Source organism: candidate division WOR-3 bacterium (assembly GCA_039802005.1).
Taxonomy (GTDB): domain Bacteria; phylum Hydrothermota; class Tepidihabitantia; order SM23-42; family JAOAFX01; genus JAOAFX01.
In genome coordinates this window covers 1-48,302 of sequence record JBDRVV010000021.1, presented here as the reverse complement: position 1 = coordinate 48,302, position 48,302 = coordinate 1, and the positions used below count along the sequence as shown (strand labels likewise).

Annotated in this window: 42 protein-coding genes and 2 tRNA genes; 18 read left to right on the top strand and 26 right to left on the bottom strand. The window is 36.0% G+C overall.

From position 1 onward, the window contains the following. Positions 1-2,214, top strand: a 2,214-nt coding sequence (locus tag ABIL69_07920) for a tetratricopeptide repeat protein (protein MEO0123913.1), incomplete at its 5' end; no start/stop codon positions are given. A gap of 8 nt (positions 2,215-2,222) precedes the next feature. Here ABIL69_07920 and ABIL69_07915 read toward each other — a convergent pair. From ABIL69_07915 to ABIL69_07825, 19 genes are all read right to left on the bottom strand, one after another. Continuing rightward, complete coding sequence (locus ABIL69_07915; protein MEO0123912.1) at positions 2,223-5,570, bottom strand: T9SS type A sorting domain-containing protein; 3,348 nt, start codon at positions 5,568-5,570, stop codon at positions 2,223-2,225. A 211-nt stretch (positions 5,571-5,781) separates the two neighbouring features. Continuing rightward, positions 5,782-6,480: a protein-L-isoaspartate(D-aspartate) O-methyltransferase gene (locus ABIL69_07910; protein MEO0123911.1), complete on the bottom strand. Its 699-nt coding sequence runs from the start codon at positions 6,478-6,480 to the stop codon at positions 5,782-5,784. A gap of 45 nt (positions 6,481-6,525) precedes the next feature. After that, positions 6,526-6,825: a hypothetical protein gene (locus ABIL69_07905; GenBank protein MEO0123910.1), complete on the bottom strand. Its 300-nt coding sequence runs from the start codon at positions 6,823-6,825 to the stop codon at positions 6,526-6,528. Between the two features lie 3 nt (positions 6,826-6,828). After that, entirely contained in the window at positions 6,829-7,899 is a 1,071-nt protein-coding gene (locus ABIL69_07900; protein ID MEO0123909.1) for a tetratricopeptide repeat protein, read from the bottom strand. Positions 7,900-7,920: 21 nt separating this feature from the next. Further along, positions 7,921-10,317, bottom strand: coding sequence for a tetratricopeptide repeat protein (locus tag ABIL69_07895; GenBank protein MEO0123908.1), 2,397 nt, complete (start codon positions 10,315-10,317; stop codon positions 7,921-7,923). A 1-nt stretch (position 10,318) separates the two neighbouring features. Continuing rightward, positions 10,319-10,930 (bottom strand): chemotaxis protein CheC, encoded by a 612-nt coding sequence (locus ABIL69_07890; GenBank protein ID MEO0123907.1) that lies wholly within the window; start codon positions 10,928-10,930, stop codon positions 10,319-10,321. Next, positions 10,927-12,435: an ATP-binding protein gene (locus ABIL69_07885; GenBank protein ID MEO0123906.1), complete on the bottom strand. Its 1,509-nt coding sequence runs from the start codon at positions 12,433-12,435 to the stop codon at positions 10,927-10,929. Before ABIL69_07885 ends, ABIL69_07890 begins: the two co-directional genes overlap by 4 nt. 17 nt (positions 12,436-12,452) lie before the next feature. Further along, positions 12,453-12,812, bottom strand: a complete 360-nt coding sequence (locus ABIL69_07880; protein ID MEO0123905.1) for a response regulator — start codon at positions 12,810-12,812, stop codon at positions 12,453-12,455. Between the two features lie 107 nt (positions 12,813-12,919). Next, positions 12,920-13,351 (bottom strand): chemotaxis protein CheW, encoded by a 432-nt coding sequence (locus ABIL69_07875; protein MEO0123904.1) that lies wholly within the window; start codon positions 13,349-13,351, stop codon positions 12,920-12,922. Beyond that, positions 13,342-16,485, bottom strand: coding sequence for an ABC transporter substrate-binding protein (locus ABIL69_07870; GenBank protein MEO0123903.1), 3,144 nt, complete (start codon positions 16,483-16,485; stop codon positions 13,342-13,344). Before ABIL69_07870 ends, ABIL69_07875 begins: the two co-directional genes overlap by 10 nt. A 45-nt stretch (positions 16,486-16,530) precedes the next feature. Further along, positions 16,531-17,427, bottom strand: coding sequence for a DMT family transporter (locus ABIL69_07865; protein MEO0123902.1), 897 nt, complete (start codon positions 17,425-17,427; stop codon positions 16,531-16,533). Between the two features lie 90 nt (positions 17,428-17,517). Further along, positions 17,518-17,590 (bottom strand) — tRNA-Phe (locus ABIL69_07860). Positions 17,591-17,637: 47 nt separating this feature from the next. Then, positions 17,638-18,564: a CNNM domain-containing protein gene (locus ABIL69_07855; protein MEO0123901.1), complete on the bottom strand. Its 927-nt coding sequence runs from the start codon at positions 18,562-18,564 to the stop codon at positions 17,638-17,640. Between the two features lies 1 nt (position 18,565). Next, on the bottom strand, positions 18,566-19,537 hold the full coding sequence (locus ABIL69_07850) for a hemolysin family protein (GenBank protein ID MEO0123900.1): 972 nt from the start codon (positions 19,535-19,537) through the stop codon (positions 18,566-18,568). A 15-nt stretch (positions 19,538-19,552) separates the two neighbouring features. Further along, positions 19,553-19,957 (bottom strand): rRNA maturation RNase YbeY, encoded by a 405-nt coding sequence (ybeY, locus tag ABIL69_07845; protein ID MEO0123899.1) that lies wholly within the window; start codon positions 19,955-19,957, stop codon positions 19,553-19,555. Then, entirely contained in the window at positions 19,917-21,989 is a 2,073-nt protein-coding gene (locus tag ABIL69_07840; protein MEO0123898.1) for an HDIG domain-containing metalloprotein, read from the bottom strand. The genes ybeY and ABIL69_07840 overlap by 41 nt, the downstream gene beginning before the upstream one ends. Beyond that, complete coding sequence (locus ABIL69_07835) at positions 21,967-22,869, bottom strand: PhoH family protein (protein ID MEO0123897.1); 903 nt, start codon at positions 22,867-22,869, stop codon at positions 21,967-21,969. Before ABIL69_07835 ends, ABIL69_07840 begins: the two co-directional genes overlap by 23 nt. Before the next feature lie 59 nt (positions 22,870-22,928). Continuing rightward, positions 22,929-23,519: a LysM peptidoglycan-binding domain-containing protein gene (locus ABIL69_07830; GenBank protein MEO0123896.1), complete on the bottom strand. Its 591-nt coding sequence runs from the start codon at positions 23,517-23,519 to the stop codon at positions 22,929-22,931. A 9-nt stretch (positions 23,520-23,528) separates the two neighbouring features. Next, positions 23,529-23,813, bottom strand: a complete 285-nt coding sequence (locus ABIL69_07825) for a hypothetical protein (GenBank protein ID MEO0123895.1) — start codon at positions 23,811-23,813, stop codon at positions 23,529-23,531. A gap of 99 nt (positions 23,814-23,912) precedes the next feature. Between ABIL69_07825 and ABIL69_07820 the strand changes: the two genes are divergently transcribed. From ABIL69_07820 to ABIL69_07785, 8 genes are all read left to right on the top strand, one after another. After that, the gene (locus tag ABIL69_07820) at positions 23,913-24,146 is read left to right on the top strand and encodes a sulfurtransferase TusA family protein (GenBank protein MEO0123894.1); all 234 of its coding nucleotides are present in this window, start codon (positions 23,913-23,915) and stop codon (positions 24,144-24,146) included. A gap of 10 nt (positions 24,147-24,156) precedes the next feature. Further along, positions 24,157-24,636, top strand: a complete 480-nt coding sequence (locus ABIL69_07815) for a DsrE/DsrF/DrsH-like family protein (GenBank protein ID MEO0123893.1) — start codon at positions 24,157-24,159, stop codon at positions 24,634-24,636. A 4-nt stretch (positions 24,637-24,640) separates the two neighbouring features. Then, a complete protein-coding gene (locus ABIL69_07810) occupies positions 24,641-25,012 on the top strand; it encodes a DsrE family protein (protein MEO0123892.1) in 372 nt (123 codons plus the stop codon). After that, positions 25,009-25,359 carry a DsrE family protein gene (locus ABIL69_07805; GenBank protein MEO0123891.1) on the top strand — a complete coding sequence of 117 codons (351 nt, stop codon included), beginning with the start codon at positions 25,009-25,011 and terminating at the stop codon, positions 25,357-25,359. Before ABIL69_07810 ends, ABIL69_07805 begins: the two co-directional genes overlap by 4 nt. 3 nt (positions 25,360-25,362) lie before the next feature. Next, positions 25,363-25,623 carry a DsrH/TusB family sulfur metabolism protein gene (locus tag ABIL69_07800; protein ID MEO0123890.1) on the top strand — a complete coding sequence of 87 codons (261 nt, stop codon included), beginning with the start codon at positions 25,363-25,365 and terminating at the stop codon, positions 25,621-25,623. A gap of 71 nt (positions 25,624-25,694) precedes the next feature. Beyond that, positions 25,695-26,912, top strand: coding sequence for a DUF438 domain-containing protein (locus ABIL69_07795; protein ID MEO0123889.1), 1,218 nt, complete (start codon positions 25,695-25,697; stop codon positions 26,910-26,912). Between the two features lie 9 nt (positions 26,913-26,921). Next, positions 26,922-27,428, top strand: coding sequence for a hypothetical protein (locus tag ABIL69_07790; GenBank protein MEO0123888.1), 507 nt, complete (start codon positions 26,922-26,924; stop codon positions 27,426-27,428). 2 nt (positions 27,429-27,430) lie between these two features. After that, complete coding sequence (locus tag ABIL69_07785; GenBank protein MEO0123887.1) at positions 27,431-28,660, top strand: cysteine desulfurase family protein; 1,230 nt, start codon at positions 27,431-27,433, stop codon at positions 28,658-28,660. A gap of 5 nt (positions 28,661-28,665) precedes the next feature. Here ABIL69_07785 and rtcA read toward each other — a convergent pair whose 3' ends face one another. Beyond that, positions 28,666-29,694: an RNA 3'-terminal phosphate cyclase gene (gene rtcA, locus ABIL69_07780; protein MEO0123886.1), complete on the bottom strand. Its 1,029-nt coding sequence runs from the start codon at positions 29,692-29,694 to the stop codon at positions 28,666-28,668. 109 nt (positions 29,695-29,803) lie between these two features. Next, complete coding sequence (locus ABIL69_07775) at positions 29,804-30,559, bottom strand: radical SAM protein (GenBank protein MEO0123885.1); 756 nt, start codon at positions 30,557-30,559, stop codon at positions 29,804-29,806. A 145-nt stretch (positions 30,560-30,704) separates the two neighbouring features. On the opposite strand from ABIL69_07775, the gene ABIL69_07770 reads away from it, so the two are divergent. Next, complete coding sequence (locus tag ABIL69_07770; protein ID MEO0123884.1) at positions 30,705-31,841, top strand: FlgD immunoglobulin-like domain containing protein; 1,137 nt, start codon at positions 30,705-30,707, stop codon at positions 31,839-31,841. Between the two features lie 86 nt (positions 31,842-31,927). Next, positions 31,928-33,241, top strand: a complete 1,314-nt coding sequence (locus ABIL69_07765) for a radical SAM protein (protein MEO0123883.1) — start codon at positions 31,928-31,930, stop codon at positions 33,239-33,241. On the opposite strand, the gene ABIL69_07760 is transcribed toward ABIL69_07765, so the two are convergent. The 3 genes from ABIL69_07760 to lexA all read right to left on the bottom strand — a co-directional run bounded on the left by ABIL69_07760 (position 33,223) and on the right by lexA (position 37,914). Beyond that, a complete protein-coding gene (locus tag ABIL69_07760; protein MEO0123882.1) occupies positions 33,223-35,967 on the bottom strand; it encodes a PHP domain-containing protein in 2,745 nt (914 codons plus the stop codon). The two genes, ABIL69_07765 and ABIL69_07760, sit on opposite strands and share 19 nt — an antisense overlap. 87 nt (positions 35,968-36,054) lie before the next feature. Continuing rightward, positions 36,055-37,236 carry a DNA polymerase IV gene (dinB, locus tag ABIL69_07755; protein MEO0123881.1) on the bottom strand — a complete coding sequence of 394 codons (1,182 nt, stop codon included), beginning with the start codon at positions 37,234-37,236 and terminating at the stop codon, positions 36,055-36,057. Between the two features lie 114 nt (positions 37,237-37,350). Continuing rightward, the gene (gene lexA, locus ABIL69_07750) at positions 37,351-37,914 is read right to left on the bottom strand and encodes a transcriptional repressor LexA (protein MEO0123880.1); all 564 of its coding nucleotides are present in this window, start codon (positions 37,912-37,914) and stop codon (positions 37,351-37,353) included. A 244-nt stretch (positions 37,915-38,158) separates the two neighbouring features. Here lexA and rpsU point away from each other — a divergent pair, with 244 nt between their 5' ends. From rpsU to ABIL69_07715, 7 genes are all read left to right on the top strand, one after another. Beyond that, on the top strand, positions 38,159-38,353 hold the full coding sequence (rpsU, locus tag ABIL69_07745; protein MEO0123879.1) for a 30S ribosomal protein S21: 195 nt from the start codon (positions 38,159-38,161) through the stop codon (positions 38,351-38,353). Between the two features lie 38 nt (positions 38,354-38,391). Beyond that, the gene (locus ABIL69_07740; protein MEO0123878.1) at positions 38,392-40,302 is read left to right on the top strand and encodes a hypothetical protein; all 1,911 of its coding nucleotides are present in this window, start codon (positions 38,392-38,394) and stop codon (positions 40,300-40,302) included. Further along, entirely contained in the window at positions 40,302-41,951 is a 1,650-nt protein-coding gene (gene dnaG / locus ABIL69_07735; protein ID MEO0123877.1) for a DNA primase, read from the top strand. Before ABIL69_07740 ends, dnaG begins: the two co-directional genes overlap by 1 nt. Before the next feature lie 9 nt (positions 41,952-41,960). After that, complete coding sequence (locus ABIL69_07730) at positions 41,961-43,529, top strand: sigma-70 family RNA polymerase sigma factor (protein MEO0123876.1); 1,569 nt, start codon at positions 41,961-41,963, stop codon at positions 43,527-43,529. Positions 43,530-43,578: 49 nt separating this feature from the next. Next, positions 43,579-44,964 (top strand): dihydrolipoyl dehydrogenase, encoded by a 1,386-nt coding sequence (lpdA, locus tag ABIL69_07725; protein ID MEO0123875.1) that lies wholly within the window; start codon positions 43,579-43,581, stop codon positions 44,962-44,964. Between the two features lie 133 nt (positions 44,965-45,097). Further along, complete coding sequence (locus tag ABIL69_07720; protein ID MEO0123874.1) at positions 45,098-45,973, top strand: DMT family transporter; 876 nt, start codon at positions 45,098-45,100, stop codon at positions 45,971-45,973. Between the two features lie 79 nt (positions 45,974-46,052). After that, a tRNA-Thr gene (locus tag ABIL69_07715) sits at positions 46,053-46,125 on the top strand. Positions 46,126-46,204: 79 nt separating this feature from the next. Here the strand turns inward: ABIL69_07715 and ABIL69_07710 are convergent. Further along, positions 46,205-47,584, bottom strand: coding sequence for a hypothetical protein (locus tag ABIL69_07710; protein MEO0123873.1), 1,380 nt, complete (start codon positions 47,582-47,584; stop codon positions 46,205-46,207). A gap of 193 nt (positions 47,585-47,777) precedes the next feature. Beyond that, positions 47,778-48,302, bottom strand: a 525-nt coding sequence (locus tag ABIL69_07705) for a hypothetical protein (GenBank protein ID MEO0123872.1), incomplete at its 5' end; no start/stop codon positions are given.

Genomic DNA, 48,302 nt, shown 5'->3' with positions numbered 1-48,302 from the left:
ACCGAGATTTTAAAAATGTTAATGATTAAAAATGGGATAAGAAGAACAAAGGAAGGTTATGTTCCAACAGAGCGCTTCAAAAAATTAGAAGTTGCAGAATCTGTCTCTTCAGTTATTTTAGACCAGATAGATAGAATGAGTGAATTGGATAGAAGAATACTCCAATATGCGTCAGTTTTAGGTAGATCATTTGAACCCACCATTTTGTCTAAAATTTTAAAAATTTCAGAAAGTAATTTGGTTGAAGAACTTGAAAGATTAGAACACTTTGAAGGATTTTTGGTTTCAAAGTCTGAAACCAATACCTATGAATTTACCACCCCTACGACATATGAAGTGGTTTATAATTCACTTTTGAAAACAAAAAGAAAAGAACTCCACACAGAAATTGGTAGAGAATTAGAAAGAATCCCCGAAGAAAAGATTTTTGAAAATTTAGAGAGACTCGCCCACCACTTCGCCCGTTCTAATGATGAGCGAAAAGGAGTTCATTATTTGAAATCAGCGGCTGATAAATCATATCGTCTCTATGCTTTAAAAGAAACTTTGAACTTCTTTGACCAGGCACTGGAATTACTTCACAAAAAAGAATTATCATCTGAAGAGTTGCGTGACAAGATGGAAATTCTTAGAAGAAGTAGTTTAGTATTACGATTAACTGGAAATTTGTTTAATGCAGTAAAATATCAAAAACTTTCATTGACCATCGCTCGCAAACTTAAATCATCAACAGACGAAGCAGGCGCCAATCTAAACATGGGTGAAATCCTGCGGCAAATGGGACAACCCAAAAAGGCTTTAAATTATTTGCTGAAAGCAAGAAAAACAGCTCAGAAAATAGGAAATAAAAACATCCAAGCGCTTGCTGAAAATAATTTGGGCAACTACTATATGCATATCGGTAATTTAAACATGGCTGAAAGGTGTTTTTTAAATGTTATAAATCTGTGTATTGAATTTGGAGATAGAAGAAGTATGGCATTAGCAAATCTAAATTTAGGTAATGTTGCCGAAAGAAAGGACAACTTGATTAGTGCAATTAAATATTACAGTATAGCACATAGTATTTTTGAAGATATCGGTGATAAAGAAAATACTTTGCGCAGTTTACATCAGATTGCAATTTCACAAATGCTGGCGGGAGATATTGATAAATGTCTATCAAATTTGAAAAATCTGATTGATCTATCAGTAAAATATGGAGATAGGCTTATGGAATCATTAGCGCTGGGTAGCATAGGAGAAGTATATGGAAGAATGTGGCAATTAGATAAAGCGTATGAATATTTTTCAAAATCTTTGGCAATAGTACAGATGCTCGGCGAACCACAACAGAATATTGTATTAAATATAAATATTGGGGATGTTCATCTATATCAAGGGAATTTGATGCAAGCAACAGGTTATCATAAAAAAGCGGTAGAAATTGCAAAAAAGATCCAGGATCCTTTTAATGAAGCACTGGCACACCGCTCTCTGGGCTTGGATTATTACTATTCTGGCAATTACAAAGAAGCAATTGATGAATTATCACAAAGTATAAATATCTTTGAAGGAATCGGAGATCGAAGGAACCGAATTATTTCTTTACTCGCTAAAGAAATTGTAAAAATAAAAATAGGTTATACTAAAGAAATTGAGCAAATGTTAAACGATATTGAGAAGAAAGCAAGAGAAGTAAATGATTTAGAAATTCTTTCACTTGTGCTTGATGCAAAAGCAGATGGGATTATCAATACAAAGAAATATGAAAATGCACAACCAATCCTTGAACAATTGTCTGATTTAACAAGACAGATCGGCAATAAAAGATTATTTGCCTGGACCAATGCCAAATTATCAGAAGTTCAATTCAATATCGGTTTATCAAATCAGGGAGAAAAAACTTTGGAGAAAACTCTAAGACTTGCGCAGGAACTCGGTGATAGAATACTTGAATCCTTTGTTTATCTAATCAATGCAAAAAGATTAGTTAAAATAACTGAATATGTAAAAGCACTTAACCTTCTGATGAAGGCTAATGAACTTGCCAATCAGTGTAGCAGTAAGCAATTATTGGCAGAATCACTATTAATTACTGGAGAAATATACAGAAGACTTGGAAAAAACAAAGATTCTGAAGAATATTTTAAAAACTACAAAAAAATTGTTAAGGAAATGACCAAAGAATTTAGCCAGGGAAACAAGAAAAATTTATCAAAGTTTTCAGACTAATCCAACAGCTATTTCAGATAGATAATCTTAATTATTTCATCCTTATCTCGTATTGCAAACCTACAGAAATAAATTCCCGGCGGTAGCAAATCATTATTATTATCCAAGCCATCCCAGACTACATAATCAGATTCCTTAATGATTAAATTGCTAAATTCTTTCACAAGCCGACCACTTACATCATAAATTTTTAAAGAAATATCCTGCGTTGCAACATATTTTGCGGGCAGAAATATTTTAGTCTTTTTGTAGAATGGATTTGGAAATGCCAATAATCGTGAATTTAAAATTTTAGATTTTGGATTCATTTCCTCTTCAATTCCAATCAGTTGTCTACGGGCTGGAACTTTTCCTGAAGTTAAACCATCAGAACCCCAGGAATAATATTGAACAATATTTTTGTATGTGCCAAGAGGATTAGAAATAGGAAATGCGTTTATAATATTATTTGTGGTTTCTTCAGTCATCAAAACAACGAGCTTAAAGGAATTACCTGCGGTATACGACATCGTATCATAACGTATATAACCCTCCGTATACATAAAATTATTTACTACATTATCTTCCACGACAACGGTGCCACCGGAATCAACAGAAACCCAAGAGCCTCGCCCATCCTTCGTTGCAACCCATTTTCTGTATCGTCTAATATTTGCATTTTCTATAATTAAGCAATAATCTGGTCTGAAGCTATCCACCGCGGTTTTAAAGAAACCAGACCTGCCTGTAGTTCCATTATAGGGTACGGTGCTATCCGCGCCACCTGACTTTGTATCAACATAAATAAACAAATCTCCTTCGGTATTAAAATTGCACCTTGCAAAACCAAACTCAAACAAAGCCGGTGAATTCGGATAATTCCAGGTAACAAAAAGGGAGTCAAAATCCGTTCCGGTATCATTTTTTCTGCGTCTATCAATGAATTCGTATTTATTTGAAAAATCCTTAACATAATTCGTTCCAAAGATAATCGTATGCGGGGTAACCGAATCTCCCGCAACAACTGCCCTTGGTTCTGCCCCCAATGCACTCCACAATGATTCTTCATCACTGACTTTTAACGCAAAGACAAGTGTATCCATTGGTGGTAATCCTATCAGGTTCTGGGTGATTAAAGTCTTAACAGGCTGTGATGCGGTATTCCATGTCTGATAATATGTTTCTGTGGAATCGTTGAACGCGGTTTCGGAAGTTATTTTAGTGCGTGAAAATTTGAGTTTATAATTTCCTTCGGCGGATTCATTTGGTTTATCATCTGAGACGACTCTCCAGGTCATCGTTACCCTTCCTTCTGAAGACCCGGTGGTGGCGGTCAATGTAGTTATTGGTTCGGGCTGGCAGTGTAATCCTAAATAACCGAGTAATCTGCGATAAAATTCAGCATAAGTATGAGGATGAACTGTACCTCTTATTCCACTCAATGGGAAAGTGGCATAAACTTTGAAACTATCCTGAATTGGTTCGCTATGTTCTTTCCAGTATGTCCCGGAGCCAACCGCCCTACCGGTTGCCCATCTATCCGTTGCACCACTCCCCCTAAGAATTAATTCATACCCTGATTTGGCACTGATTGAATCCGGATAGTTATCTACCAGAGTTTTGTAATTGAATTTTAAAGTTTCATCTGCGAATGAAGTTCCCGTAACACCATAAAGTGTATCTATGTTACCCTGTATGTATGATGCACCTGGTCCGAGATAATTTGCGCCATACTTATTGAATAACGCAGTTCCATTATACATCTCGCCAAAATCACTGCCTTCAATCATTGTTGGCTGTCTACTATTTATATAATCAACAAGCGTTGCCTGTTCGGTGGTGTTTATCACACCGGCGGATGCTTCATCTGTTCTATAGCCAAGGTTTACAAAGACTGCATCATAATTGAGTAAATCCCTTGACTTTTGACGCCCTGCCAAAGTATCTTCATTAAATATGCGATATTGTCCATTCGTATTTAATTCCATTATCTGGTCAACGATCGCTGAATCAAGGTCAAGAAATATTGAATCAGGTTCATCAATCGGATCTTCGTTCCAGTCAGAAGTCAAAGGATTATCATAATTTTCGTCATCAAAATACCAGCCTTTTCTTCCTCCTATGGTATCATATGGAGTTATACGAATTGTGTCACCAAGAGGTATCATATTATCATTAGTTTTGAAATACGCACGACAAAAAATATCAAAATAATTTTTACCCATAATTGTCAGACGTTCCTGGCTCACCCAGGCTACAATACAACTATCTGTATTTTTGCATTCCACATCAGGATAACCCTGATTAAGGGTGTCTTGATTTATAGTGAACTCCGGCTTTAAACTTGAACCAATCCAGGCACGTCCCATGATGTCGAAACCGGTTCCAACGCTACGAAATTCATCCCATACAATAAAATAATCATTATTAGGAAAAACCGTAACACGTGGAAAGCGTGAATTATTAGTGGTTGTTGTAATAGCAATCTCTGGGCTAAGGGTAATATTATTAGTACCGGGCCTCATCTGGAAGGTTCTGCAATAAATATCAATATCAGCGGCACCATACCAGTATTGCCAGACAATCGCACCAAATCCATACTGGTTAACGGAGACTGCAGGATAATCTTCATTACCACCAGTATTGCTTACCCTTATTCTTTCTGCTATAAGATCACCGTTTCTATTGCGATATTGCAAATATACTGAACGCTGACTACCATCACCGCTGGAATCATCATAAACGACAACAAATCCCGAATCACAAAAAGCCACACGGGAAATTGGAATATGATGCCTCAAAGAATCAATCAATTTCGCAATACCACTATTTAATAGACTGCCATTAGCATCATAAAGGCGCCAATCTATCCGTGGATAATTACCAGGATCGTAGTTTGTAAATGAAATAACAAATTGTCCATCATTTTTGCAAGAAACTGAAGGTCGCTTTTGAGACCGAGAACCAGAATAAACTGTAAATGGTATATTATTATAAATCCTTGCCTTTATTTCAGTTGGCCTTTGATTACCGGGTTGATACATTGAATCCTCCCAAACGAAGACGCATTGATTGCTGGGATTACCTTCCAGATCCGGATAAATTTGTTGATACTGACAGAAAGAATCAATGCTTACCATTGTGTTACCCCCAATCATACTACCACTCCAGCGCACTTGCTGCCTATAGATATCATAGTCATTCCATCTTGAATCCTGCCAGCCGATGAATGCCCCCCAATTTCGTGCACCAACCACAGGAAAATATTGCATTGATTTTCCACGGTCGTTATCCCATAGGTATATGGAATCAACATCTACTTGTGCCCAAAGGATAAAAGGTGTGATAATCAAAATTAACAACAAAAGTTTCTTCATCATAACCTCCTTAATAATCACCAAAATTTTTTGGCAAATCATTTTCCAGATGTTCTGAGAACCTCTATATGTAGGAATAAAACCTATATAAAAGCTCACAAAATATCTGTTAAAACTTCAATAGCATTTAATTACGAAAACAATTTACATCCCCAACCTGTTTAAATTATATTTACACTTCTTTTCTTGTCAAGAATTATTTTTTTTAATACTATTCCCTTATCTTCCCTTTCATTGGAACGAAGCGGACGGGTATGAGTTCCTTTTTTTCTAATTTACCATTTATTTTTTTGTATAAAACAAGCATCTGAAATTCATCGCCTTCGGGCATCACAAGTCTACCATTTTCGGTGAGTTGTTCAATCAATGGTTCTGGAACTCTTGGTGCAGCGCAGGTAATGATTATACAATCAAAAGGTGCCTTTTCGGGCCACCCCATAAATCCGTCTCCACATTTTACATAGACATTTTTATAACCAAAACTTTCAAGCCGTTTCTTGGCAGATTCGGCAAGGGAAGGAATTATTTCTATAGTATATACTTCTTTTACAATCAAAGAAAGAATCGCTGCCTGATAACCAGAACCTGTTCCAATTTCCAAAACCCTTTCCCTGCCTTTTAATTGCAAAACTTCAGTCATAAGTGCAACGATATATGGTTGAGAAATTGTCTGTCCTTCACCAATCGGCAACGGCCCATCGGTATAAGCATATTTTTCGTACTCCTCTGGTACAAATTTGTGTCTCCCAACTTTTAGCATCGCATTTATCACATTTGAGTCTTTAATTCCACGGGCGATAATCTGTTCATCCACCATCTGCCGGCGTGCAATTTCATACCAGGGTGATTCCTTTTTTGTATTCTGGGTGCAACTCAAAGATAATATTAAAATCAAGGCAAGTCTTTTCATAGAAAACTAATGAGTTATAAATAACCGCAAACCTGAAGGTTTGCCCTACATCTTTTCGAATTTTATTTTAATCAGACCTAAATTTGCATCTTTGTCTGCAATGACGAAAAGTATACCCTCACTCTTGGCTTTTGCGAGGAAAATTATTGCATCGGTATAAAGAATTATTGAGGCATCTTCCTGCACAAAATTTTTCTTGATCTGATTAACAATCTTTGCGGACATTGCTCCGAATTTTTCGGAATCATAACCATGAACAAACTGACTATCTACTATGAAACCATCATAGGTTGCAAGTCCAACACCTAAAACTTTCGGAATTTTTATAATTTGTGATAAATCCATAACTTACCCCAGTATTTTTCTAATTTCTTCAATAATTTTGCGAGCATAAACAAAGACAAGACCCGGTTTTGCTTCAGGTTTTGTTATTATACATAACAACGATTCACCTGCAGTAATAACACAGATTGTCTCATCACTTTTTTCAATTATAAATTTTTCTAAACTACCTGCTTTTAAAAATGTAAAGGCATTATCAGCATCATTGAAAACGCCAGCAACAAGCGCACAGATTTCTTCTATATCATCCCTATCTGGATAATAACTCTGAATGAGTAGTCCATCCCTTGATAATATAAATGCACCCTTTACAGACTTTATATCAATTAATTTTTTCATAGGTTCATTCAAGGCATCAAGCGGACTGGCTTTTTCAATTTCTTTCTCTACAACCACGGGTTCAAGCCCTATTTCTGGCAAAACAGGAGTAATCTCTGCCTCTTCTTTTTTCAAGGTTTCCTCAACAACGGGTTCCTGAACAGGAACAACCTCAATCTGTTCAGCCTTTGAAATGTCTTCAGGTTTGATTTCGGGTTTTAGTTCAGTTATCTTTTCTTTTTCAGGCTCTATCTTTTCAATAACTTCTTCTATCGGCAGTTCTGGTTTTGAAATTTCTTCTTTCGGGACTGCAACCATTTCAGGCGTAATAGTTTCAAATGGCTTTTCAATCACCGGCTCTTTTGTAACCTCTACCATCTCTGGCTTCGGCTTTAACAAATCAAGTTCTTGCTTTGCTTCTTTATTTTCAGGATTTATCTTTAATGTTACTTCATAAAATTTGATTGCCTTTTCATAATCACCGAGTTTTTTATAGATATGGCCTAAATAAAGATTTTCGTTTTCACTCTCTTTCGCCTGTTCATATATTTCTTCAAGAATTTTCAGTGCCTGTTCTGTATCACCTTTAAGATAATATGCCCTTCCCAAAATTATTTTTCCGAGTGTATAATTGGGATTTCTACTCAACCCATCTTTTAAAATTGATATTGCCTCATCAATCATTCCCGAAGTTAAATAAACGTCTGCCAGCGTAGCAAATATAAGTGCCTTAGAATCCATTGCAAGTTCATCTGCCATATCTAATCTTACCTCCTTAACCTATAAACCACCTTTTAAGAATTCCATCATCTCCATAGTTATATTCAAACAATGGGTAATTTTACTTGCCAGTTCTTCATCCGGGCTTAAAAGCATTGCCTTTTTCCAGTAGCCGCATGCTTCATCAAACTTACCTTCTTGAACTGCGATAATACCGAGATTATAATAGGGAACTGGTTTTGAGGGTTCAAGTTCTACTGCCCGCTGAAAATAGTTCTTTGCCTTAGTGCGGTCATTCTTCTCAAGATAATACAACCCTGCCGAAGCGTAAAAATCATAAATTTCAGGTTTATCTTTTTCCAGCATATCAATATATTTTTCCGCCTTTTCAAAATCCTTTTTCTTCAGGTGTATATTCAATAGTCCTAAATTAACTGAAGTATCCATTGGATTTTTTTCGTACAATTGGTTGTAAATAATCAAAGCATCATCCAGCTCATTCAAGGTAAAACTTAATGAAGCCAGTTCTCTTAGCCAGTCCGGATTGTCATTTTGTATCATCAAAAGACTGCGATATTTTTCTTTCGCCTGCTTTAATCTACCAAGTGTCTTTAACATATTCGCAAGTGTCAAAATAGAATCAATGTCATCAGGATGTTTTTTGGTAAAACTTTCCAGTTGATTAATTGCATCATCTATATTACCCGCTTGAAATAAAATTTTGGATTTGAGTATAACTGCTTCGTTCATTTCAGGAACGAGTTTAAGTGCTTCATCAACCATATTCAAAGCCTTATCAAATTCATTTTTTCTCAACAAATTTTCTGCTTCCTGTATATAATCCTGAGGTGTGGGAACTTCAAGGGTTGGGAAAAATTCTTCAACTTCTTCAGCAATTTTCTCTTCAAATTTCTCTTCTATTCTGGATGGTATGTAGTATAAACCATATTCATATAATTCTGGTGCAATTGCAATACGATATTTTTCTTTTTCATAGTTTGGTTCAATCTCCATGCCTCTTCGGATATTTGATAGGCCATCTTCAAATTGTCCCATTTTCATTAGTAAAAAACCCAGGTTATAATATGCACCCGCATAACTCGGCAAAACATTGATAATATTTTTAAATGAAGTCACTGCCTCATCATCCCTTCCTAACTCAGCATAAACCACGCCACGGAAAAAATTGCTGTCAATAGATTCATCTTTGAAGAGTTTTAATACCTGCTCATAGTCTCCCTTTTTATAAAGATACATACCCAGATTGTATTTTGCATCTTCACTACCTTGCTCTATAGCTGCATTAAAAATTTTCACCGCTTCTTCAATTTGATTTAATAAATAATTGGCGAGCCCGAGGTTTGCAAGTCCTTGAATATAATTTTTATCAACCGCAATTACTTTCTCAAAACAGGCTTTAGCCTGCTCATAGTTATTTTTCTTTAAGTAAACAGATCCCAAGCCATTCAGACCCCTCACCGACAGTGAATCAAGTTCGAGACAGCGAGAAAAATAATTATAAGCATCATCCAGTTTATTTAAAAAAAGATTCACCTCTCCCAGCGAGGCGAGTAATTCTGAGTCATCTTCTTTAAATTTCAACGCCTCTTCAAATTCTCTTTTTGCCTCAGTAAACAACCCCTTATTCCGGTATGTCATACCCAGATTGTAATGAGCCTGAAACTCATTAACTGAACTCTTGGGGACCCCCAGTTGCTCTTTTAGAAAATCAAGATAACCTTTGTGTTCTTTTAATTCAATTGGTAGATTGGGCTCAAATTGAGCAAGTGCAGGATTTAATTGAATTGCCTTTTTAATTTCTTCCCTGCCTTCCTTGTGCATTCCCTTCTCACCCAAGGCAAAACCTAAAAAGAAATGGGCTTCGGCAGAAGCCGGATCAAGCATTATTGCTTCCTGAAAATTTTTAATCGCAAGATCTATAATCCCTTTATTGAAATATATTTCACCAAGCAGGCGATAACCTTCAGGAGAAATTTTTATTTCAAGGCTCTTTTTTATCTCCTCAAGGGCATCGTCATATTTACCGAGATTTCTGAGCGTAATACCAAGACCAAAATGTGCTTCGTAAGAACCTGGATTAAAATCAAGAACCTTGCGGTAGTAGATTATAGCCTGAGAATATCGATTCAATTTCCTGTATGTATCAGCGAGTTCAAGAGTTTTTATTTCATCAAATGGCTCCACATCAATATGATGTGCAAGTTCCTTTACCTTGCTATCAAGTTTTCCAGATTTCTTCAAAATAATCTCTAAATTATTCCTTGCAAGCGTGAAGTTTGGATCAATGCTTAATGCCTTTTCTAATTCCTGAATTGCTTCTTCATAAAGTCCTTTATTATAATAAACAACTGCAAGATTGTTGTGTGCACCCGGGTCATTATCCGGGATTCTTTCAGCAAAACTTTTCAATACTTTATATTCTTCTGGTGAAATCATTTTATAGCAAATTTAGTTTTTTTAACATAACTTCTAAACTTGAATTATCAGGGAGCAATAGAAAATAGGCAGAAAGTGGCTTATTGAAATCTCCAAAATCAAATTGAGTCTCAATGCAGAAAATAAAATCCTTCTCATTACCGAATTCAACAATTACACTGGAGAGAACTGCACCGACCATATCAATTATCATCCCGGGAACTGAAGGGAGAATCAAAAGTCCCAGCAATTCGCCAAGGGCGTTCATATAGGCACAGGACAATATATTTGAAACTTCTTTTAGTAAAGATTCTTGAAGTTCAATTGTACTTTCGTGTCCTTCGGGCATCAATAGTCTTGTTAATTCCTGGGCATCTTCATAAGGGTATATAAGTAGCGTTCTACCTGTCAAATCACCAAGGAAATATAATAAAACTGATGCGACAACATCGTTAGGGTCGGCAATCTTCAATATCACTTCTTCAAGTTGACCAGTATAAAGTTTCGGAACACGAATCATTACCTTTTTACCAAGTAACTGAGATAATGATGTGGCTGCATGTCCGCCTCCAATATTGGCGACTTCGGTTAGAGCATCAATCTGCTTTACGGTAAGATTTTTTGCATCAATCATTCAAACCCCCTCGGATCAAGTATCAATATAGGTTTGCCATCTCCATAAATTGAACAACCCGAATATAGTGAAGAAGGCAAAAATTTGTCTGCTTTTTTAACAACAATTTCATCCTCACTCAATATTTCATCAACAATAAATCCTCTTTTTTTTCCTTCATAATCAACGACAATTACTGATTTTTTTCCCGATTTCGTTACACAATTCAACATTTCAGATATTCTGACAAGAGGTAATATACTATTTCTGAGTTTAAAAAGTTCATGCTTACATACAGTCTGTATACTACTATCATCAATATAGAAAGTCTCCTGCACAAAATTAAGCGGAAGTGCATAACGTTGGCCATCCATCCCCAAAACAAAGGCACGAATCACCGCAAGGCTGATAGGAAGTTCAATGATAAATGTTGAGCCCTTCCCTTTTTCTGATTTTATCTCAAGTCTACCGCCCAATTCCTTAACAAATGAATTGACTATATCAAGCCCTATTCCCCTTCCTGAAACTTTTGATACATCCTTTTTTGTTGAAAAATCAGGTCTTAATAAAAATTTAAGCAATTCTTCAACTCCTAACTTTTGGGCAGTATCATAATCAACGAGATTCTTTTCAACAATCAATCTTCTTATCTGTTCTGAATCGATTCCCCTTCCATCATCGGAAACACTGATTCTAATAAATTCTTTTTCTCTCGTTGCATTCAAAATTATTCTGCCTTTCTTTTCTATCCCATGGTCAATAGCATTTCTTAAAAGATGCATAATTGGTTCCTTAAGAACATCTATGATTGAGCGGTCAACCTCAATTTCACTGCCAATTATTAAAAATTCAATCTCTTTATTCTGTTTTTTTGCCTCATCCCTTAGCCAGCGCGGGAAAAATTCAAATACTGTTGATAATGGAAGCATTCGCAATCGCATCATTTCATCCTGCAATGCAGATATTAACCTTGCCGCATTCTCGCTAAGATTTTGAAGTTCACTATCTTTTGACTCCGAACTTAGTTTAACAAGACGAGATTTTATTATGAGTAATTCATTCGTAAGATTAAATAAATTGTCAATCTTTGACATTTTCACTCTAATCTCACCAAGTTCAGCATCTTCAACAACCGCTTTTTTTAATGTAACTTCCTTTCCCTGTTTAATTTCTTCACAAATTGTCAACAATTCACTCGCTGGTGGCACAACGGCATTATTTTTTATTGATTTTAAAAACTGTGAGAAGTAATCAACTATGATAAAGAGAAACTCGACCGTCTTCCTATCTATCTCCCCTTTTGTTTTAGGTTCGGTGAGTAGGTCTTCAACTGAATGAGCCAGATTACCGAGTTCTTCAAAACCCATTGTCTGTGCCATTCCTTTAATTGTGTGTAAAATTCTAAAAACCTCAAGTATTGAATCTCGGTTTTTCCCATCCTTCTCAAGGATCAAAAGATCCTTTTCAAGTTGCTTTATATACGATTCAGTCTCGCTGATAAAAAGGGATAGATATTCTTCCAACATTTTTATATATTATTAATTTATTTCTTCATAATCCGTTCAATAGACTCAAGAACCCTTGAAGGTTGAAAGGGTTTTACCACATAGTCTATTGCACCTGCTTGAACGGCTTCAAGCACAAGTGCCTGCTGTCCCATTGCTGATACCATTAAAATTTTCGCCTTCGGATCAATCTTTTTTATTTCTTTAACCGCTTCAATCCCGCTCATATCCGGCATAATAATGTCCATAGTAACAAGATCCGGCTTTAACTCTTTATATCGCTCCACCGCTTCTTTACCAGTTGATGCCTCACCACAAACAGTATGCCCACCTTTTTCTAAAATATCGGTTAGCATCCGACGCATAAACATAGCGTCGTCCACCACCAGTATTCTCATTTAACCTCCTTTTTCCTCAAACCCCTGAATAATGAACCCTTTACTCTTCTTCTGAAAACCATAGTAAATTAATTTTATCTTAATTTTTTAAAAAGTCAATATCTTTTTTATGTCTCTTTTGCAAAAATTCGGGGTAAGTTTAATATTAAAATTGGCTTTTCTTCAGTCTCATAAGCACCAAGGAAGAAATCCTTATCTTTTTTCGTAGAGAGCAATTCGGAATTTCTATTTATCAATTTTTCATCAATCTTTTTTGTTCCAAGCAAACGATCTATTCGCAAACCAGCAATTCTGTCTTCTTCTTCAACAACCAATAATATATTGCACAGTTCATCACCAGCGATACCAAGACGTTTGCGTAAGGAAATGACCGGCACAACCTCACCCCTTATATTTGCCAGTCCAGTTAAAAAATCCGGTGCTTTTGGTACGGGGACATAAGAAGATAATTCTGTAACCTCCCGCACCTTCTTTATATCCAAGCCGATTGATTCATCGGCAACCTTAAAAATGATTAATGTATCCATAATTATAAGCAAAAAAGGTTACGAAAACGGACCAAACCAAATGGGTCAACTGTAAAACCCTTTATATTTTTTTGGACTGCGTAGCAATCGACTCCGTGAGAAACGAAAACCCAGAGCGCATTTTCTACAATAAAATTCTCTATCTTTTGATATAGTTCAATTCTTCTTCTGGGGATCTGTTCAGCCCGGGCTGACTCAATCAATTTATCGAGTTCTTCATTAGCATAAAAAGATGTGTTACCACTCGCGCCAAAATTCTTTGAATGGAATAGTGTATAGACAAAATTATCTGGATCACCATTGTCTGATACCCACCCCCTCAAACTAAGCAAACTATTTCCACTATATGTTTTATTCAAAAACTCATCCCAGGGCAGGGGATTTATTTGGAGATGGATACCAATCTTGGCAAATGAATCTTTTATGAATTCTGCCCTTTTCACATTATCAACGCCCGCGCGGACATCAAGGACAAATTCCTCAGGTATTCCACCTCCGAATCCTGCCTGCCGCATTAAATCCCGCGCTTTTTTAATATCATACTGGTATATTTGAAGATTACTATTATATCCTGGTAATCCAGGTGGATATACTCCATGTGCGGGTATTGCCTTCCCTTTTAATAATGTGCGACAATAATAGTCTCGATCAAAGGCATAATTCATTGCTCTGCGCACATTCAAATCTAAAAACGGACTTTTTTTAGAAAAGTTTATGGCAAGATACTGAGTAGATAAGCCAGGTCCTGTATATACATCTTCCTGCGAAAATTCTTGTAGCATATTTGAGGTTAAATTAAGAATGGAAATTTCACCTCTTTTAAATAATTCTATTGCTTCTGTGTCGTCATGAACTATTTTAATAACACATTCGTCAATCGGTGGTTTACCGTCATAGAATTCATCAAATGCCTCAAGAACAATTTCGTTGTTCTTCTCATAAGAAACAAGTTTATATGGACCACAGCCAACCGGTCTGTCCGGATTAAAATCAGAAGGAACTATATCACATACACCGCAGGCAAGATTTGCGAGAAATGGAACATAGGGAAATTTCAATATAAATCTGATATGATAAGGGTCAATAACAGCGATCTCAGTGAGATACTCAATAAAATTTGCATTAGGACCTTTTTTTACTTTATTTAATGAAAACAAAATATCCTTTGCCTGCACTTCAATTCCGTTATGAAATTTTACCCCTTTCTTAAGACGAAAGTCCCAAATCCTTCCATCTTCAGAAACAGTAAATGCAAATGCAACACCGGGAATAAGGTGGTTAAACTGATCAAAAGTGTAAAGACCGGTAAATATTTGCTCAATTACCTGATGGCTTGTAGTATCTGTTTTTATAGCAGGGTCAAGCGTTATTGGGTCTTCAGTCGCACGCAATACGATCTTTTTCCTTTTGGTCGTAAGTAAAAAGATATCTTTTTTAAACTCATTTATAATTGCCTTCATCTTCTTTGTTAATTCTTCTCCTGATTTTATTGTTGTTCCATATGAAGAAAAATATTCATTTATTTTGTGATACTCAGTATCAAAATTTCGGTAATGTTCTCCAAGCATTCTACACTGATTTACCATTTCCGCTGTGGACGAAAACATTTCTTGAGAAAGTGCTGAAATATTATCAAGAACTTTACTGCTTTCTCCCACTGCTTCCATTGAGATGGTCAGAGATTCCAAGCCAAATTCAACATCTTCAGTTGTCCTGACAAAATAAGAAATTAGATGATTAATGTCTTTCAGTATCTCGCCAACAACAGAATCAATGCTCCCAACAAATTCAGAAGACCTCGTTGAAAGCGTCTTGATTTCATTAGTAACAACCCCGAGTTCCTCTGCAAATTTCCCACTACGTGCACTTTCAATACCCGCATATAAACCCAAAAGACGAGAGCGTTCAGTAATCCTTTTTAATTCCTGAACCGGCCTTTCTATTTTAGTTATAAGATTTTTTAACTTATTAGATTTTTCATTTAAAGAATGCAGTAATTCACCAATATCTTGATAAAATACTTTAGCACGGCTCAATGTTTCATTTGCAAAATTGTGGGTTTTTGTCCAAGATTTTATCCGATCAGATATTACTCCTATTACTTCGTTGAGGTGTTTTGCCTCCGAAACAAACTGTATTATCAATCTTTCTGAAGTATGCATTTCAAGCTTCCTTAATTCTAAATTGAAAAAGTGCTCGTGTTCTCCCTCCAATCTTGGTTCATTTTCCAAAACTTGTTTTATGGTGTTGAATAGATAATAGAAATTCTGCTCGTCGTCGGCAATAATCAAGTTGTTCTTTATATTATTAAGGTGTTGAAAAAATGCGCCCAAAAACATTTCAGTTATTGCAGTTGTTCTGATGATACGATAAATATCACTAAGATATTCAGGCAATTTATCACTTTCTTTTTGTAAATTAATATACAGATCCTTCTGTGTAGATACACTGTTAGATATATCCCGAATAGAATTTTCAAGATACGGAATTAAGGCAAGTAATTCGTTATTGATATTCAAAAACTTATCAGCAATCTCTCTTAAATATGCAATTACATCCCTAATCTTTTTTAAATCCTGATTTAATTCGTCGATATTTTTTAATAATTCGTTAGATATTACAGGAATGATTTTAGTCGGTCCCTGGGCATTTCGAACTAAATCTGTCATTTCTCGCGCAATTACCTCAAAACCCCTGCCCTCTCTCCCGGCATGAAAAGCGGTTATCCCCGCATTTCTTGATGCAACCTCTATTGATTCGGAAACAAAATTGATGTTGTAAATAGTCTCTGCAAGATTCCTAACACCGAGTTGGATTTTCTTTAAAACCTCAGCAATATTATTAAGGTCTGAACTTATTTTCTCTGATATTAACACAGATTCTTTAAAATTCTCAATGCTTTTTTTCAAAAATTCGTGCGTCTTTTTTATTTCAGCATCAAATACAACTACACCTTCAAGAACGAGTTCTACGGTTGCAGATAAATTATTGAAACGGTGACGGATTTCACTCAAAATTTCTGAGTTAGTTTGAAGTCCAGTATCAATCCTTTGACCGGTGGATAAAAAATCTTGAAAATTTGAATCATACTGAATAAAAAGAGGTTTAAGCCTATCAATTATAGTATTCCTTAAATTGTCAGCCATATAGTATTATTTTATCGAAATTTTAATGTTTGTCAATTAAAATGTTTATCTAAGAAAAATTAGCGAAACTCCGCATACTGCTATTAAAGTACCAATGATCGCAATATAAGTAACACGTTCCTTAAATATCCAATGCGAAAGAGGAATTAAAATCACCGGAGGGAGTGCCATCAATGTAGATGCGATACCTATATAACTATGCTGTATAGCAATTAGAGAAAGCCAGACACCGATAAATGGTCCGAATATAGCACCACCCAGCATTGCAATATCAGCTTTCTTATTGGATAAACGCAAAACAGTTCTAAAAGCCTGTTTTTGGAATAAAGCAATAATCCATATAAAAATGGCACCTGACATAATTCTGATTAAATTTCCAGACAATGCCGGAAAATTGTTATACAAGAGTCCTTTTTTCGACGCAAAATAACCGAGTGCCTGGCATAAAGAAGCACCCAAACCACAAAAGACACCTGCCAAAAATTCTTTGTTTTTTTGGTCTGTCTCTCTTTTTTCATAAAGCACCAATGAAATTCCTGCGATCGTAATCACAATTCCTGAAACTTCTATTAAATTTAAATTTTCGCCAAGAAAAATCCAGGCGAGCATCGATCCAAAAATTGGAGAAAGTGACATCAGCAACATTGTCAGGCGTGGTCCTATCAAAACATATCCACGAAATAAAAAGGTATCACCGATTGTAAAACCAATTAAACCTGATATTCCAAACCAGAACCAATGTTGACGACAAGCATTTGCAGGTATTGGACTTCCAAACAAAAAAAAGTGAGTTAACATCAGAAATAACATTCCCAAAACTAATCTGATACGGTTTACCTCATTTGGACCAATCAATCTTGATGCGATAGTAAAAAAAATTGAACCAAACGCCCAGCAAAAAGAAGTTCCCAATGCCGCAATTTCACCTATATACTTCGCCATAATAATCAATAAAAATGTATGATATTATTTTTCCCTGAAACCAAAAACCCCACAATCAACCAATTTATGTTTATTCATTGATAATAAAAATGCCAGGGCGCAGAATCGAACTGCGGACACCCGGATTTTCAGTCCGGTGCTCTACCAACTGAGCTACCCTGGCAAAGATTGTTTATTATATTAAATTTTTTAACAAAGTCAATAGTTTATTTACCGCTCTTCTCTTATTGCACCCACGAGTTCTTCAATAAGGTCGTAAATGGTGATTATTCCAACCGCCTTAAGGTTTCTATCTTGAATAACAGCTATATGTTCTTTTTTCTCTTTCATCTTTAAAAATACCTGCATACATTTCTCGTTTTCGTTTATGAAAAATGGCGATTTAATTTGAACTGAACCGTAAAGGAAGTAGTCTTTTGTATTAATTATACCGATAACTTCATTTTTTTCCATATCCAGTATAGGGACATATCTGAATATCCTGTCGGATTCAAAACACAATTTCTTAAAATCTTCACCCTTTCTACAGACCAATGCCATATTTATTGGAACCATAATTTCAAAAACTTTTCTTTTCGAAAAATCAAACAATCTTGCAGCAAGCAAACTTGTATCTTTTTCATATTCACTTATCGCAAAGACTATGTCCTGATGGCGGATGATTGCGCCAATGGAATGCGTTTTAAATAGGCTGGCAAGACTCTGGCTTATTCCTGCAAATAATGTAACAATAGGTAGAAGCAGAGTTTTGAAAAAAACAATCATTCTTGCGGTTATCATAAGTGTTCTTTCCGGATATAACAGGGCTATGGATTTAGGTATCAATTGACCGAATATCAAAGAGAAAAAAGATAATATAATAGTAGAAAGAAAAACCCAATTTTCACCATGGTTGCTAATAAAATATATTGCCATAAGATTGGAAGCAATCACAATAAGAAAATCTTCGCAAACAAGTATCGTTGAAAAAAATTCTGCAGGTTTTTGAATAAATTTTTTTGTTATCATAGCCCAGGATTTTTTCTCTTCTGCAGAATAGAAGACCTTCGTTTTATCTACACAAAGAAAGGCAGTTTCTGATGAAGTAAAGATTCCGATTAGCAGGACTAATATTATAGCAAGTAAAATTAGTAGCATATCAAACCCCAGGAATATCACCAAAAAGATATTTAAAAACATCATTCAGGGTAACAATACCTAAAAATTCCCCTTCATTATCACACACCACGGCAAAATGCACTCCTTTTTTTCTAAATTCAGCAAGTAATTCGTCGATCGGTTTTGTATTTAGGACAAAAAATGGCTTACGCATACACGCTGAAACCGGGGTATTGCTTTTTAAATTTTTCAGAATAATGTCTTTGGCATATAATACTCCTATTACCTTATTCTCATTATCATACACGCAGATACGTAAATGTCCTGTTTTTTTCATTAAATTGATTGCATCATCCACCGACTCATTCATATACAATCCAATTACATTCTTTAATGGAACCATTATCTCTTCAACAAGGGCTTTTCCGAATTTAAGTATTCTATACCCTAATTGTTCTTCTGTCTCATCAAGAATTTTTAATTTTTTTGCCTCAACCAACATTTTTTTTATATCCTCTTCTGAAATATACACACTTCGTTTAGCAGGAATAATAGTATGTGTGATTGCAGTTGTAATTTTTGTGAATGGGATTGTTATTTTGTTAAGAAATTCAATAATAAAACTTAATTTTAATGAAAAAAACTCTGCATTGTTAAGAAAAATAGTTTTGGGTGTAATTTCACCAAAAAGTAAAAGGACGAATGTCATTATAAATATCTCAGAGAAATAAAAGAACACCGGGCTTAGCTGATAATTTTGCAATACCTGACTTATTATTATTGTTGCAACAGAAGATGCGCCGATATTAACCAGGTCATTCAATAATAGTAATGTGGAAAGCGTCTTACCAGAATTATCTTTTATGCGAGATAAACTCTTTGCACCTTTTACATTATCAAACAATAGACTCTTGACACGAAATTTACTTATGGAAAAAACTGCCGCTTCCATGCCCGAAAAGAAAGCACTACAAATAATTAAAACAAAGATTATAACCCAGTACAAAATCATAATTTTTTTAATTAATCAATCAGATAGAAATTTCTTTATATATTCCCTACATTTTTTATCCATCAACATTTCAGCTTTTTTTGTTTTATGGTCATAACCAGCAATATGTAATAGACCGTGCACCAGATAATAATACAAATCTTCAGGAAAAATTACTGCGTCCATTGATATGTAAATCTCACCAAGATTGCCAAGGTTGAAAGAAATTACATTTGTCGTTTTATTACGTTTAAAAAACTTTTTGTTTAACTCTTTAAGATAAGATGCGTCAGCAATTACAACATTAACTGAAGTTAAATCATAAAATTTTTCTTTTTCTAAAACATACCTCGTAAAATTTTTTAATCTCAATGTATCACAAATTTTATTATCTATCAGATTATAAATTTTTATTATTATCTTCTTTAGTTTCATTTTCATAATCAATCCTCGGATGGAAGATTCCTAACAATATAGGCAGAAATGCAGTCTTTATATGTTCAAGGTCAACCCTGCTTATAGGGCAATCATCAAGCTGACCTTCGTTGAATTTTTTATCAAAACTATCTTTTAAAATTTTCTGCAATTTAGTGACGGTAATATTTTTTTCTGCGCGCGCTGCTGCCTCCACTGAATCAGCGAGCATTACAAGTGCTGCCTCTTTGGTCTTAGGCTTCGGGCCAGGATAATTGAAAACATCTTCGCTTATTTTTTCTGCAGAATGGAGGGCTTTTCTATAAAAACTTTCAATCCGGGATGTTCCGTGATGTTCGGAAATTATTGAAAGAATCTTTTTGGGCAATTTCATATCCTTACCCATTTCAAAGCCATCTTTGACATGTGATATTATAACAAGGGCACTCATCTGTGGTTTTAGATTATCATGGGGATTTTTCTGCCCAATCTGATTTTCAATAAAATATTCTGGTTTTTTTAACTTTCCAATATCATGATAATATGCACCAACACGTGCAAGGACTGGATCAGCACCAATGGCACTCGCACCCGCTTCAGCAAGGTTACCGACGACAACTGAATGATGATAAGTTCCCGGTGCACGCACTGACATCTCTTTGAATATTGGAAGATTTAAATTACCAAGTTCTATCAAAGTAAAATCAGTTGTAAAATCAAAAAAGTGTTCAAAAAGTGGCAGGAATATTGCCAGTGCAACAACACTTATAAAGGCATTCAATATTCCCAGTCCCATATTTATTATATTTATACCGGTTCTTGTGAGGTAATTATCAATAAAAAAAATAACAACAATATTAGCAAGGCTTAAATACAGCACAGGGCGATATAACAGATATCTGCTTTTTAAAGAACGCACAATTAAATTTGCGACAACACCAGTTATCAAGAGGAAGACAAATGTCGGTAATGAATTATATATAATTCCAAAAATTGAACTTAAAAAAAACGCTATAAAAAAACCTGCATAGAAATTAAAAAAGACCGAGAATAAAAATATGAAAAAAGAAATGGGTAGCAGGTAAATCGTTCCTGTTTCGTAAGTAATCTTGCCTACAGCCACATAGATTACTAATAGTAAAAGTACAAAATACAAGTTTTTTTCTTTAAATAATTCTAAATTCGCCTGGCGGCTGTAGTACAAAAACAATAAAAATAGACCGATAAAAAGTAAATTACGGAAGATGAGTGTCTTTAAAATTGCACGTGTCCCGGAAGCAGTGTAAGTCTTTTCGAGCGCCATTAGTTTTTCTATTGCACTACGTTCAATTTTTTTATGTTTTTCAACAATCAATTCACCCTTCAATACTTCGCCCTTGGTCTTTTTAACATTCGCATAAACTTCGTCAATCCTTCTTTCTGTCTCCTGTTTGTTAAAAATTATATTTGCTTTAATGAAAAATTTAACTAATTGTCTATATTCATTTGGTACCTTTATACAGAGGATGCTCTCTGCTTCAGCGATTGAATAAATTTCATCAATTGATATTAATGTTTCTTTGTCTCCCCTTATCACTATCAAAATCTTATAAGGAATGGATTTATCTGAAATAATACCTTTGGAAAGGTAAAAGCCTAATTCCTTTAATAATTTTCGGAGGGTATATTTGTAGTCATTCTTTAACAGGTACTGTACTAAATCCCTTGGTAAACCAAATTCTCTTTGAATTAAATAGATAACTGAATCGCGATTATACACGTTTTTAAGTGTGTCGATCATTTTTTCCAGACCGCCGATCGTCGTCTCTAAATTTTTGACAACACCATAATTATAATCATACACAGGGGGAAGGCGCTGAGCAATTGCACTCCTTTCCTCAATTAGTTCATCTTCGGTCTTGGGTATAGAAAAATCATAAGGTGCAATTATGTCTTCGGTAGCAATCTCCCCTTCCTTAAAATTAAAACGTCTTCCCCCCAATGGTGGCAAAAAGATTATATTTAAATAAAAAAGCACTGCGATTAGAAGAATATATTTATAATGAATTTTTATTTTCATAAGCACGAATTATGTCCTGCACAAGTTTATGTCTTACAACATCATTTTCATTCAGATAGACAAATTTAATACCTTTTATACTAGATAATAGTTGTTGTATTTCAACAAGTCCGGAAAGAACATTAGTTGGAAGGTCAATCTGAGTTATATCTCCGGTAACTACCACCTTTGACCTCCATCCCATCCTGGTTAAAAACATTTTCATCTGCATTCCTGTAGTATTCTGGGCTTCATCAAGTATTATAAAGGCATCATTCAGTGTTCTCCCCCGCATATAGGCAAGCGGTGCGACTTCGATAACTTTCATATCAAGATATTTTCTTATGCGGTCATATGGCAGAAAATCATTTAATGCGTCAAATAGGGGACGCAGATATGGATCAACCTTTTCTTCAATGGCACCAGGAAGAAAACCAAGTGACTCCCCAGCTTCAACTGCTGGACGGGTTAAAATGATCCGCTCTACTTTTTTATCCATCAAATAGGAAACTGCTTTTGCCACACCAAGGTATGTCTTTCCTGTTCCTGCAGGTCCAATACTGACAACAATGTCAAATTCATCTATTGCTTTTAAATACGATTCCTGTCCAGGGCTCCTTGCACGCACGGTGCGCTTGGGTGTTATAATTGTACTTAATCCTTCTTCTTCATCTGATTGAACATATTTCTGGGGGGTAAAAGGCTTAGGATAAGACTTCAATACATCCTGTATAAAGACTTTCGCTTTCTTTACCTTTTCGTTGGGTCCTTTTAAATATATTGTTTCATTACGAAATACAACAATAATACCGAATTCACCCTGTACATATTTCAATAGTTCATCCTGCATACCTAAAATATATGCAGGATCATAACCACTTAATGAAATTGCTGCTTTCAAAAAATTATTTGTTCTTAATCAGGGGAGGAGAGCTAACTAACTATCCTCCTTTTCAATTTTTATTCACGCGGGATAGTAATAACCTGTTTCGGGTGTATCAAATCAGGATCTTTAATCTTATCTTTGTTTGCCTCATATATTTCAGGCCATTTCTTTGCATCCGAATATATTGAGAGATATGAGGCAATCATCCATAGACAGTCGCCCGGAAGCACGGTATATGAATCAAGGGTGGGAATCAATAAAATCCAACCCGGATATATCAAATTCGGGTTTTTAATTTTATCCTTATTGGCTTCGTATATCATAGGCCATTTTTTGCCATCAGCATAAACATTGCGCATACTTGCAATCTTAGAAAGCCAGTCACCTTCGTTAACCTTATACCTACCGTATTGGCATCTTTTCCAGGTCTCTTTCAATTCTGCAAGTTTGTTCTTCAGTTCATCGCGCCTTGATTCCAGACCAGAAATCTCTGCTTTTAAATTCGCTACTTCGGATTCAAGAGTTGAAATTTTTGCTTCTGTCTGTTGTAATTGTTCTTTTACTCGCAGTAACTCTGCCTGCGCCTGTTCTTCAGTCAGTTTCTCTTGCGCAAAAATTATTGTAAAGGGAAGCAATAAAAGTATTAAAATTGTCATTTTTCTCATTTCAACCTCCTATTTCTTCTTGCAACGGGAGTCTATCTTTGTCTGTAGCGCATCTACCTCAGCAGAGAGATTCGCAATTTCCTGTTCAAGTTCAGCCTTTTGAGCAAGTAATTGTGCCTTTGTATTCTCAAGTTCTGATAATCTTGCTTCAGCAGATTTTAGTGCAGCACGCGCTTCGTTCAGAGCATCCATTGTCTCCTTCTTTGCCCATTTTGGTCCACAACCCCAAAATATTAGAGCAAGAAGAAGGAAACAGACATATTTTTTCATAAAACCTCCTTCTTGGATTGGCATAAATAATCATATATAATTTTTAAAAAAAGTCAAGTTCATTATCTCCTCTCACTTCTGTTGACTAACAATAATTTTCGGATATAATTATACGAGGTTGCTATGGAAAATATAACAAAAACTCTTGATGCCAGGGGGCTTTCCTGTCCGATGCCAATTGTGAAGTTGTCCCAGGCTATGAAAGAAATGAAAATTGGCGAAATTATTGAAGTTGTAGCATCCGACCCTTCTTTTGTGCCTGATGTCGAAGCCTGGTGCAGAAAGACCGAACAAAAATTGATTGAAATTAAAGAAGGGGCTGAAGAAATAAAGGCATATATTCAAAAAACAAAGTGAAAGGAGTAAAATGGCTAAAGACAGGGTATCAATAATTGTATTCAGCGGTGAACTTGATAAATGCCTTGCCGCATTTATTATTGGCACAGGTGCTGCAGCCTCAGGAATGGAGGTTGATATGTTCTTCACCTTCTGGGGTCTGAGTGCCTTGCGGAAAAAAGGGGTAAAGGTCAAAGGAAAATCACTTATTGAGAAAATGTTCGGGATGATGTTACCAAAAGGCGCTGACAATCTTGCATTATCCAAAATGAATATGTTGGGTATAGGAACGAATATGATGAAGGATGTGATGAAGAAAAAGAAGGTTGCATCATTACCCGAACTCATTGACATAGCAATACAACTTGGTGTGAATCTTTATGCCTGTGAAATGTCAATGAATGTGATGGGTTTGAAAAAAGAAGAACTGATTGATGGGCTAAAAGGCGTGGTCGGAGTGGCGACATATCTTGAAAATGCCTCAAAAGCGCAGATAACACTTTTTATTTAAAATTATGGAAAAACAGAATAAAAGAATCGGTTTTCTTGTCATTGGTGGACCGTATACATTTGAACATCTGGATACTGTCTATCATTTGAGCAAGGCAGCGATTGAAAAAGGTATTAATGTTGATATCTTTCTTTATCTTGATGGTGTGATCGCATTAAACAAAAATATAAAATCACCAGGTGAAAGGCACATCCCATCCATGATGAAGGAACTCGCTGATTTAGGAGCGAAGATTGTTGCCTGTGGTGACTGTGCACACTTTCGTGGGTTATTTCGTGAAAATGTCATAGAAGGAACAAAACTGACCGGTATTGCAACACTGGCTGAAATGATTGAAGAATGTGACCGATTTATAAGTTTTGGAATTGACCAATGAAAAAAGTAGTTATATTAAGCACAAAACCACCTTATGGCTCATCAGTCAATGCTGAGGCGTTCCGCGCTGGTTTAGGATTAGCATTCTCAGATACAGTGGTCGATTTAATACTAATCGGTGACGGTGTTTATTCAGCAATAAAAAATCAATCCCCAGAAAAACTCCAGATGAAACCAATCGCAGAAGTTTACAAAAATATTGCCGAATACAACATAAATCTGTTTCTTGATAAGGATTCAATTGAAGAAAGGAACATTAAAATTGAAGAACTTGTGTCTACAAATGTCATATCTATAGCACAATTAAAAGAAAAGATTGATACTGCTGATGTTGTGTTGACATTTTGAATTATGAAAACCCTTTATCTTTTTAGCCAAACTCCGAACGACCAAAATATAAATTTCGTAAAAAAATTAATAGATAAATCAGATTGTATTGTCTTTATTCATAATGGAGTTTATATTGCTAAACATAAAGTAGAACTGGATTGTCAAAAGTATGTATTAAAAGCAGATTTAGAAGCACGCGGTATTGAGACGGATTGGGAGACACTTGATTATGATAGACTTGTTGATTTATTTTTTGCTTATAACAGAACAGTAACGATATAGAGGTTATAACGAGATCCTCGGCTTTCCTCTCCCTTGAGGGAGAGGACAAGGTGAGGGTGGAAGGAGTTATAATGAGTGAAATATTCGGTAAAAACAAAGAAAAGAAAGAGCAAATAAAAGAAATAATAAAGCAACTGCATAGCGGGGCTAACCTTGAAGAAGTAAAGAAAAAATTTGCTGATATCGTTAAGGGTGTGACTGCTGAAGAAATCGCCAAAATTGAAGAAGAACTCATTAAAGAAGGTATGTCTGTTGAAGAAATCCACAAACTCTGTGATGTTCATATTGCAATGTTTAAAGAATCCCTTGAAAAAGAAAAACCTATTGCACCAAGTGGACATCCAATCAACATACTAATGGAAGAACATAAATTATTGCTATCCTATGCTGCTGAAATTAAAAATGTAGTTCAGATATTAAAAACAAAAAGCTTATTTATAGAAATTAAAGAACAGATTGATTTTTTGGAGCATATTGCAACCCATTTTAAGGATTCAGAGAAACACTATTTGCGAGAAGAAAATGTTCTCTTCCCTTATCTTGAAAAACATGGTATTACCCAACCACCTGCGATTATGTGGACAGAGCATGATAAAATCAGAGAAATGAAAAAAGAATTTTACGCTATACTTGAAAAGAAAGAGGTTTTAGATTATAGAGAATTTGTCCAAAAAATTGAAAAAACAGGAATGAATATCAATGAAATGCTGGCAAGCCATTTTTATAAAGAGAATAACATTCTATTTCCTACTGCAATGAAAGTTATCAATGAAGAAGAATGGCAAGAGGCTAAGAAACAATTTGATGAAATTGGGTATTGTTGTTTTACACCGGATGTAGGCGATAAAGCCTCAACACCCACCGGTGAAGGGAGAGCAATCATGACTGAAGGCATGGTAAATCTTGAGACGGGTAGTTTCACTATTGAAGAGCTTGAAAATACATTAAATACACTACCTGTTGACATTACATTTGTTAACAAAGACGACACTGTAGCATATTTTAGCCAGACAAAAGACCGGATTTTTACGAGAACCAAGGCAGTGATTGGAAGAAAAGTGCAACAATGTCATCCACAAAAAAGTGTCCATGTGGTCAATCAAATCCTTGAGGATTTCAGAAACAAAAAAAGAGATTCAGCAGATTTCTGGATTAATATGGGTGGAAGATTGATATACATAAGATATTTTGCAGTAAGAAATAAAAATGGTGAATATCTTGGGTGTCTTGAAGTGACACAGGATATTACCGAAATTCAGAAGATAACCGGTGAGAAGAGGTTATTATAGGGAGGATTTATGGCAAATCTTTTCTGTGCAAGCGAAGTGATTGAAATAAGTATTGAAGCAAGGAAAAGAGGACTTGAGTTTTATAAGAAAGTAGCAAAAAGAACGAAGTCAAGCGATGTAAAAGAGACCTTCAAATGGCTTGCTGATAGAGAAGAGAAACAATTAAATGAATTACAGGAGATTCTCAAAAAGATTGAAGTCTGCCAGCCTTTTGAGTTATATCCGGATGAGTATTCTATGTATGTTCAGGCGTTACTTAAAAAGCATAAGTTCAATAATGTGAAAAAGAAAGACTTACTGAAAAAGATAAAAACGAATGCCGATGCAGTAGACACCGCGATTGAATATGAAAAAGATTCTCTACTAATACTTTATGAAATGAAAAATTTCGTCCGCAAGCAGGAATTGAAAATTATCAATAAATTGATAAAAGAAACTCAATCAGATATATGCCGTTTGAATAACCTCAAAAAGTGTCTATCAAGCAAAGACCTTAAAACCTGCCTTTTAAAATAAAAATGAAACAAGTCTATCTTGATAATGGTTCAGCAACCAGAATTGATGAGCGTGTCTTTGATGCAATGCTTCCATTTCTGAAAGAAGATTATGGCAATGCCCAGAGCATGCATTCATTGGGTCAGCGTGCAAAGGATGTCCTTGAAAATGCTCGATCAGATGTGGCAAAATTGATAAATGCCCGTCCCGAAGAAATAATCTTCACTTCCTGCGGGTCAGAATCAAATAATCTTGCGATTAAAGGTGTTGCCTATGCCCAGAGACAAAAAGGCAAACATATCATAATCTCAAGTATTGAACATTTTTCGGTATTGCAGGCGGCAAAGCGACTTGGACAGGAAGGATTTGAGATAACATATTTACCGGTTGATAAATACGGGTTTATCGCTCCGGATGAGTTAGAAAAAAATTTAAGAAATGATACAATACTTGTCTCAATCCAGCATGCGAACCCTGAAATTGGTACGATACAGCCGATAAAAGAACTTTCTAAAATTGTGCACAACGCAGGTGCACTTTTCCACACCGATGCAGTTGCCAGTGCCGGCATAATACCTGTTGATGTGAATGAACTCGGTGTTGACTTACTCAGTCTTGCTGGTGCAACGATTTATGGTCCAAAAGGAGCAGGTGCATTATATTTGAAGAAAGGAATTCGTATCATCCCACTCATTGATGGTGGAATCCAGGAATCCGGTAGAAGGGCAGGTACAGAAAACATACCAGCAATCGTAGGATTTGGCAAAGCATGTGAGATTGCTATCACAGAAATGGATATAAACCGAAAAAAGATTGAATTGTTACAGAAAAAATTGATTGAAGAATTACCCAAAAGGATTGAATATATATATCTGAATGGTCATCCCGAAATGCGTCTACCCAATAATGTAAACTTTTCGGTTGAATTTGTAGAAGGCGAAGGGATGCTACTATTTTTAGACCAGAAAGGAATCTATGTAACAAGTGGTTCCGCTTGCACATCAAGGGCATTGAAGATGTCCCATGTATTGCAGGCAATAAACCTTGACCCGGCAGTTGCCCAGGGCTCGGTATTGATGGTGCTTTCAAAATATAATACGGAGCAAGATATAGACTACATTCTCAATGAATTTCCACCAATAGTTGCACAACTACGAAATATGTCGCCACTTTATGCCTATTTTTTAAAAACCGGCAAGAGAATGGAAGCCGGACCCGGCACCGATTACGACCACCATCACGAAGTAGAATAGCTTTTTTATCCGCAGTTCTCGATTTTCACACATCTCAAAATATTCTTATCAATCTCAAATTCAACCGGAAGAAATTTTTTGACAACCCAGCTATTGGTCTGGGCATGGAGCGTTAATTCAGAAAATTTTGTTGCGGTTGTTCTGCCTGTTTGGTAAGTTGCAAGTGCCATATATGGTATAATCTGGTCAACCATATATTCATCTACCGCGGGCGTGCTTTTTAAAATTTCTTTTAATCTTTTTGCAGTCTCCTCTCCGATTCTTTCAGCAGGTTTTCCCTTTTCACCTAAACCATCAACTCCAATAATACTACTTTCAAATATTGCAACGGAATGGATAAAACAACCTGCAGAATCAGTGTCAACATATTTATATTTGAAATTTGCTTCCGGATATATGCTCTGAAATCCACTGATAAGTCTTTCAGCAACCCGTGCTTCTTTAAGATGTCGTGAAGAGATTGATATGACATCAACTTTTTTGAACTCACCAGGGTCAACAAAATCAACGGCTTGCAGAATACCCGGATTGATAATGACCGATACCTCTCCCCCACCCTGTGGATAAAATCCGTGCCGCTTTATATCAACTGAAATATCTATTCCCATTTTTTTTAGATAGAAACAAAAGACATCCATAAAATAAAGGATTGTCGGACTGAATGGTACCGCTGTTCCACCTTTTATATTGAGTCGTAAAATCCCTGGAGCAAAAATACCAATTGGCACCAGTGTCTGCAATATTAATGTTATTGCACCGGCAGTCTTGGTATCAATCTCATAGAATCCACCTTTTATCGCACCGGGGATAAAACTTATTTCTGTTGAATTCAATTCAGCTCCAGTTAATTCGGCATTACAAATTTTTGCTGATACCTTTATTCCTTCAAGGTGTTGTGGTTTCAATCCGGGTTTTTCCCTGCCTTTTCTTATGTTGTAGATTTTTACGGACTTTTTTGTAAGTGTAGAAAGGGCAATCGCAGTCCGAATGATCTGACCACCGCCTTCCAAGTATGAACCATCAATTTCTATCATTTCACCCTCACCCCCGTATCAAGTACGGGGCAGGCTCTTCCCCTCTCCCATAAAGGGAGAGGGGGAAAAAAAGGAAAATATTTGTAGAACATCAATCTCTAACATAGTATCAGATGAACTCTTTGGGGATACCTTCAGGAGTGTATGCAATCAGGGGCTTTATACCTGTTCTTTTCAATCGTTCAATCACATGCGGATACAAAAAAACATATTCTTCTTCAAAATCATCAATTATCTTGATAGAAATCTTTTTTAATCGTTCTTTCAATTGGATAATATTCTTATCCGGGCTGAAAGACAACATTACCGCAAGGTTAAATCTTACCCCGGCATTTACAAGATTCTGAAGATTATCCAAGACCAAATCAAATGTCTCGGGTATTGAATTGGTTAGCATTGAAAATTCTTCTGGCGTTGTTCCTTTTAATGATACACGGATGTGTAAATTTTTGAATGCCGAAAGTTTTTTTACAAAATCAATATCAAGAAGTGTGCCATTAGTTTCTAAAATAAAAAGAAATTTTGTTTTATCAATAATTGATATAACAGAAATTACATGCTCTTTGGATATCGTCGGCTCATTTCCACTTATTCTTACATAACGATAATTATTTTCTCTTGCACACTTTATAAGATTTTCCGCAACATAATCCGGTGCATAGAAATTGCCTATCTTCTCAGAGTTATCCCTCGGTTTATCACTCCAGCAAAAGACACATTTTAAATTGCAACCACAACAATCAGCAGTTGCGATACCGCCATACCAGCGTCCTGCCCTTACAAGCCGATAATATTTTCTACTATTATTTTGAGCAATTAGCGGCTTAATCTCTTCAGCATATCTTAAAGGCTCTATCAAAGCCATTGAATAATATATTGAAATGTTTGCACTGTGTCAATATTTTTATCACCCCCACCTTAATCCTCCCCCATCAAAGGGGGAGGAAAAAGAGGAGGAATCAGTATTGACTTTATGATAAAAATAGTTATAATAATTAGAAGGAGGTTTTATGCCCAAATCAACAAAAATATGTGTCATAACAATCGCTGTCCTTTTTATATTCTTTTCTTCCGGGTATGCAAACCCGAACTCGCGGATTAGCAATGAGTATCAGAGGTTGACTAAAAGAGCTATAGAAAATCAACCGACGCCATACACACCATCGTTTACCAGAGGTGGTATTCTTTTCGTAGAAGACCCTGCAGATGCCGGTTTTGGACCTGCCACAAAACCCGACCCGCTATGGACCAATACATTGAATGACCTGCTTGGCACTGGAAATTATGGCTGGTTTGGACCAACAACTGACCCAACTGCAAATGGTCCTGACCTGTCGACAATGCAGAACTATGACCTTGTTATATGGAACTGCTATGATTTCTGGTGGGATGATATGGCACTCACATCAACCGACCAGACAAATCTTCAAGATTACATAAATGGTGGCGGGAAGGTATGGCTATTGGGACAGGATATTATATACAGCGGTGTTCCGACTGCATGGCTTGCCACAAATTTCCACTTGTCCAGTGTGAGTGAAGATTATTGTAATGATGCTACTTCGTTGAATATACAAGGTCTTGCTGAGATCAATGGTTATACATTTACCACATATTGTGATTATCAATCAAATGGATTCTGGTGTGATGCATTAACTCCTGATGCACAGGCACACCATATCATACAGGACCTTACTTATAACCAGTATAACTCCATTGCCTATCCTAATACAGCACCCCTTCAAACTTCTTTCTGGACGGTTGATGGAAGAAATCCATCTAATTATAATGAATGGCTTAATATGGTTTATGGAATGCTTGAAGCTTTTGGTGTCTATGGAGTTGCCGAAATTCCTCAAAAAACTCCAGCAAGGAATATCAGCATCATTATTACACCTTCAATTCTAAGGTATAGTGTATCAATAAATTATAATATTCCAGTGTCGGGTGAAACAGAAATCACTATCTATGACAAAACAGGAAAGGCTGTAAAAACATTGGTTAATAAACATAAATCTGCAGGCGTGCATAAGGTAATATGGGATGGTAAAGATGAAGAGGGCACCCGGGTTGCTAATGGTGTATACTTTGTAAAAGCATCCTGTGGAAAATATACCTGTAGTTCAGTGCTAACTGTAATTAAATAAAAAAGTTTAAACAATAATAAAAAGGCAGACCAAAAGGTCTGCCTTTTTTCTATTGACTTTTTTATTAATACTTGTATAATATAAAAGTGAAATTGTTGCTTGTAACACCGCGTTCATCCGATAAGAAACCGCCGATAGGTTTGAAAATACCCCAACTTGCTTTACATATTCTTGCAGCATTAACTCCACCAGATATAGAACTCACAGTAATTGATGAACAAATTTGTGATATAGATTTTAACAAACAATATGACCTTGCTGGTATTTCAATAATGACTGCCAACGCACCAAGGGGATACAAAATTGCCCAGAAACTAAAAGAAAAAGGCACGAAGATAGTCTTCGGAGGCATCCATGCCTCGGTCTTACCTGAAGAGGCATTGAAATTTGGGGATTCTGTTGTAGTGGGTGAGGCAGAAGGTGTGTGGCAGAAAGTGATTGAAGATTTTAAAAATGATGGACTTCAAAAGATATACAGGCCTGGGCCATTTGATTTAAGCAAGTCCCCCCTGCCGAGAAGAGACCTCAAACTTGAACCGGTTATCCTGGGCTTTAAATGGCCTGGATTCTTTACAACGAGGGGTTGCCCGTATAATTGTGAATTCTGTTCAGTGAGCGATGTATTTGGCAAAAAAATAAGGCACATCCCAATCCCCAATGTCATTAGAGATATTGAAAATACCGGTTCAAAGATATTCTTAAATCTTGATGATAATGTCGTAGGAAATCCAAAATATGCTAAAGAGTTATTCCAGGCACTTGCACCCCTGAAGATTGAATGGGGTGGGCAGAGCACGATTAATATTGCCCGAGACACTGAACTACTGAAATGGTGCTATAGATCCGGATGTCGCGGATTATTCATTGGTGTTGAATCAATATCAACGAAGGGTTCAGCGGGTTTTCAAAAAACCTTGAAGACAATTCAGGAAAATCTTGATGCGGTAAAAATGATACAGGATGCGGGCATACTGTTCCATCCTTCTTTTGTATTTGGTCTGGATGATGATACAGAAGATATATTTGAGAAAACCCTTGATTTCTTGTATAGAGCGAGAATAACAACTGCAACCTTTAACATTTTGACACCATATCCCGGGACGCGCCTTTATCAAAGGTTCAAAAATGAAGGCAGACTTCTGACCGAGGACTGGAGTAAGTATAACCACTCAACAGTTGTATTCAGACCAAAAAATATGACAATTGATGAATTAATTGAAGGCTATTATTTTTTAAAAAAAGAATTTTATTCAATATCAAATATCTGTGAAAGAGTCTTACGATTGAGTGAAATATCAAATGTGGGATTGGTTCAATTCTTTTATGCAGTTTTCAACAATATTGCGGGAAGAAAGATAACACCGGAATCTGCTTCAAGTAATTACACAGGTCGGGCATAAAAAAGATCATCTTTTAAATAACCCTTTATTTGAAGAATCGGTTCTGATTCTTCCCTTGGTCTTTCAAACATAACAACTTCAAGAAAACCGGTCTCATCATCCACTGTGTAGAATGACATATATTTTTTCGTTCTGGTAAGAATCGTTCTTTTTGCTATCATAAGACCGGTGAAACTGTTCAAATGCTGTATTGATCGAATATCGGAAATTTTTATCTGCCTTTCAGGATATAAAAATTCTAAGATATGCATCATGGGAAGGAATCCCAATACATTGAATTGGGACTTTAATTTCAATTGCTGGTTAAAATCATTAAATTCTTTATCAGACCATTCTTCTTTTATAAAGATTTCCTGCCCTGTTGATTTTTTCTGGTTATTTTGATAAAGAAATCTTAAAAGCCTAAAATATAACTCTGTCCATGATTTGCCCAATATATCCATTGCCCCGGATTTTATCAGGTTTGTGCCTTCCTCAATATCTGGTTTTACAAAGGAATAGAATTTTTCAGAATTCTGGAAAGGTCTAAATTTTAATATTTTTTTAATCGTTGTATGGGATAGATTCCTTATTCTACAAAGTCCAACAACAAGTGAGCCATCTTTTATAGAAAATCCATATTCACTTCTATTTATATCCGGACCAATGATTTTTATCCCCCATCTTCTTGCTTCATTTATGTAGGCATATACTGGATAATAACCACCTTCGTTATTAAGCAGTCTGCAAAAAAATTCCAGTGGAGCATAAAATTTCTGATATGCAGAGAGATAGGCAAGTGTAGCATAAGTAAGACTGTGTGCCTTATTGAAACCAAATGAAGAGAACGCCGAGATTCGCTGCCATACCCGTTCAATCTCTTTTTTGCTATATCCAAGTTTTGCGGACTCAATAAAAAATTTTTCTTTTATTTCGTTCATCAAATTTGAACCCCGTTCTTTGGTCATTGCCCTCCTTAAAAGGTCGGCATCATCAAGATTGAAACCCGCGAAGCGATTTGCGATATTAAGAATCTGTTCCTGATATACCGGTATACCTAAGGTCTCTTCCAGAATATCTTTGAGGTCGGGATGTAGATAATCCACTCTTTCCTTACTACCAAGTCTTTTTAAAAATCTTTCTTTCATTCCACCCCTTGCTGGTCCGGGTCTTATGATTGCAATGGCATTGGCAATATCCATTAGACTTTTTGGCTTTATCTTTTTCAGGACCTGCCTTACCATTGGGCTTTCAATCTGAAAACAACCAAGGGTCTTCCCTTCAGAGATAAATCTGTATACCGAAAGGTCAGTCAAATCTATTTCTTCTTTTTTAAGATACAATCCAGGGAATCCGCGAACACCGAGGATATCAAGTTTTACGAGCCCCGCAATACCTATTGCATCCTTGTCATAATGGGTAACCGCTCCCTGGGGGCTGGGATAAAGTGGAGCATATTTAAAGACCGGTTCAGGTGTGATAACAATACCACTGGGATGGGATGCAAAATATTTAGGATAACCATCAATCCTTTCTGCCAATTCTGTTATTTGTGTAATCAATTTTTCACCGAAATGGTCTTTGATTCTTTTCAATTCTAATGGTGAAATACCACAGGCACGCGCTGAATCCCTGAAGCCAGCCCGGGTCTGGAATCTATTTATCATACCGATTCTTGCGACATAATCATTTCCAAACTTTTTATAAATTTCATTTATCAAATATTCACGCTGGCTGAATTCTACATCAAGATCTATGTCTGGTGGTTCACTCCGTTTTTGATTTAAAAACCTTTCAAAAGGTAGATTGTATTTTAATGGATTAACAACCGAAAGACCGAGCAGAAACAAGATAAAAGAAGATGCCGCAGAACCACGCACATTCACCCCAATCCCTTTTTCTCTTGCAAACTCCTTTAATTCATAGATTAAACCAAAATATGGTTCAAAACCCATATCTTTTATAATCTTGTATTCAAATTCCACCCTTCTCTTCTCATTTATGGTCAATTTGCGATAAAATGGTTTAATAATTTCAATCAATCTCTTTTTTGTTTCGGGAAAAATCCAGGACTCTGCCTGAGGAATATATATACAATCTTCGGCAATTTTAAAAAGATTTCTGGTCGCTTCAGGATAGATATCATAAAATCTTATAAATTTATCGGGTTTAATCAAATAAGATATTTTTTTATCTTCGGCTCTAAATTTTTTTATTATGGACAAAAGTCTATAGATAATCCTGTCTTGAGTTTTGACATAAAATATTTCATTAGCACCAATAAGAGGAATTTTTTTATTAGGTATAAAGCAGGAATCTGGAAATATAAGAAAATAAGTATCTTTAAATGCTGATGACAACTCATCAATGAGATTTAGAGAATTAGATAAAAGAATCAAACCACCTGCATGTTCTTTTATAAAATTGATATCAAGTTTTTTAAAGGCGTAATGAGTGAGAATCTGGCACAGGTTTATATAACCAGTCTTATTTTTTATGAAAAGATATAAATATTTTTTATCTACCTGACTAAAGCCCCTACTACAATTTGATATGGATATTCTTGAGCCGATAATGGGCTTTATTTCATAATCATTAGCAAATTTTAAAAATTCATTCAATCCGAAAAAAGTATCATCCACAATGCCACAACCTGGTATACGATATTCTTTTAGTGTTTCAAACAATGTTTTAAAATCAGAACCACCAAGTCCGTAGTTGCTATGATAAAGAAGGGGAATATACATAAAATGCCTAAAAGCCCAAAACCTGTCCCGTTGAAGAACGGGATACCTAAATACCTATAACCATAAAAACTGCTTGAATTGTGGAATTCAAACATTATAGGTTATCCCGGGATTGGCTGGGATGCCGGGTTTAACAGAAAATTTCTTTGCCGGCAGTATTGCATTGAAGCCGAATTTTAACCGCGTCCGATCAAGTGCATAATTCAATCTGACCAATCGGTTTTCATCTTTAAAAAATATTGAAGGCTGGAATCCATTATATTCAAAACCTGAAAGGGAAATCCCGATAAGCCTTACCCGTTTATTTTCCCTTAATATATCCTTTAATACAGGTAGACAAATCTTGTAAATCACCTGCTGGGCATTAGTGCTTGATGGTAATCTTATCCTGCGGGTAATAGTTTTAAAATCTGAAAACCTTACCTTCAGAGTAGATACCCGAGCACCTAAACCATTTTCTCTCAACCTCTGGCAGAGTGATTCAAGGAGTTCATAAAACACAGAGGTTATCAATTCCAGATTTTTAGTATCCTCTATAAGGGTTGTTTCCTGGCTCGTTGACTTCATACTTTGCAAAATTTTATAATCCCCACCTGAAATAAATGACTTGATAGCAAGACAATTCTTGCCTATAGCAGTCTCCAGAATCCAATCTGGGGTATTAAAGAATTCTCCAACTGTATTGATATTTAAATTTTTCAGCACCTCAAATGTCTTTGGTCCAATACCAGGCAGAACATCAACAGGTAGGGGAAACAGAAAATCTCTTTCCTCTTCGGGTTTTATCATCAATAAACCATCGGGTTTTGAATGATCGCAGACAACCTTTGCAATTACCTTTGTACGGGCAATGCCTATAGAACAGGGAAGTTTTAGACAATCTCTGAGTACCTGCTTTAATTTTTTTGCTAATTCAAGTGGCGTACCAAATAACCTCTCTGTTCCCCTTATGTCAACAAATGCCTCGTCAATAGATGACATTTCTATGACCGGTGAATAATGATAAAGTATTTGTTTAAATCTTTGTGAAAACTCCTCATAAATTGAAAATTTTGGTCTTATATATAATCCATCCGGGCAGAGTCTATATGCCCTGGATATTGGCATTCCTGCTTTAATGCCCAAGTTTCTTGCCTCATAGGATGCAGAAGCAACGACCCCCCTTTCACCGGGCAGGGCACCAACAACTACGGGCTTTCCATTAAGTTTTGGATTCAATGCCCGCTCAACCGAGACAAAAAAGGCATCTAAATCAACACAGAGATACATATTAAATCCCAAGTACCAAGTACCAAATCCTAAACAAATTCCAAAATCCAAACACAAAGGAGCAAAATAAATTAAAATTTTTAATCGATTTAGGCATTTAGGTATTTTGGACTTTTAGATATTTATTTTTCTAACCACCCCAATCACCTTTCCAATTATCTCAAATTCCTTTTCTATTGTCGGATAATTGTCGTTCTCCGGTTTCAAAACAAAATTGCCGTTTATTCTTCTTAAGCGCTTTATAGTTGTTTCGCCTTCCAAATTTGCCACAATTATGTCGCCATCCTCTGCATTTTTATCTGGTCTAACAACCACAAGATCACCATCATATATATGGGCATTCACCATACTATCACCCTTTACCTTCAGCAGAAAACAATCCTGCCAGGAAAGGGGATTAAAATAACCTTCAATCTCTTCAAATGCAAGTTCGGGGGTTCCAGCAGCAACCCTACCAACTATCGGTATCTTCTTTACTTCTATCCTTAACCCCCTTGCTTTCGTTCCCACCTTTGTTATCAAACCATCACGGGCAAGATTATCAATATGAACCTTCACCCCCTTTGTGCTCTTTAATCCGACCATCCCGGCAATCTCCCGGATTGTCGGAGGATATCCATAATCCCTCACAAAATCCTGGATTGCCTTAAGAATCTGCTGTTTCCTGTCTTGTCCCATAAAACCTCCTTCATCTCAAACCTAACCCATTGACCATTTATATGTAAACATTTGTTTACATATATATTATAATCATAATTTTGAAATCGTCAAGGGGTAAAATTGCATTTATACCCTTGACAACCTCCAATTTTTTAATATAATATATATAGTGAGAAGCGGGTTTTTTTTCACATTTTTGGCATTTATCCCCTATATTTCTTTTTTTATTAAAATAATAACCTGAAAGGAGGTGTTAATCTAAATGACCAAGATAGTGGTCTATGAAGGCGAGTCTTTTGACAATGCGATGCGCCGATTCCGTAAGTCAGTGGAGCGCGCTGGCATTCTTCGTGCAATAAAGAAACACGAAGTTTATGAAAAACCGAGTGAAAGGAAAAAACGGCGCTTACTCGCGGCAAGAAAGAAAGAACTTAAAAGACAACGGGAGGAATTATAGAAAGAACCCATGCTGAACAGGTTCTTGAACTTCCCAAATTGTTAAGTATTCTTGCTGCTTATTGCCAGACAGAGCCGGGTAGATTAAAAGCCCTCAATATACGCGAATTTACAAAACAGGAACTTGCCGAATATGAGCTGAGAAGGATTGATGAAATTAGAAAATCGGGAGAACGGGTTGATTTTTACATCCCCTTTATGCCAGGTGAACTCAAAACACTTATAATTGCGCAATCATACCTGCCAATAGATATTTTCCATACATTGCGCCTCTTTTTCATACATCTGAGAACCCTCAGGAACAGATACGAAAAAGGAAAGCTGCAAAATTATTTTAATAAATTCCATAACTATGAAAATATAATTGAAGAGATAAATGCGAAGATAGACGATAATAAAGAAATAAAAAATGACGCCTCACCGGTTCTTTATAAGATTAGAACGAGAAAAAGAACGCTTTATAACCAAATAAAAAATGAATTAAAAGAAATACTCACTTCTACCCCACATCTCTTCACTGAACTAAATATTGTTGAACGAAATGGCAGGTATGTATTGCCAGTCAAGGCAAATCTTAAACATAATTTACCAGGAATTGTTCACGCATATTCAAATTCTGGAGAAACCATATTTATTGAACCAATGCAAATTGTTGAATTTGGGGCTGAACTCGTTGAACTTGAAAAAGAAGAACAGGATGAAATCATAAATATACTCAAGGCGTTAACTTCAAAAATCAAGTTAATTATTGATGATATTGAATCTGACATTGATTATGCAGCAAGTCTTGACCTGCTCTTTGCAAAAGTAAACTACGCATCGGATTACAATTGTGCCATGCCTATTTTTGGCAACCATCTAAATATAATAAATGGCTTCCACCCATTATTAAAATATCTAAAAAAAGATACTGTGCCATTAAATCTTGGGATGCCTGTTGATAAAAAAGTTTTATTAATCTCAGGACCAAATGCCGGGGGAAAGACCGTTGTTTTAAAGACCGTTGGCTTACTCTGTATGATGGCAAAATGCGGAATGTTTATCCCAGCAGACGAGGGGACCGTTCTCCCTTTTTTTGATGAAATTTTTGCAGATATCGGTGATGAACAAAGCCTTGAATCTAATCTCTCAACTTTCGCGGGACATCTTTTACAGATAAAAAATGCGTTTGATTCAAATAAGACGAATAACCTTGTACTACTTGATGAATTAATGAATCAAACATCTGTTGAAGAAGGTTCTGCACTCGCTTCAGCAATAATGGAAGAACTGGCGAAAAGAAATAACATAGTTCTGGCGACAACCCACAACGAAAGTCTCAAGATCTATGTTAGCAAAAAGGCAGATATGTTAAATGCTGGTATGGAATTTACCGATAAACCCACTTACCGACTGATTCTTGGCATTCCCCAACCAAGTAATGCACTGAAACTCGCCGAGCAAATGGGATTGGATAAAATTGTTATTGAAAAAGCAAAGTCATATCTGGATAAAGAAAAAGAATCATTAAACGAACTTTTTGAAAGTTTGTCTAAAGAATTGACGATAGTTCAGGAAGAAAAAAATAGGCTCAATAGATTGATTTCTGAGTACGATTCCAAACTCGCTGAATTCCAGTCTAAAAAGAAAAAAGAGATGACGGAATTGAAGGAAAAGTATCAAAAAGAATTACTTAAAGCAAAACATAGGATAGAAGAGCTTGTGAGAACACTGAGAAAAGAAGGGCCAAAACCTGAGCTGGTTAAAGAAACAAAAGAATTTTTTAACAAAGAATTAAAAAAACAAGAATCAAAAATACCTTATTATCCACAGATTGGTGAAATGGTCAAAATAAAAGGGTCAAACAGGGCTGGTATTGTTCTCGCTCAACATCAGGGAAGGTTCAAAATAGGATTTGATAATTTATTTTTCTGGGCAAAACCAGAAGAAATTGAACCAGAGGCGAAATAATGGTTGAGAGAGATAAAATAGACGAAATAGTCAGGCAGACCGATATAGTAGATTTGATTTCTCAATATATACAATTAAAGAAAGTCGGTAAGAATTACCGCGCCCTTTGTCCATTCCATTCGGAAAAGACCCCTTCATTCTATGTTAGTCCGGAAAAAGGTATTTATTATTGTTTTGGATGCAAAAAGGGCGGTAATGCGATTAGTTTTTTAATGGAATATGAACATCTTGATTTTCCCGATGCCCTGCGTAAACTTGCAAAAAACCTCGGAATTGAAATTGACACAACAAAAAACCTAAAATATAAAGAATTGTACGAAGTGAATGAACTTGCAACACAATTTTATTCACTCGCCCTCAGTAAAGAAATTGGTAGAAGAGGTCAAAATTATCTTAAAGAAAGAATGATTGACCCCGAAAAATTAAAAGAATTCCGAATTGGTTATGCACCAAGTTCGGGCGGTTTGGTCACATTTATGAGACAAAAAGGGATAAACATAGAAAAGCTTATAAATGCCGGGCTTGTTTCACAGAATAGAGAAACATTCCACGACAGGATTATCTTTCCGATATTCAATCTTGCGGGAAGGGTTATCGGATTTGGTGGAAGAGGAATTGATGATTATATTCAGCCCAAATATTTGAATTCTCCCGAAACCCCTATCTTCAAAAAAGGTGAAATTTTGTATGGTTTATTTCAGGCAAAAGAAGCAATGAAGTCAAAATCTGAAGCTATACTTGTTGAAGGTTATTTCGACCTTCTAAGTCTTTATCAATCTAATATCAAAAACATTTGTGCACCGCTTGGAACTGCATTGACTGAAAATCAATCGCTGTTAATCTCACGATATGCAAAAAAGGCGAATATACTTTTTGATGCTGATGTCTCAGGGATTAAGGCAACACTCCGTGCAATAGGAATATTAATAAATGCCCAGGTTGATGTTCACATTGTAGTTATGCCTGAAGATTACGACCCCGATGAATTTATAAAAGAAAAAGGATTAGATGCCCTTAATAATCTCATCAGCTCTGCACCCGACTTTTTCACATTTTATAGAAGCATATCAAAAATAAAAAGTGTTGAAGACGAGGCAAATTTAATAAAAGACCTTATAGAAATCATAGGCAGAATACAGGATCCAATAAGGCTTGATCGTTACTTGAAACATACTGCTACGGTTTTTGATATTCCAATCGATCTTTTAAGAAGAAAAGTGGGGATGGATTTCAGTTCTAAAAAGCCCATGCAGCAGGAAAAGACCGCGGTAATTAAAAAACATAATCCCGAAGAAAAATTGATTATTTTAATTCTAAATAATTTAAAATATTTCAATCGTGTGAAAGAAATTGTATCAACTGAGGATTTTAATGATACCCGAGTGAAAAATATATTTGAAACTTTATTAAAAAATGAAAACTTTTCAGTACAGGAATTAGTTGATTTAAAGATTGAAGAAGATTTAAAAAATCGGCTTCTTGCCTCACTCATTGATTCCGAAAAGTTAAGTGAGGATGATTTTGTTCAATCATTAAATTTTTATAAAAAGAACATTTTGAGGTCAAAATTAAGAACAAGAATTAGTGAGGCAATAAAATCCGGAGATAATGAATCTTTAAAAAAATATAAAGAATTACTTAAAAAATAAAGGAGCGAAATGGTAAAATATTCTCAAAAAATATTTGAAAAAGCAAAAGAAGCAGGAAAAATTACTATAAATGAGATTAATAACCTTATCCCTGAGAATGTGACACCTGAAGAGATTGACGAGGTCCTTGATTTGCTTGCAAGGAATAATATTGTCATTGTCCAAAGCGAAGAAGAAGAGGTTCCCAAACCAGGTGCTCCAAAGAGTGTCCAAAAAGCTGAAGAACCGATACGGGCTTATTTCCGTGAACTGGCTCGCTATGATCTTCTTACTAAGGATGAAGAATATGAATTCTCAGTAAAAACCGAAGAAGGATATCGGATGATTGTAAAGGAATTCCTCCGTTATCCCTGTGCATTGTACGAACTCATTTCAGTATGTAAACAGGTGGAAATGGGCAAAAAGAGCCTCGATCAGATATCACGAGTTGAAATTGAAGCAATAATGGATAAACATACTTTCTGGGCTGAAAGGCAGAAATTCATTCGCCGTGTTAAATCGCTTGAAAAGGATTATAATGTTCTATTAAAATACTACAAAAAGGCAGAAAGGGATCGTTCAAAATTACTAAGAGGAATTATCTTTCATAAAGAAGAACGCGTTAGAAAAGCAATTGAAAAACTTGCGTTACAACACAGTGTGTTGAATTGTGCCATACAAAAATTCAAAGAAAATCTTGAACGGCTGGAGAAAATTGAAAAAACATTATTAAGATTGCGCAATCAAGATGGGATAAACGCATTTACAAAAGAAAAACGAAGATTACTTAATGAACTTGGTAATAAGCCTGATCGAGCCCACATATCGTTAAAAATAATTGAAAATCTCGAAAGTATGATTAATCGTTCGCGTCAGCGTATGATTGAAGGAAATGTAAGATTGGTTATATCAATTGCCAAAAAATATGTGAATCGCGGGCTTGAATTCGCGGACCTTGTGGGTGAAGGTAACAATGGTTTAATTAAAGCAGTAGAAAAATTTGATTACCGTAAAGGCTACAAATTCTCTACTTACGCAACCTGGTGGATTAGACAGGCAATTACAAGGGCAATCGGTGACCAGGCAAGGACAGTGAGGGTGCCCGCTCATATTCTTGATACAATGAATAAAGTAGCACGTGCCCAAAGAGATATGACCCAGGACCTTGGCCGTGAACCGACAATTGAAGAAATAGCCCAGCACCTGGATTTACCGACAGATAAAGTAAGAATGGTGCAGAATATTTCACTCATTCCAATCTCACTTGACAAACCAATCGACGACGAAGAGTCAAGTTTTGTAGGGGACTTCATCAGTAACCCTATGTCCGATTCTCCATCAAGAAGGGCTGCAATTTCAATTTTGAAAGATCGCTTCAATGAGATTTTAAAAGATCTGCCTAAAAGAGAAGAAAAAATTATACGACTGAGATTCGGACTTGGCAATGGAACACCGAAGACCCTTGAGGAAGTCGGAAGAATGTTTAACATCACAAGAGAAAGGGTTAGACAGATTGAAGCAAAGGCGCTGCGTAAACTCCGTCATCCGACAAGACTGCGTAAACTTCAGGTATTTAAGGATTTAATTGAAATGGAATAATTTAAAAAATGCCTAAAAGAATAAAATACCTGAATACCTAAAATCAGATATGAATAGATACGAGGTGGTTGTCATTGGTGCGGGACCCGGTGGTTATCCCTGTGCAATTAGACTGGGACAATTAAAGAAGAATGTCCTCGTTGTAGAATCTGGTGAACTTGGTGGGGTATGCCTTAATCGGGGATGTATCCCCACCAAGGCTTTGAGTTTTGCTGCAGAAATAATAGAAAATTTACAGAAGGCGCAGAAAATAGGTCTGAAAATAGCAAATAACGGAGTTGACCTACAGACTCTCCGTAACCATACTGAAGGTGTAGTAAAAAGATTGCGTGCAGGCATTGAATATCTTTTTAAAAATAATAATGTTCAATGGAAGAAGGCAAAGGCAAAAATAGTATCTGAACATAAGGTTGAATTAGAAAGCAATGGCACAGTTGAAAACATTGAAGCAGAAAATATTATAATCGCTACTGGAACTGAAATCATTGCCCTGCCTGGTTTTGAATTTGATGGAAAATTTATCACCAACACCGATGACGCCTTAAAATTAAATGATATTCCAGGAAAACTCCTTGTCGTAGGTGCCGGTGCCTGTGGTTTAGAACTTGCCACAATCTATTCCAGTTTAGGAAGCAAAGTTAAAGTTGTAGAAATTATGGATCAGATTTTACCGGGTATGGAGACCGAACTCTGTGAAAATCTTTATAAGATTTTGAAGAAAAAGGGGATTGATATTTTATTAAAATCAACGGTCCAGGGTTACAAAATTGAAAATAATAAAATAAAAGCAGAGATTAAAGGGCCCGAATCTACAAGCATAGAGGAATTTGATAAAATTTTAATAACTGTCGGCAGGAAACCAACCGACTACGCATTCAAAAATCTCGGTATTGGAGTTGATAAAAAGGGCTATATATTGGTTGATGATTCTTTTCGCACAAGCATAAAAAACATTTTCGCCATTGGTGATATAAACGGTCCGCCCTTACTCGCACACAAGGCAACAAAACAGGGTATTGAAGTTGCAGAAATTATCGCCGGGATCAAAAATAGGAGAGGAACCCATGCTGTGCCATCCTGTGTCTTTACAATACCTCCATTATCATCGGTTGGACTTACCGAAAAAGAGGCGATTGAAAAAGGATTTAAAATAAGGGTTGGAAAATTTCCTTATCGCGCTTCGGGCAAGGCATTATCAATGCTTGAGACCGAAGGAATGGTGAAAATAGTAGCTGAGGAGGATGGCAAGATTCTGGGTCTTCATATCCTCGGTGCAGAATCTCCAAGTTTAATTAGTGAAGGTATTCTCGCATTAGAGAAAGATTTGAAAGTCAGCGACATCTCTGAAATTATCCATCCCCACCCTACCCTGACTGAAATCATTGGTGAAGCTGCAGAAAATTTCTACAAGAAAGCAATACACATAATTAACTAAATCCCAAAGATCAAGCACCAAATACCAAACTCAAAACAATTTGTTAAATTGTTAAATGGTTAAATACTTAACCATATGGTTTCAGGTATCTTTGGTATCTTGCATATCTTTTGATTATATATATTATATTTCTATGCCTTCGAATAAAACTATCGGTGTTATTGCGGTCATCGGGGCAAGTATAATGTGGGCACTGGAGCCGATATTTGCAAAATTATCTTTCCAAACAACCAATGTCTTGAATACCTTTGCCACAAGGATTTTATTTTGTTTAGTTATTATCACTATCTATACTCTAACAAAAAATCCCAGAGAATTGCGGGTCAAACCAAAAGAATTCAGATGGTTAATATATCTTTCCCTTGTCGCAACCCTGTTTGCTGATTTTATTTACACTTACGCCTTCACTAAGGTGATGGTAATAAATGCGGTCCTCATCGGACACATCCAACCAATTTTCATTATAATCTTAGGCTATTTCTTTTTAAAATCAGATAAACTTACAAAATTTGACTATCTTGGGATCTTATTTATGATATTTGCTGGTATTTTTGTATCAGCGAAGACAGTTGATAATCTAAAGAACCTTAGATTTGGCACTCTTGGCGACATTTTAGTTCTGCTGGCAACCTTTGCCTGGGCAACAACCGCCATCACCACCAGAAAATACTTAAGAGAACTCCCTGCACAGGTCATTGCATTTTATAGATTCATATTTGCCGGAATAATATTTTTTGTTTATCTTTTGCTGACCCATGGAATAAAAATAGCAAATATATATCAGGTTCTTTTGGGCTTTGTAATTGGCGTTGGCACAATTTTGTATTATGAAGGACTAAAAAGAATCAAAGCCGCCCAGGTTTCTGCCTTGGAACTCTCCACCCCATTCTTTGCTACATTCTTGGGATATGTTATATTAAAAGAATTCATTACCATTATGCAATTTTTGGGTTTGCTTTTCTTAATGGTCGGTATCTATTTTATTTCAAGAAAAGAAAAAGGTGAATAATTTACTTAATTGAGTTTTGAAATATTTTTCATACCGATCTTCGTTGACTTTTTCAGGAAATTTGATATAATATTTCATTGCCAGCGTAGCTCAGGTGGCAGAGCAGCGGTTTCGTAAACCGCAGGTCAGCAGTTCGAATCTGCTCGCTGGCTATAATTTTTCATAAGATTGTAACAGCAACACTGGATCTGACGGGCTTGAATATTTGTTTGTCATGACAGTTTTATCTTTTTACCAACCTGTGGCAAAAAGTTTTCTGGCAGCATTTAGTCCACATTTCTGATATCTATTATATTCTTTTGCAGCACGACTCTTAATCTCTTCTCCACTTTCTAATTCTATCCAGCCATCAATTGCAGACTTTAAGGTATAGGCTTCAGGCGCAAGCAAATTGGTTGTCCATAACAAAGGATAACCACCAAGTGAATCTAAAATATTATAAAAACTATTCTTACTCAGGCAGGCAAGAATTATAACATCCTTTGGTTTATTATTTCCAGACGGCCTCGGTAGGCTATCAAGTGTAAAATCTAATAATCCATTGTGCCCAACATAACAGACCAATTGTGGCACCACACCATTTTTGAAGTCCAAATTCACTTCATTCACGGGCAATCCAATTTCTGTTCGTAAAATTGTATCCTTTGCAACCATATTGAGAAAGTCAAAGATTGCCTCTTTGATCGCGCCTCCTCTGTAGGCATCAGCAATCATATAAACATTCTTATCTTTTCTTTTAAGTATACACCGCTCAAGAATATTCTCACTGACATTCTCAACATTCACTACCATTCGCCATTCTTTACTTTTCTTAAAATATGACTTTATTCCACCACCCGCACCCCAGTATAAATTATTTCCAGGGTCATCACCATTGCCGAGCCTTGGTGGAACCGTCACAATGCCCTGATGTTCATTATCGCATAGCGCCACAATTGCATAAATTACAACAGCCTTGTTATCCGCCATTAATTTTTGCAAGTTTTTGACTATTTCTTCACGCAATTCAATTCTATTGCCCGCTCCCCTTGAGGGCCTTATCTGAAATTCCCTCCCTTGATGGGAGGAATTAAGGGAGGGTGAATTATCTGAATTTTCAGGAGAAAATTGAGAGGATGGGGACTCAATTATTGTCTCAAGCCGTGTCACAAAAATAGCATCAAAATAAATATCTTCCAGAGGCTCAATGACTACCTTATCCCCGGGCCTTGCATTCAAACACAACGCAACCCCACATGAATCAAAACCTGCAAATATCCCCATATGCCATACCCAGTAAGGAATACTATCTATATAAACAAGCGGAATATCAGTATCATAAATTTTTTCTGTAACCAAAAAATATATTATATCACCCTTTCTTAACCTTGTATGTTCAAAGTCCCCCTTCAATACACCATCCAGACCTTCAACAGGTCTTCCTAAGTTGCCACTTTTAACCAATTTTGATGGATAAACGCTCAATTTTTTCCAATCTTTACCAGTAACATCTTTATATGCCAGAAATATCAATCCCATACAATCCAACTTCTCTTTTGACCTCCCGCTCCACACAAACTGTGCACCAATGTATTTCTCCGCCGCTTCAAGGAGTTTTTGCCCCATACTCATAGTATCGGAATCTTCCTTTGTTTGCGCCGGCAATGAATGCAATGAAATAACAATACCAATAAGAAAAATCAAGAGCTTATGAGATTTCACTTCGCAAAAATTACTCTCATTCATCATTTTTTAACTCGTAGATATTGAAGGGCCAACCATTTTTTAGGTCTTCTGTCTTATTTGCCAATTAGCAAAGCCGCTGTCATATCTCGTCAAAATGAATATACAAGTGAAACTGCAGAGCTCTTTCCGTTATTCCATATACCCTGCGCCGGCGCAGGATTTCCATTACAATAGACTTTAAAAGTCTTAAATGAATTCTTTTGGTATAAATCGCCCGGCGTGTATAGACATAAGGCAAATCTTTTAGTTTTTTAATAACATTATTGTAAAATTTGATGTCCTTTTTGTCATTAAATGCCTCGCTCTCTCTTATGTCCGCTTTTATATCATTAATATCCAGCAGTTCAAGCCAGAAAAACGGCAATGCATTATGCCAGAATCTCTTTAAGTATCTCAACTCCTTATTCCGATAATCATTGAAATTTTTGTACTTCAGATATTCAAAACCAGAATCAACAGCCTTTCTTAAAATCCTTAGATTCTCCTTTTTCACGCTTTGTATCCGGGGTGGAGGTTCAATATAGACAATATCCGGTCTCTGGAGGTCTGATAAATAGGACTTCAATTCCCGCAAATACGTTTTTTTGATATTCTTAAGGACAAA

Bases quoted from the DNA above. Each gene is read 5' to 3' on its own strand.
- ABIL69_07730 (MEO0123876.1), top strand. From the start codon at position 41,961: ATGGTAAAATATTCTCAAAAAATATTTGAAAAAGCAAAAGAAGCAGGA.
- ABIL69_07850 (MEO0123900.1), bottom strand. From the start codon at position 19,537: ATGATTTTGTACTGGGTTATAATCTTTGTTTTAATTATTTGTAGTGCT.
- ABIL69_07880 (MEO0123905.1), bottom strand. From the start codon at position 12,812: ATGAGAATACTGGTGGTGGACGACGCTATGTTTATGCGTCGGATGCTA.
- ABIL69_07885 (MEO0123906.1), bottom strand. From the start codon at position 12,435: ATGTTGGAAGAATATCTATCCCTTTTTATCAGCGAGACTGAATCGTAT.
- ABIL69_07820 (MEO0123894.1), top strand. From the start codon at position 23,913: ATGGAAAATATAACAAAAACTCTTGATGCCAGGGGGCTTTCCTGTCCG.
- ABIL69_07910 (MEO0123911.1), bottom strand. From the start codon at position 6,480: ATGAAAAGACTTGCCTTGATTTTAATATTATCTTTGAGTTGCACCCAG.
- rpsU (MEO0123879.1), top strand. From the start codon at position 38,159: ATGACCAAGATAGTGGTCTATGAAGGCGAGTCTTTTGACAATGCGATG.
- lexA (MEO0123880.1), bottom strand. From the start codon at position 37,914: ATGGGACAAGACAGGAAACAGCAGATTCTTAAGGCAATCCAGGATTTT.
- ABIL69_07805 (MEO0123891.1), top strand. From the start codon at position 25,009: ATGAAAAAAGTAGTTATATTAAGCACAAAACCACCTTATGGCTCATCA.
- dinB (MEO0123881.1), bottom strand. From the start codon at position 37,236: ATGTATCTCTGTGTTGATTTAGATGCCTTTTTTGTCTCGGTTGAGCGG.
- ABIL69_07815 (MEO0123893.1), top strand. From the start codon at position 24,157: ATGGCTAAAGACAGGGTATCAATAATTGTATTCAGCGGTGAACTTGAT.
- ybeY (MEO0123899.1), bottom strand. From the start codon at position 19,957: ATGAAAATGAAACTAAAGAAGATAATAATAAAAATTTATAATCTGATA.
- ABIL69_07775 (MEO0123885.1), bottom strand. From the start codon at position 30,559: ATGGCTTTGATAGAGCCTTTAAGATATGCTGAAGAGATTAAGCCGCTA.
- ABIL69_07825 (MEO0123895.1), bottom strand. From the start codon at position 23,813: ATGCCAATCCAAGAAGGAGGTTTTATGAAAAAATATGTCTGTTTCCTT.
- ABIL69_07810 (MEO0123892.1), top strand. From the start codon at position 24,641: ATGGAAAAACAGAATAAAAGAATCGGTTTTCTTGTCATTGGTGGACCG.
- ABIL69_07720 (MEO0123874.1), top strand. From the start codon at position 45,098: ATGCCTTCGAATAAAACTATCGGTGTTATTGCGGTCATCGGGGCAAGT.
- ABIL69_07760 (MEO0123882.1), bottom strand. From the start codon at position 35,967: ATGTATATTCCCCTTCTTTATCATAGCAACTACGGACTTGGTGGTTCT.
- ABIL69_07830 (MEO0123896.1), bottom strand. From the start codon at position 23,519: ATGAGAAAAATGACAATTTTAATACTTTTATTGCTTCCCTTTACAATA.
- ABIL69_07895 (MEO0123908.1), bottom strand. From the start codon at position 10,317: ATGATTTCACCAGAAGAATATAAAGTATTGAAAAGTTTTGCTGAAAGA.
- ABIL69_07855 (MEO0123901.1), bottom strand. From the start codon at position 18,564: ATGCTACTAATTTTACTTGCTATAATATTAGTCCTGCTAATCGGAATC.
- ABIL69_07905 (MEO0123910.1), bottom strand. From the start codon at position 6,825: ATGGATTTATCACAAATTATAAAAATTCCGAAAGTTTTAGGTGTTGGA.
- rtcA (MEO0123886.1), bottom strand. From the start codon at position 29,694: ATGATAGAAATTGATGGTTCATACTTGGAAGGCGGTGGTCAGATCATT.
- ABIL69_07840 (MEO0123898.1), bottom strand. From the start codon at position 21,989: ATGAAAATAAAAATTCATTATAAATATATTCTTCTAATCGCAGTGCTT.
- ABIL69_07890 (MEO0123907.1), bottom strand. From the start codon at position 10,930: ATGATTGATGCAAAAAATCTTACCGTAAAGCAGATTGATGCTCTAACC.
- ABIL69_07770 (MEO0123884.1), top strand. From the start codon at position 30,705: ATGCCCAAATCAACAAAAATATGTGTCATAACAATCGCTGTCCTTTTT.
- ABIL69_07795 (MEO0123889.1), top strand. From the start codon at position 25,695: ATGAGTGAAATATTCGGTAAAAACAAAGAAAAGAAAGAGCAAATAAAA.
- lpdA (MEO0123875.1), top strand. From the start codon at position 43,579: ATGAATAGATACGAGGTGGTTGTCATTGGTGCGGGACCCGGTGGTTAT.
- ABIL69_07710 (MEO0123873.1), bottom strand. From the start codon at position 47,584: ATGAGTATGGGGCAAAAACTCCTTGAAGCGGCGGAGAAATACATTGGT.
- ABIL69_07785 (MEO0123887.1), top strand. From the start codon at position 27,431: ATGAAACAAGTCTATCTTGATAATGGTTCAGCAACCAGAATTGATGAG.
- dnaG (MEO0123877.1), top strand. From the start codon at position 40,302: ATGGTTGAGAGAGATAAAATAGACGAAATAGTCAGGCAGACCGATATA.
- ABIL69_07865 (MEO0123902.1), bottom strand. From the start codon at position 17,427: ATGGCGAAGTATATAGGTGAAATTGCGGCATTGGGAACTTCTTTTTGC.
- ABIL69_07800 (MEO0123890.1), top strand. From the start codon at position 25,363: ATGAAAACCCTTTATCTTTTTAGCCAAACTCCGAACGACCAAAATATA.
- ABIL69_07915 (MEO0123912.1), bottom strand. From the start codon at position 5,570: ATGAAGAAACTTTTGTTGTTAATTTTGATTATCACACCTTTTATCCTT.
- ABIL69_07870 (MEO0123903.1), bottom strand. From the start codon at position 16,485: ATGGCTGACAATTTAAGGAATACTATAATTGATAGGCTTAAACCTCTT.
- ABIL69_07790 (MEO0123888.1), top strand. From the start codon at position 26,922: ATGGCAAATCTTTTCTGTGCAAGCGAAGTGATTGAAATAAGTATTGAA.
- ABIL69_07900 (MEO0123909.1), bottom strand. From the start codon at position 7,899: ATGGCAGATGAACTTGCAATGGATTCTAAGGCACTTATATTTGCTACG.